Here is a 57,671-nt window from a genome sequence, read left to right as displayed (position 1 = left end):
AAACGAGGAGAAATCCAGGAATTAGTATGTATTTAAGATACATAGACGTAAGCCTTGCTAAACTTTCTTTAGCTCCTAAAAGAGATAAAAAAGGATCTATAAAAAAAAGTCCAAAGAGAAACAAGAATGTTGATAAAACTATTCCAAGAGATAGTGAATTTCTAAGATAATCTTGAGCAGCTTTGTACTTTTTAGCCCCAATGCTGTGAGCTATCATTACTAAAGTTCCTGTAGTTAGAGAGGCTAATATAGCTATGAATATATTGACTATTTGACCTCCTAATCCAACAGCTGAGAGAGCAACATTTCCTAAGAATCCTACAAAAAACATATCTACAAAACTGAATAAGAGTTGAAAGATGTTTTCTATAAAAACAGGAATAGCAAGATTTAATAACCTTTTTCTTATATTTATATCTCCATTATTCCATAAATCCAAAACTTTCATCTTAAAAACCTCTATGAATATTTTTAACAAAAAGAGGCGACTGGGAGAGTTCCTTTTTTCCCAGCCGCCTATAAGGAGGGGGGTGTAGTTTATTATAAATCGAAGAATATTTTTATGTCAAAAAATTATTGTTTTATAAAGAATTGTTCTGGATATGCATTAAGAGGTGTAAACAGAGGTGCATCACTTATCAAATATTCAGGTACATTTCTAAAGTTATTTTTCACAATACAAAGAGAAGGTAAAGCTCCTACAGTTCCAATTATCCATATGTTTTTCTTATGTAGTGAAACTATCTCTCTTATTAATTGATCTCTTTTTCTTGCATCTATAGTTTGATTAACTTGATCCCAAAGCTCATATAATTTTCTTATATCCCCTGTAGGTTCTTCTCCTTCTTTACCTTTTGTCCAATACCATCTTGCATAGAGAGGAGCCCAAGGACCATCAGTTATGGTGCCTAAAATTCTTCCAGGACTTAAGATAAAGTTGGAACATCTGTCCATTACCCATACACCAATTTCTATATCTCCAGAGTTACAATTAGTTACATATAAGCTTCTGTCAATTTGATTTATGATTGTCTTTATTCCTATATTCTCCCAGTAACTTTTAATAAGTTCCATAACATTTATATTGGCATTTCCAGGATAAGTAGTAAAACTTATAATTAATTCTATAGTTTTTCCATCAGGTCCAACTCTGAATCCATCTTTTCCCATTTTTAATCCCATACTATCTAAAATCTTTTTAGCCTTTTGAGGATCATATTGTGCATAGGCTTTTTCCCAGGAAGCATCATAATAAGCTGCACCTTTAGGTATTGATGCTTGCATAGGAGTTCCAAGTCCCATATAAAGCATCTTATTTATCTCACTTCTGTTAATTGCAAGGGACAAAGCTTGTCTAAATCTCACATCTTGGAATAATTTTCTTTTTATAGGATCTTTCACATTTTGGTTGATATATAATGCAGGGTCAGATCCTACAGCAGATGCCCATCGAAGTACTCTGTAATTGCCTCTTCCTGCGTTTTCCATAAATAGAGAGTAATTTGATACTCTCATATGCCTGTCTTGACAATCAATTTCTCCTGCAATAGCTTTCATATTGATCATTTCTGCATCACTTACTAAGTAATGTACAATTCTATCTATATATGGTAATTGATTTCCTTCAGGATCCACTGCAAAATAATATGGATTTCTTTCCATTACAAATACTGGCTCATTGGGACTTTTACTTACTACTTTCCATGGAGCAGTTAAGGGAAGATCGGGATTCTGTAGCCAATCTGCCTTAAATTTAAATAATTCATACCATCTTGAAAATCCTGCTTCTTTTGCCATCTTTTCTAGTTGTTCTTGAGGGGTATATTTAGGATGGAATTGTTTAAGATAGTGTTTGGGTGCATAGTAGGATAAAGATCCATGAGTAGTATCTATATACCATCCTTGAGCAGGAATGTCATATATGAATAGTGGTTTAGGATCAGGGAATACAATCCTAAAAGTATAAGTGTCAATTTTTTCAAATTTTGCAATAGATTTTCCATCAGATCCAACAAATTGGGATGGCATTGTTGGAGTAATTTCTTTATTGCATATTATATCTTCGTACCAAAAGATTACATCGTCAGCAGTAAAAGGTGTTCCATCAGACCATTTTAATCCCTCTCTTATATGAAAAGTATATATCTTTCCATCAGGAGATACAGTATATTTATCTACAAGCCAAGGAATAACTTTTTTACCATCAGAGCTAAATCTTAGTAAATTTGAAGCACTAATGGAGATTCTTGCAATACCCCATCTGTCACCAGCTCCAAGCCAAGCTCTTCTCCATGTACCTCCATATTGTCCAATTTCTTCTGTAGGTTTAATCACCACGGGATTTTTAGGAAGTCTTTGTTCTACTGGAGGTAGTTTACCTTGCTTTACAAGCTGAGCAAGCATTGGAGATTCATTATACTTCTTCTGGGCTAAATGGTGGCTAGTTAAAAGGAGAAGTAAAAATAAAAGAAGCAAAACTTTTCTGAGGGAAGTCTTCATTAAAAACACCTCCTTTTAAAAGCGTTTGCGCATACGCTTTTATATTAAATTATATCTCTTAATTTTTATGTGTCAATATTTTTATATGATCAAAAGAGCTATAATAATTAATAAAATATATTTTTAGGAGGAATTAAATGAAAAATACTGATATTTATAATTCTATCTTAATTGAGCCTCAAATTTGGCATATTTTTGATTATAGAAAGGATAGTATGTACCTAATAGAGGGCAAAGAAAAAGCAATTCTTTTTGATACAGGTATGGGAACAGGTGCTTTGAAAGATTATTTAAAAAACTTAACTAATAAACCCATTGAGGTTATAATCTCTCATGCTCATTGGGATCACATAATGCAAGCACATCAATTTGAGAAAGTTTATATGAATCATAAAGAAGTTGAGATTATAAAAATATTTAACATTAATATTGATTATTCTAATTTTATAGATGTAAAGACTAAAGATATATTTGATTTGGGAGATAGAGTTTTAGAAATTATGGAAGTTCCTGGTCATACGCCAGGATCTATAGTATTACTCGATGACAAAAATAAAATTGTTTTTACTGGTGATGCAATAGGAGCTGGCCATACTTGGATGCACCTTCCAGGATGTTTACCTTTAAAGGAATATATAATAAATCTCTACAATTTTTATGAAAGAATAAAAGATTATAAAAAAATTTATCATGGCCATTTAGGAGACAATGGACCATTAAATATAAAATACCTGAAAGATCTAATTATAGCTGTAGAAAAAATAATAAAAGGGGAGATAAAGGGGGAGCCATATCCTTATAGTAGTTTTAGAGGGTTATTTGTAACTTATGAATCTGCAACTGTTGTATATAATCCTGAAAATATCTAAAGAAAAAGAATAAGGGAGAGGTTTTTACCTCTCCCTTAAAACTTTTATTGAACTTCTGTAAGGAGGAAATCATCAAAGTAAACTTTTCCTGTTGTAGGATTTGAGGTTTTTCCAAGTTCAATAGATAGATTTGCAACAGGATAGTCCGCATTAAAGGAAAACTGTAAATCGAAATTCTGCCAATCTGAGGTTAAAGTAAAAGTTTTTATAGCATATGGAGTATAATTTGTAGGATGTAAGAATTTTACATTAATATCTCTCCCATTTTCTGCTTTTGCTTTAAATGTTAGTTTATAAGTTTTTCCTTTAGAAAGTCCTACCCATTGATTGAATTGTACATGCCAAGGTTCCCCTCCATAGTTTTCAACATTAACTACCGCAACTTTATTCTCAACTTTTGCTGTAGCAGTTCCTCCCATTCCATATTGTGAACCAAACCATACGAACCAATCATCGGGCCAGTTTGTTTGATCATTAGTTAATGGATATTCAAAATTGCCATTATCAATTGCTCCCATGGTTACACCTTTATAAACCTTTATATAATCTACATACATTTTTTGTGGAAATACTGTGGTTTTGTCAGGATACCCTGGCCAGTATCCACCAACTGCTACATTCATTATAATAAAGAAAGGTTTGTTAAATACCCATCCTCCTTTAAAATCTAACTCAGGTTTAGTTACTTGGAAGAATTTTACGTTATTAACATACCATTTGATTCCAATGGGATCCCACTCTACTGCAAAAATATTAAAATCTTGCGTAAAATCTCCAGAAGGAAGCTTATAGTTTCCACCAACACTTTGAGCTCCAGAGTATCCTGGTCCATGAACTGTTCCATATACTTTATTGGGTTCATGTCCTAAAAGCTCCATTACATCAATCTCTCCACAAGCAGGCCATCCCACTTGAGTAATATCTTCTCCTAGAGTCCATAATGCTGGCCATATTCCTTTCCCCTTTGGAAGTTTTGCCCTAAATTCTATTCTTCCAAATTTTACATTAAATTTTCCTTGAGTTTTCATTCTTGCAGAAGTGTAATTGTAGGTTCCATAAGCATCACTAACAGTTTCTTTCTTTGCTTCAATTACTAATACTCCATTCTCTATATAAGCATTCTCTTTTTTGTAATACTGTAACTCTGCATTACCCCATCCTGGGATTCCTTGGGCATGACCATTTCCTATTTCAAAACTCCAAATATTTTCATTAATGGAAGGTCCATCAAAATTTTCTTGCCATACTACCTCATACCAGTATTTTTCTCCTAGGGCAGGTGGTGGAGCAGGGGGCTCTGCTGTTCCTATTCTTTTTAGTTTTACATTATCAATATATATATTTCCTGTGTCTTGTCCCAGTTGAAATTCAAATCTTGCTTTATTGTCCGTGTCTTGTTTCATAGTAAATTCAAAAGTATAAACTTTTTTCTCTGTTGTAATATTTATTGCATATCCTCCCGATTGATCAACTTGTCCAGAAGGTCCTGGATTATAAGCAGGCCATCCTCTTCCTGCGGTTCCTCCAATTTTTACTCCAATCTTTCTTGCTTTATCCGCCCATGCTTCAAATTCCACTTTATATATTCCTAAATATTCAATTGTTATAGGAGATTGCAATACCTGTACCGACCAAGAATTAGGTCCACCATTTGTGATTGAGACTTTTAAAACTCCATTTTCTAAGATTCCTGTTGCTTGGGCACCATCTCCAGTTCTAAAAAGCCAAGTACCTTTTGTATCAAAGTCTCCTGTTGGAATTTCTGGATAGTCTGGGGTTATATATAAAATTGGTTTGGAAAAATCACCATTTTTGAGTATATTTTCTTCTGTTACTGGGGGAGGAGCAGGCTGTGTAGCATATCCTATTATAAGAGGAAGAAGAATTAAAAAGAGTAAAAAAAATACTCTGGGCTTCAATTTTTATACCCCCTTTCTAATTACTTTCTGAAAGAAATATTAATCGTGAATTTTAAAATTTTTATTAAATTGATTACATATAAATTCCTCCTTTATTATTAGTTTCCATGAGAAATTATATAAAAAAGAAATTCAATGTCAAATTTTTTTAAATTTTAGGTGATAATTATTAATAATAAGACTATTAGAAAAAACTCAAGATTTCATTAATTTTAAGAATATTTTCTTTATTCTTTTTTCTTTAACTTTACTGCGGTACCATAAGCAAGAATTTCCGCTACTCCTTGCATAATCTGCGTAGTGCCAAATCTTACACCAATTATTGCATCTGCCCCTAAATTTTCTGCTTCTTGAATCATTCGCTCAATAGCTTGTTCTCTAGATTCTCCTATAAGTTTTGTATATTCTAATACTTCTCCTCCAACAATATTTCTTAAAGCTGCTAAAATATCCTTTCCTAGATGTCTTGCTCTTGCAGAACTTCCCTTTACTATTCCAATAATTTCAATAATTTCATATCCAGGAATATGATCGGTAGTTGTGATTATCACTTAAGATACCCCCTTTTTACCATTTAACATTTTTATATTTGTCTTCCTCACTTTTTCTTTCTAATTTTTCTTTAATAACCTTAATAAATAATAGTCCTAGAGCAATAATAAGGAAAATTCCAATTATTCCGTAAGGAAAAGCCATAATAAAACCAAATACTACAGCTAATAACCATATCACTGAGATTGTGATTAGGATAATATAAGAAATTCTTTCCATATACTCCCCCTACAAATTAGCTTGGTGCGGATGGGGGGATTTGAACCCCCACGGGGAATACCCCACAAGATCCTGAGTCTTGTGCGTCTGCCATTCCGCCACATCCGCAATAATCGTCTAAGATATATTTTAATGTATTATCTATTTTTGACAAGAAAAATGTTATGAAATATACGAAAAATTCTACTTTTGTCTTATTAATAGAAGAAAGAATAAAGAGTTAGAATAATTTTTGAGAAATATTTTTCCTTTACTATACGATAAGTTTTAATTTATTTAGAAGCTCAATAATGTTTATGATATAGTCTCTAAGCTCAGGACAGTTAAGATGATAATAAATCATTCTTCCTTGTCTTTTTGTTTTTAAAATTTTTAATCTTTTTAAGAGGTTTAAATGCTGAGATAGATTAGGCTGTCTTACATTTAATATTTGTAACATTTCTGAAACAGAAGCAGGATGTTCATAAAGATAAAGTATAATTTTTAATCGGAGGGGATGGGCTAAGGAATTTAAAACTTCTGCAATACTTTGTAGCATTTCTTCAGAAATTTCTTTTTGTATATTTTTATTATTTCTCATGATTATCCACCTCCTTTCTTTAATAATTTTATTTTAAAGATATTTTAACATAAAAAATTTAAATTTATATAATAATTTTGAGAATAAAAAAATGATTGACAATGGTTTTAATATTGTCTATAGTATGCTAAGTATAAATTAAGTCAAAAGGAAGTTAATTATGTTTGAGAGCTTAACAGATCGTTTACAAAATATTTTCAAAAGATTAAGAAATAGAGGTTTACTTTCTGAAAAAGACATAGAAGAAGCTTTAAGAGAGATAAGACAAGCTCTTCTTGAAGCGGATGTTCATTATAGAGTAGTAAAAGAGCTTTTAAATAAAGTAAAAGAAAAAGCCCTTAAGGAAGAGGTTCTTAAAAGTGTATCTCCTTTTCAGCAAGTTTTAAAGATTCTTTATGAGGAGTTAGTAGATCTTTTAGGAAAAGAAAAAGTGGGAATAAATCTTGGTAATAAAAAACCATCTCTCATATTTCTTGTAGGATTACAGGGCTCTGGGAAAACAACTACTTGTGCTAAGCTTGCTTATAAACTTCTTCAAGAACAAAAAAGGGTTATGTTAGTTGCAGGAGATACTTTTAGACCTGCGGCAAAAAAGCAATTAGAAGTCTTAGGAGAAAAAATAAAAATTCCTGTAGTACAAGAAGGAAATTCTTCAAAAGAGATAATAGAAAATGCAATAAGAATTGGAAGAGAAAGACTTATGGATATACTTATAGTAGATACCACAGGGCGTCTTCATGTAGACGAAGATATGATGAAAGAGTTAGAAGATTTAACTAATACTTTTAATCCTTCTGAGGTTCTTTTAGTATTAGATGGCATGACAGGTCAGGATGCCATAAATATTGCAGAGAAATTTAATCAGAGAATTTCAATAACAGGGATTATTCTTACTAAATTAGATGGGGATGCAAGAGGTGGTTCTGCATTATCTGTTAGAGCGGTGACAGGAAAGCCTATTAAATTTATAGGAATAGGAGAAAAGATTAATGATTTAGAGTACTTTTATCCTGATCGTCTTGCAGGAAGAATTTTAGGAATGGGAGACATTGCTACCTTAATTGAGAGAATTGAAGCAAATATTGAATTAGAAAAGCAAGAAAGAATTCAAGAAAAATTAAAAAAAGCAAAGTTCGATTTAGAAGATTTTTATATACAACTTAAAGAAATTACAAAAATAGGAACTTTTGAGCAAATTTTGGATATGTTACCAGGTATTCCTAAAAATAAGATAAAGCCTGAAGTAAATGAGAAAGAAGTAAAAAAGTTTTTAGCAATTATTGATTCTATGACAAGAGAAGAGAGAAGAAACCCTTCTATTATTAATGGAAGCAGAAAAATAAGAATTGCAAAAGGAAGTGGTACAACGGTACAGGATGTAAATAGGCTTCTGAAACAATATTTCCAAACTTTAGAGATTATTAAAAACTTCTCTAAAGCAAAGAAAAATATTTTCCCTTTTATATAGTATTCTCATAGAGAGGAGGTGAAGTAATGGTAAAAATAAGATTGACAAGGATTGGAGCAAAAAATAGACCAGTATATAGAATTGTTGCCATAGATAGTAAAAGACCACGAGAGGGAAAACATTTGGAAATTTTAGGATTTTATGATCCTAAGACTAATCCAGAAACTGTGCAATTAAAGGAAGATAGAGTTAAGTACTGGTTGAGTGTAGGAGCTCAACCCTCGGAAGCTGTAGAAAAAATATTGAGAAAATTAGGTATAATTGGTTAAATAATTTTGGTAAAGAATAAAAAGGGGGATTTGGTTTTAATGAAAGAATTGTTGGAATATATTATTAAGGCTATTGTTCAGCATCCTGAGGAAGTAGAAGTAAGAGAGGTAGAAGGAACAAAGTCTGTGATTCTTGAAGTAAAAGTTGCGCCAGAAGATAGAGGCAGAGTGATTGGAAAACAAGGTCAGACTGTTAAAGCTTTGCAGACTATTGTTAGAGTTGCAGGATTAAAAAAGGGTAAAAAAGTAGTTATAGAAGTACTCCAATAGAATGAATGAAAGAAGGTTAATAAGAATTGCAAAGTTAGGAGAACCGTTTGGTATAAGAGGTGGAATAAAAATATACTCTTTTTATGATTATATTTTCAAATTAAGAAAAGGACAAAAATTATATATTGCGGAGGGAGATACAGAATACATAAAAAAAGAAGTTACGCTTGAAAATATACATTTTCATGGGAAAGGATATGTAGTATACTTTGAAGAATTTAAAGATAGAAATTCAATAGAGAAATTAAGAGGAAACTGGCTTTTATTAGAAGAAGATTTGCTTCTTGAGTTGCCTGAAGGTTCTTTTTATTTCTTTCAAATTTTAGGATTATCTGTTTATGATTTAAATGGCGAATTTTTAGGAACTGTTAGAGAGATAATACAAACAGGAAGTAATGATGTTTTTGTGGTAGAAAACCAAGGTAAAGAATTATTATTGCCTTTTATAAAACATGTTATTAAAGAAGTGAATATTAAAGAGAAAAAAATAGTTGTTGAATTGATACAAGAATTATGAAAATAGATATAATAACTATATTTCCAGAGATGTTTGAAGGACCATTAAATATAAGTATTTTAAAACGAGCAAGAGATAAAGGTATTGTGGAAATTAATGTTCATAATTTAAGAGATTATACTACTGATAAACATAGAAGTGTTGATGATTATCCTTATGGTGGCGGAGCGGGAATGGTTATGAAACCTGAGCCTATTTTTAGATGTGTTAGAAGTCTAAAAAAGGATGTTTCCGAGGTAATTCTTCTCACACCTCAGGGAGAAGTTTATAATCAAAGAATTGCAGAAGAATTATCAAAGAAAGAACATCTAATATTTATATGTGGAAGATACGAAGGAATAGATGAGAGAGTAAGAAGTATTGTTACTCGAGAAATTTCAATTGGAGATTATATTTTAAGTGGAGGAGAGCTTCCTGCGTTGGTTATTATTGATTCTATTGTGAGATTGTTGCCTGGAGTTGTAGGAGATCCCGATTCTTTAAGGGAGGAATCTTTTCAGGGAGGGTTATTAGAGTATCCTCAATATACTCATCCAAGGAATTTTGAGGGAATGGAAGTTCCAGAGGTTTTACTTTCTGGAAATCATGAGAAAATAAGGAGGTGGCGAAGAAAAGAAGCTTTGAAGAGGACGCTATTAAGAAGACCAGATCTTCTAAGAAAAGCAGTTCTCACAGAAGAGGATTATATTCTATTGAAAGAAATAGAAGAAGAATTAGGAAAGGAGGTAAAATATGGATTTGATTATCCAAAATGTGGAGAAGGAATTAATGAAAAACAAAGAAATTCCTGAGATTTGGCCAGGAGATACTGTTAGAGTTCACTATAAAATAGTAGAAGGAGAAAAAGAAAGAATACAAGTTTACGAAGGTATTGTGATTTCTAAAAAACATGGAGGATTAAGAGAAACGATTACTGTAAGGAAAGTAGTTCAAGGAGTTGGAGTAGAAAGAATATTTCCTTTATATTCTCCTTTTGTAGAAAAGATTGAGGTAGTAAGAAGAGGAAAAGTAAGAAGGGCAAAACTCTATTATTTACGTGGTTTGCGTGGGAAAAAAGCAAAAATAGCTGAAAGGGTGGAAGAATGAAGGAAAAGCTTGAGGAGGTAGTTTTTTGGTTTAAGGATAAGATAGATTTTTTATTATCAAAAAGACAGGAATTGAAAGGTAAGGAGTGGTATGATTTTGTTGAAACGATTCTTTTTGCTTTTGTTTTAGCTTTTCTTATTAAAAGCTTTATACTACAAATATCTTATATTCCAACAGGATCCATGATTCCTACATTAAACGACGGCGAGGCTGTTTTAGTGGTGAGAATACCTTATTATTTTAGAGAGCCTGTGAGAGGAGAAGTTATTGTTTTTAAGTATCCCTTAGATCCATCTAAGGAGTATGTAAAAAGACTTATAGGTTTGCCCGGAGATACCGTAGAAATTAAGAAAGGGAATGTGTACATTAATGGAAAACTTTTGGAAGAAAATTATGTAAAGAGAAAAAGTGATGACAATTATGGTCCTATAAAGGTTCCTAAAGATAGTTATTTTGTTTTAGGGGATAATAGACCTGTTAGTGTGGATAGTAGATATTGGGGATTTGTTCCTAAGAAAAATCTTGTAGGAAAAGCAATTTTACTGTTATGGCCACCTCAAAGAATTCAAGTTATTCATTGAGGAGTAAAGAATTACAGCTTTGGCAAAAATACGAAAAGATTGCAGGAGTGGACGAAGCTGGAAGAGGAGCATTGGCAGGACCTGTTTTTGCTGGGGCTGTAATTCTTCCTCCTTTTTCCTCATTACCTTTGAAAGATTCTAAACTTCTTAAACCAAAAGAAAGAAAAGAGTTTTTTTTATTGATTAAAGAAGAGGCTTTAGATTGGAGTTATGGAGTTTCTACAGTTGAGGAAATTGAAAAATTGGGAATTTTAAAAGCAGTATTATTGGCAATGAAAAGAGCAATTGAAAGCCTGAAAATAAAACCTGATTTTGTTTTAGTTGATGGAAATCAGCTAATACCAAAATTAGAAATTCCTCAAGAAGCAATAGTTAAAGGAGATAGATTTTGTAAATGTATTTCTGGAGCTTCTATAGTTGCTAAAGTTTTAAGAGATGAATTTATGGAGAAATTAGATAAAGAATATCCTTTTTATGGATTTAGAAAACACAAAGGTTATCCTACTAAAGAGCATAGAAAAAATATTATCTGTTATGGTCCTTCGGAAATTCATAGAAAGACTTTTAAATTAATATAATGGATAAGAAAATAAGAGGAAGACTTGGGGAAGATTTTGCACTGGAATATTTTAAGAAAAGGGGATTTGAAATTTGGGAGAGAAATTATAAAACTAATTTTGGAGAAATTGATTTAATCGTTAAAAAGGGAAATCTTTTGATTTTTGTCGAGGTTAAAACGAGAAAATCTTTAGAATTTGGAAGCCCTATTGAGGCAATAAATAAGAGAAAACAAGAGAAAATAAGATTTATTGCTGATTATTATCTCTCGAAAAGAAAAATTAAAGATTATCAAATAAGATTTGACGTTTTTTCTATTCTTTTAGACAAAGATAATAAAATTAAATCCTTTGAGCACATTTCTAATGCTTTCTAAGATTTCCTCTGCAGTACTTTTAGGATTAGAATGTTATAAGGTAGAAGTTGAAGTAGACATCTCCTCTGGTGTTCCTAGTTTTAATATTGTAGGCTTGGCAGAACAAGCTATACAAGAAGCAAAAGAAAGAGTAAGATCTGCTATAAAAAACAGTAACTTTGAATTTCCATTAAGGAGAATAACAGTAAATCTTGCACCAGCTGATTTAAGAAAGGACAGTTCTTTACTTGACCTACCCATCGCTATAGGTATTTTATCTTGTCAATTCAATTTCAATATTGATTCTGAAGATATTGCTTTTTTAGGAGAATTAGCTCTAGATGGAAGAGTAAGAAAAGGAAAAGGATTATTACCCTTAGTTTGGGGACTTAAAAATAAGGGATTTAAAAAGATTATAATCCCTAAAGAAAATGAAACAGAATGTAGTTTAGTAAAAGATGCCGAGATATATCCAGTAGAAAATCTTACTCAGGTTATAAATTTTCTCACAGGAAATCAAAGTATACTACCATTAGAATTTAAAATTCCATCATATAGTTTTTTCTTTGACGAAGATTTTTCTATGATAAAGGGACAAGAGGTAGCAAAAAGAGCAATGGAAATATCCGCATCAGGTGGACATAATATCTTATTAGTAGGCCCTCCTGGGACTGGCAAAACTCTTCTTGCAAAATCTCTCCCTTCCATTCTTCCTCCTTTAACTTATGAAGAGGCCTTTGAAGTAACTCAGATTTATAGTATTGCGGGACTTTTGAATAATGAATATCTTATTCAGAAAAGACCCTTCAGAAATCCTCATCATACTATATCCTATGCAGGACTCCTCGGAGGTGGATCTACTCCTCAGGTAGGAGAAATAAGTCTTGCCCATAGAGGAGTATTGTTTTTAGATGAACTTCCTGAGTTCAGAAGAGATGTGTTAGAAGCATTAAGACAACCTCTAGAAGAGGGAAGAGTAATTATATCTCGTTCTAAATATACTGTTTCTTATCCTGCCCAATTTATTCTTGTTGGTAGTATGAATCCTTGTAAATGTGGTTATTTTGGGGATAAGGAGAAAAATTGCATTTGTTCTCCATACGAGGTTAGAAATTATTGGCATAAGATATCTGGCCCTCTACTTGATAGATTTGATATCAGAATTTATGTGGGAAGAGTAGAAAAAAACAAAATTTTTAAGGACGAAAAAAGTGAGAGCTCTACAGAAATAAGGAAAAGAGTGGAAAGGGCAAGAAGAATTCAAGAAGAAAGATTTAAAAAAGAAAAAATCTCTACCAATTCTCAAATGAGTCCCAAATATATTAAGAAATATTGTCCATTATCTAATGAAGCCAAGATTTTCCTTTCAAATATAATAGATAAAATAAATCTTTCTCTCCGAGGACTTGATAGAGTGATAAAGGTAGCAAGAACTATTGCAGATCTAGAAGAAAGCGAAGATATCAAAGTAGACCACTTAGCAGAAGCAGTATCTTATAGGGGACTTGAGGATTTTATTTCATAACAAACTCTAAAATGTTTGAAGATCTTTTGTTCTTTATGTTAAAATACGCAAGATGTATAACGATCTAAAGTATGAAGAGAAACCTTTTCTGTATGCTTTAAGTTTTTTTCCACCCCTTTTCAGAAGATGGGGAGAATGGAAAAAATTTGTTTCCCTTAAAGAGTTATTTTTACTACCAGAAAAAGAATTATTAGAAATTTTTTCTTATTCATCTATAATTCAAGAATTTTTAGTTTTTAGAAGAAAAACTTCCTGGGAAAAATTTTGGGAGGATCTAATAAAAAGAGAAATAAGAATGGTAGTTTTAGAGGAAATTAACTATCCTTCCCTTTTAAAAGAAATTAAAAATCCTCCTCTTTATCTTCTTTATCAAGGTAATTTAGAGGGAGAAAAGTTTATTGCTGTTGTAGGTACTAGAAGACCTACTTCTTATGGAATAAAAATAGCAAGAGATTTTGCAAGAGAACTTTCCTCTCTCGGGTTTATCATAGTAAGTGGCTTAGCTTACGGAATTGATACTTTTGCTCATGAGGGGGCTCTAGAGACGGGAAAAACTTGGGCGGTTCTAGGAAGCTCTTTAGATTATATTTATCCAAAAGGAAACCAAAGATTAGCAGAAAAAATAAAGGAAAATGGAGCCTTAATATCTGAATATCCCTTAGGTACAAAACCTTCCTATTATACTTTTCCTCAAAGAAATAGAATTATTAGTGGAATATCTCAAGGGGTTTTAGTAGTTGAGGCAGGAGAGAAGAGTGGAGCATTAATTACCGCAAGTTTTGCACTAGATCAAGGAAGAGAAGTATTTGCAATTCCAGGAAGACTGATTGATGAAAAGAGCTTTGGAACTAATAAATTAATTCAAGATGGAGCAAAAATGGTTTTAGAAGTTAAGGATATTCTAGAGGAATTTAGAATTCCTTATTTAGAGAAAAAACAAAAAATTAATCTTACTTCTGAAGAGGAAATGGTATTGCAAAAATTATCTCTTGATCCTATATTTATTGAGGATATAGTAAAAGAATTAGATATCTCTATTTCAAAGCTAATGTTCATTTTAATATCTTTACAAGCAAAGGGAATTGTAGAAGAATATCCAGGAAATAGATATGCAGTAAAAAGGAGTGTATAGGAATGGAAAAGAAGAAAATAATTATTGTAGAATCACCTGCTAAAGCAAAAACTATAGAAAAAATATTAGGTAATGAGTTTAAAGTTATTGCTTCTTATGGTCATATCAGAGATTTACCTGATAAAGAGATGGGTATAGAGATAAAAGAAAATTTTAAGCCCAAATATATTATTCTTCCTGGAAAAGAAAAGATAATAAAAAATTTAAAAGAAGAAGTTAAAAATGCTGATCATTTATACTTAGCAACGGATCCTGATAGAGAAGGAGAAGCTATTGCGTGGCATATAACGGAAGTTTTAAAGATAAATGAAGAAAAATTCTCCAGAATTGAATTCCATGAGATAACCCCAAAAGCAGTAAGATTAGCTTTGGAATCTCCTAGGAAATTGGATTGGAATAAAATTAGTGCTCAACAGACTCGAAGAATTTTAGATAGAATTGTAGGATACGAATTAAGTCCTTTTTTATGGAACAAAGTGAAAAAAGGGCTTTCTGCAGGAAGGGTCCAATCTGTTGCTTTAAGATTGGTTTGTGAAAGAGAAAGAGAAATTGAAAATTTTGTTCCTCAGGAATACTGGCAAATTTGGGCCTATTTAACTAACGAGGATGAGAAGGAAGAATTGGTTGCAAGATTGATTTCTTTTAGAGATAAGGAAATTGAAATTAAAAATTTAGAGTCTGTAGAGAGAATAATAAATGAAATTAAAAATAAGGATTTTATAGTTAAAAATCTTATTCCTAAGGAAGAGAAGAAAAATCCACCTCTTCCTTTTATAACTAGCACAATGCAACAAGAAGCAGGAAAAAGATTCGGTTTCCCTGTAGAGAAAACTATGAGGATTGCCCAAAGTTTATATGAAGGAATAGATATAGGAGAAGAAAGAATTGGGTTAATAACATATATGAGAACAGATTCAACAAGAATAGCAGAAGAAGCAAGAGAAGAAGCAGAGAAATTTATCATAGAGAAATACGGAGAAGATTATTTAGGTAGGGAAAGAAAAGAAAAAAAGAAGCTAGGAGTTCAAGGAGCCCACGAGGCTATTCGTCCTACTTCGTTATATAGAGAGCCAGAAATTATAAAGAATTATTTAACTTTAGATCAATATAAATTATATTCCTTAATATGGGAAAGATTTTTAGTTAGCCAAATGTCCCCTGCAGTTTATGATGTGTTGGAGGTAGATATTTCAGCGGGAGATTACCTATTTAAAGTAAAGGGGAAAACTCTAAAATTTAAGGGATATTTAGCTATCTATAAAGATGATGAAGAAGAAAAAGAATTACTTCTTCCTTTTCCTTTAGAGTTAGCTCAGAAATTACTACTAAAAAAACTGGAGCCAAAACAGTTTTTTACTCAACCTCCTTCTCGCTATACAGAAGCCACTTTAGTAAGAACATTAGAAAGAAATGGTGTAGGAAGACCCAGTACTTATGCAGTAATAATTTCTACCCTTAAAGAAAGAAAATATGTAGAATTAAAAGATAAATTCTTAATTCCTACAACCCTAGGGAAAATAGTGAATGATCTTTTAGTAGATAAATTTCCTCATCTTATTGATATAAAATTTACTGCAAATATGGAAGAGAATTTGGATAAGGTTGAAGAGGGGAAAATTCAAAGTGAGGAAGTTCTTAAGGAATTTTATCCATCTTTTAAGGAGGAACTAGATAAGGCTTATGAGGAAACAAAAAAAGTATCTCTCTTGGAAAAAACTGAAAAAATATGTCCAAAATGTGGAAATTTTTTATTTTTAAGAGAAAATAAATATGGAAAATTTTATGCATGTTCTAATTATCCAAATTGTGAATATACAGAACCTATCTACGAATATGCAAAAGGGAATTGTCCCTTATGTGGAGCTCCTGTTGTAAGAAGAATATCAAAGAAAAATGGGAAAAATAATAAGTTTTGGGGCTGCAGCAAGTATCCTGAATGTTCCTTTGCATCTTCTTATGAACCTATAGATAGAGAATGTCCAAAATGTGGAAATATTCTTCTAAAAGGAAAAATCTTTTTAAAATGTTCTAACACTTCTTGTGACTATATTATTTGGACTAAAAGGAGAAAAAAACAGTGATACCTGTAAAGATTATTGGTGGAGGACTTGCCGGTTGCGAGGCTGCTTGGCAAATTGCAAAAAGAAAAATTCCTGTAGAAATTTATGAAATGAGGCCAAAAGTCTTAACACCTGCACATAAGACAGGATATCTAGCAGAACTCGTTTGTAGTAATTCCTTCAAATCCAAAGAGATAACTAATGCTTCTGGTTTATTAAAAGAGGAAATGAAAATTCTAGATTCTCTTCTCTTAAAAGTTGCTGAAGAAACTAAAATTCCAGCAGGAACTGCTTTAGCTGTTGATAGGGAGCTATTTTCAAAGAGAGTAGAAGAAATTCTTTCTCAAAATCCTTATATAACTATAATAAGGGAGGAAATAAAAGAAATTCCAACAGAAGGAATTGTTATTATAGCTACAGGACCACTTACTTCTCCTGAATTTTCAAAAAAACTTCAAGACCTTTTAGATACCGAATTTTTATATTTTTATGATGCAGTTTCACCTATAGTTTCTGCAGATTCTTTAGACTTTGATAAATTATATTTTGCTTCCCGTTATGGAAAAGGTGAGGAAGATTATCTTAATGCACCCTTAAATGAAGAAGAATATAAAAGATTTGTAGAAGAACTAATAAAAGCGGAAGTAGTTGAACCCCATATTGAAGGAGAAGAAAGATTTTTTGAAGGATGTCTTCCTATTGAAGTTATGGCAAAAAGAGGAATTGATACTTTGAGATTTGGTCCAATGAGACCTGTAGGGCTTCCTGATCCAAGAACAGGTAAGGAACCTTATGCTGTAGTTCAATTAAGACCTGAGAATAAGTATAAGACTCTTTATAGTTTAGTTGGATTTCAAACTCGTTTAAGATGGTTAGAGCAAAAGAGAATTTTTAGGATGATACCAGGTTTAGAAAGAGCAGAATTTGTAAGATATGGAGTTATGCATAGGAATACCTATTTTTATGCTCCTAAATTTTTAGAACCAACTCTTCAATTTAAGAAAGATAAAAGAATATTTTTTGCAGGACAGATTATTGGAGTAGAAGGATATATGGAATCTGCAAGTATGGGGATAGTTGCTGGAATAAATGCCTATAGATTAATAAAGGAAAAACCTTTAATAATCTTCCCCGAAGATACCATGATTGGTGCTCTTTTAAATTACATATCCTCGCCAATTCCTATAAATAATTATCAACCCATGAATGCAAATTTTGGATTGTTACCTCCATTAAATAAACCCATAAAGGATAAAAGATTGAAACATGAGATTATGGCAAAAAGAGCATTAGAATCTCTTCATGATATAATAAAAAGATTCAATATTTAGAAATGGAACTTTTAGAAGAAATAAAAGAGTTTTTAAATTATTTAAGATTTGAGAAAAACTACTCGGAAAATACGTTGAGGAGTTATAGAGTAGATCTTTCTGATTTTTATAATTTTTGTAAAGAAAATAATTTAGATTTTGAAAATAAGAGAACTGTAAGAAATTTTTTACATTACTTATCTCAAAAAGAATATAAGAGAACAACTCTTGCAAGAAAAATAATAAGTCTTCGAAGTTTTTTAATATATCTTTTTAAATATGATAAACTCAAAGAGGACTTATCTATTTATCTTTCTACGCCTAAGATTGAGAAAAAACTTCCTAATTTTCTTTCCCAAGATGAAATAGATAAATTATTATCTCTTCCATCCTTAGAAAAGTCTTTGGAGATAAGAGATAGGGCTATTATAGAAATTTTATATGCTACAGGAATTAGGGTAGGGGAGCTTATAAAAATAAAAGAAAGAGATATTAATTGGGAATTAGGAGAAATTAAAGTTTTAGGAAAAAGGGTAAGGGAAAGAATTGTAATTTTAGGTGAAGAGACTCTTCGAATTTTAAAAATCTATTGTGAAAAAGTCAGACCAAAGCTTTTAAAAACTAAAACTGATATTTTATTTCTTAACGCTAAAGGTAAGCCATTGTCAGATAGAGGGGTAAGATTAATTATTTCTAAGTATTCTAAGATATTGAAAAGAAAATTTACTCCTCACACTCTAAGACATACTTTTGCTACCCATTTATTAGAAAGCGGTGCAGATTTAAGATCTGTCCAAGAGTTATTGGGACATGCCAGAATTTCTACGACTCAAATTTATACTCATATAACAAAGGAACAGATTCAGAAGGTATATTCTTCTTTCCATCCTCGAGCGAAAAAGGAATAATGCTAAAAAGGAGGGTTTTTTGTGAAAGGAAAATTTATTATTATTTATTTTCTTATTTTATTAATTATTAACTTAGGAATAGCTAAGGATATTTATTATTTAGATTTCTCAAAAGAGACAACTTCTGGAAATTTAATTTATGAGATATCAAAGGGGGTAAGAAAGGAAAGAGAAAATAGTTCTTACCATTTAGCCTTTCTAAGACCAGAAAGCTTTCTTAGGCTATATACTCCTGTGAGTAAAGACTTAAGTCCTTTTAGAGTTATTCTAAGGATTTCCTTAATGACACCTCTTCTCCCATATGCTGAAAATTGGACTCCTATAGAAATATTAATAAACGATAAGAGCATAGTCCGGGGATGGGATATTGGAAGCAACATTTATATATCACCTTCCTTCGATATAACTCTATATTGGCTAAAGGGTTCTACAAATAAAATAGAAATAAGATTAGAAAAAGAAGCAAATGGAGAATTATGGTTAAAAAATGTCGAAATTATAGTTTATGAAAGATAAAAAATTAAACTTAGGTTTTTAGAATCTAAAAAGAAATAATCTCTCTTACTTCTTTTTATAATTATCCTCTGGGGAAGGGAAAACTCTTTTATGCCTTCCCTAGAGGGAAATCCTGAAAGATTGATAAGAAGATTTACTAGAAAATCTTTTTCTTCCTCTAAGATGTAATATTTACTTGGTTGATAGACTTTGTTTCCTTCAAAATAAAATCCTGAGTTTAGATTAGGAAAGTTGTAAAAGTTTAGGGAAAAAGTTATAAATTTAGAGACTTTTAAATACCAGCTTAGAATTTCCCAAAGAAGATTTTGAAAACCTATTTTTTCATTGGGAAAATTTAATAATTCTGATGCCAAAGGTATTTTATTTTTTTCAATGAAACTTATTATATTATTCCATAAATATAAGACCTCTAGTTCTTCTTTAAACTCTCTACTTTTTATTAAGAAAATTTCTCTTAAATCTTTAATCTCATTTAACATTCTGATGAAAACATCTAAAATATTCTGATTATTGCTTATCCAAGCTTGGAAATTTTTAATCTCATTAAAAGTTCTCAATAATTTCTCTTCTTCTTTCCTTTGATAATAATTTAAAAGTTTAAGAGTTTCCTTTCCCCATGTAAAAGGGAAAAAAATATTATTAAAAAATTTATCGAAGACCTTATCAATAATCTTTTCAGGAATTGTTTTCATTTTTTAATATACTCTCTAAAAATTCTAAGGCTTCTTTTTTGTTCATTACTTTTCCTTCTTGTTGAGCTTGTATTAAAGATTCTTTGAGTTTTCCAATTAATGGAGATGGTTTTAAAGAAAAATATTGCATAATCTCCTCTCCTGAGAGGAGAGTTTTAGTTTCTTTAGCTTTTAAATATAAGTTAATAACTTCCTGGAAAAAAGCGAGTAATTGTTCTGAAGGTTTTATTGAAAATTGGTCCGCTAAGAATAATAGCATTAAGCCTAAAGTTTCATCTTTTAGTTTATTGATAATTCTAGATTTATTACTTTTCTCATCTTTAAAAATAAAAGAAGGATAGAGATGATATTTAATCATTTTTTTTATGTATTCTTCTTCTTTTCTACTAAATCTTAATCTTTCTGAGATATTTTCTAATATCATAGTTCCAATCCTTTCATGGTCATAGTAGTGAACTTTTCCTTTCTCATCCTTAGAAAAGGTTTTTTCCTTTCCTATATCATGAATTAAGATTGAGAATTTTAATAATTCTTTCTTTGTAAATTCAGAATAAAATTCTTTATTGAGATATTCTTTAAGAATTACATAATTTTCTGGGAAGATTTTGTCAAGATAGTAATAAATATATTCAAAAATTCCAAGGGCTTCGAAAGAATGAAATAAAGGATTTGTATGATGAGGATTAGTCCAGGGAATACTCTCAAGAGCTGTTAATTCTGGAAGAATTTCTTCTAATATACCTAATTTATACATCTTTATCCAAAAATCTTTGGTAAAGGAAGATCTTAGAATTCTATAAATCTCATCATGAATTCTTTCTCCTTTTATCCTTTTTAAATTTTTTTTATTTTCTATCATCATCTTCTCTGTAAAAGAGGTAAGTTTAAATCCTAAATTAGAAGCAAATCTAAAGCCTCGAAGAATTCTCAAGGGATCTTCTGAAATACTGTATTCTGAGCAAACCTTTAATTTGTTTTCCTTTAAATCCTTTATACCTCCAAGAAGATCAATAAGTCTAAGATTACTAAGATCTAAAAGGATGGAATTTATTGTGAAATCTCTTCTTTTAATTTCTCCCAGTAAATTCTCTTCTTGGGGTGGGGTAAAATCAAAAATATAATTTTCATTGTTCAATTTTGCGATGATCCTAAAATATTTTCTATTTTCGTCTAAAGGAAAAATTTTCCCACTAACACTTTTTGAAAAATAGTCTAAAATCTTATAAGAAAAGGGATATATAATAAAGTCTAAATCTCTACTTTCTTTACCAAGAAAATAATCTCTTATAAAGCCCCCTACTAAATATATTTTTACTTTGTCTTCTGTTAAAGTATGTAGAGTAATAAAAACTTCTATTAAATTTTTCTTAAGTTGAAACATTTTCCTTTATTTAAAAGATTTTTTATCGTAATTATTTCTTCTTGTTTTATTTCTCTTGGGAAATTATAGGGAGTTATTCTTGGAGATTCATTATAATAAGGTCTATTGCAATTAGGACATCCCATAGTTAAAAATATTTCTTGAAAGTAATAGTAAGATTTATTTAACCACCAGTCCTCAATTATTAATCTTTCTTTTTTATCAAATCTCAAGTTCTCAAAATTTATTAAATTTCTCTGTAAAAGAAAAGTTATAATCTGAATCTTTCTGTAGGTTAAGTAATCTGGAGGAGTTTTATTTTCTAGTTTTGTTCCTGGTAATGGAGTAAAGGCAAATAAAGCAATAGTTATTTTATTCTTTATTAGTTCATTAATTATTTCTAATAGAAATTTCTCTTTCTCTCCCAAGCCAACTATTATATGAGTAGTTATTCTTTCTTTATATTTCTTACTTGCATTCTTTATTAGATTTATTTTATCTTCCCATAATTGCTCTTTTATTTTAAAATACAACTCCCTATCAGCAACATCAATAGAAATATTCATTCTTTCGATTCCTAATTCGAATAATTCATCGACTTCCTTCATATTTTCCACGGGCGCGGATAGAGAAATGGGTAAATTAAATATTTTCAATTTAGAAATTAGAGATTTTATATTCTTTTTCCAAAATTCTGTTTTTGTGGTTTGTATGCATATTCTATAGAAGAAATCTCTTTTTGCCTTTAATAGAGAAAACAATTCCTCTTCTTCTATATTTGGCCATATTATTCGAGAAAGGTAGAGACTATCATTACTTTCTCTTGCTTGAGTACAAAAAGCACAGTTTTTTTGACATTTTCCTGAAGCCAGAAGATATAAAGTTTTTGGCGAATCTTCTCTTATCTTACCTTTCTTTAGAATTTCTAAGCATCCATAGGATATACCAATTTTCATTTCAAAAATGCACAGCATTCATAAAAATAATTTTCTATTAAATCAGATTTTTTAAGGTACTCTAAAACCTTGGGATGAGGATTTACAATTGCTTTAAATCCTAGCTCATATGCTAAGAAATCAGTTTTTTCTCTATAATCGCTAGATGGTCTTACACAACCTAAATAAAGATTTGCCTTTGGAATTTTTTCTTTTGTATAAAGGAAAAATTTTTTAAGCATATTTATGGAAGGTGGAGAAATGTGTTCCATAGGAGTATTTTTAATGGGAGTAAAAATAATGAAAATTATATTTAGAGGTTGAAATTTTGACAAAAAATCAATGGCTTCATATTCTTTTTCAATTTTTCCACAATTTAATCCTACAACTATATGGGGATTTACTGAAAAGTGATTTTTCAAAAGTTTAAAAGTATCTTTAAAATCTTCAGGAGTTTTTTTTAGATGAAAAACCTTTTGAATTACAGCTTCATCTAAAATAAGATCAAAAGAAATTTCATCTATAAGTCCCATAATATCTTTAATATCTTCTTCTCCAATTAGTCCTAAATGGCAGTTTAGTTTAAATCCTTTCTTTTTCAAGCTCTCTAAAATATCTTTAGATATGTTTTCTAATTTTCCATTAAGGTCAAATCCTCCACTTATCAATATACTTTTATAATTATTTTTCTGAATTTTTCTCTCAACTTTAGAAAGAGCTATCATTCCTTTGAGATAGTGTCCTTTACAGTGATTACATCTAAGAACACATTTTTCGCCAGTTATACTTAAAGGTAATGTGTTTATAGGCTTTACAATTGTTATTCCCATTTTACCTTTAAATTTTTAGCTGCTAAGGTTTCATCTAATCTTTTTATAGGTGTATTGTGAGGGGCTGTTTTTATTATCTCTATATTTTCTTCAATTTCTTTATTTATTTCCTCTAAAATAGAAACAAAATTATCCAATGTATATTTTGTCTCTGTTTCTGTAGGTTCTATCATTAAGGCTTCCTCTACTATTAAAGGAAAATATATAGTTGGAGCATGAATTCCAAAATCTAATATTCTTTTGGCAATATCTATAGTTTTTACTCCTTTTTCTTTCTGCTTTTTACATGATAATACAAACTCGTGTTTGCATAGGGTTGGATATGGAAGATAGAATATAGCTTTTAATTTTTCCTTTAGATAATTAGCATTGAGTACTGCCATCTCTGTAGTTTTCTTTAATCCTTCTTCTCCCATTAATCTGATATAAATATATGCCTTAAGAATAACAGAAAAATTTCCATAGAAACTCCTAACTCTTCCAATGCTTTTTGGAATATTAAAGTTTAAGTAATATTTTTCTCCGTTAAAATCTACCACGGGTTTTGGTAGATAAGGAGTTAGAAAGCTTTTAACTCCTACAGGTCCTGCACCAGGTCCTCCTCCACCATGGGGTGTGGAAAAGGTTTTATGGAGATTTAGATGAATTACATCGAATCCCATATCTCCAGGTCTTGCATATCCCATAATCCCATTTAAATTTGCACCATCATAATATAATAATGCCCCCTTTTGATGAATGATGTCTGCAATTTTTTCTATATCTTTTTCAAATAGGCCAAGAGTATTAGGATTTGTTAGCATTAATACAGCTGTATCTTCATTTACGTAGTTTTTTAGTATATTAGGATCAACTAATCCTCTTTCATCTGATGGAATTTCTAGAGTTTTAAAACCAGCCATAGCTGCACTAGCAGGATTTGTTCCATGAGCAGAGTCAGGAACTAATACTGTATTCCTATTCTCACCTTTGTCTTTTAAGTAGGCCTTTATAATCAAAAGACCCGTAAGTTCTCCGTGGGCTCCAGCAGAAGGTTGAAATGTAAATCTGTCCATTCCAGTTATATTACATAATAATTTTTCTAGTTCATAAATTATTTGGAGAGCTCCTTGACTTAAATCTTCAGGAGTATAGGGATGAAGCTTAGTAAACCCAGGAAGATTTGCTAAATCTTCATTTATTTTAGGATTATATTTCATCGTACAAGAACCTAGAGGATAAAATCCTAAGTCCACCCCAAAGTTTCTCAAAGAAAGGTTTGTAAAATGTCTTACTATTTCTACTTCACTTATTTGAGGTAAAGGTAAATTTTCCCTTAAGAGTTCCTTTGGAAGTTCTTTGTAAGGAGAGAATTCAATATCATTGGGAAGAGAAATAGTCTCTCTGCCTTCCTCAGAAATTTCTGATAATAAAGGAATTTCTTTCATTCTAAGGCCTCCTTCATACTTTTCACTAGATAATCAATTTCTTCTTTAGTGTTCATCTCTGTGAAAGCTAAAAGCAATTCTTTATCTCTTTCTGGAAAAAATTTTTCTAAGGGAATTCCAGCAAGAATTTTTTTATCTTTTAGGGCTTGATAAACAGTTTTTACAGGTTTATTAAGTTTTATTACAAATTCATTGAAAAAATAAGAAGGATAAGTTAATTCTAGTGTATTAATGCTTTCTAAAAGTCTTTTTTTGGCATAATGAGCTCTATCATAGCACAACTCCGCAACTTTTCTTAGCCCTTTTTTCCCTAAAAGAGAGAGATAAACAGTAGTTGCTAAAGCGGTAAGGGCTTCATTGGTGCAGATATTAGAGGTTGCTCTTGATCTTTTTATATGTTGTTCCCTTGTTTGTAATGTTAATACATAACCTCTTTTTCCTTCTAAATCCTTAGTTTCTCCAACCAATCTTCCTGGAATTTGTCTTATAAATTCTCTTTTCGTGGCAAATATTCCTAGATATGGTCCACCAAAGTTTAGGGGAGAACCAAGACATTGGCCTTCTCCTACTACTATATCTGCCTTATATTCTCCTGGAGGTTTTAATATTCCAAGAGATATGGGATATACACTACAAATAAATAAAGAATTGTTTTGATGAAGCAATTCGGAAATTTCCTTAAGTTTTGTTTCTATTACTCCAAAGAAGTTAGGACTTTGAATAATAAGACACGAGGTTTCATTGGACAAGGATTCTTTTAAAATATTTAGATCAGTTTCTCCCTTTTCATCTAAAGAAATTTCCTTATAATTCAATTTCATACCATTAATATATGTTTTCAAAACTTCTCTATATTCAGGATGAACTCCTTTTGATATAAGGATCTCTTTTCTTCCATTTATTCTATGAGCCATTAGACTTGCTTCTGCTATTCCTGAACCTGCTTCATATAAGGAGGAATTTGCGACTTCCATACCTGTTAGTTCACATATAAGACTTTGGTATTCAAACATAGCTTGAAGAAATCCTTGACTTATTTCTGCTTGATATGGAGTATAGGAAGTATAAAAAGTAGGATATGATATGATATGCTTTACAACAGGAGGAATATAATGATAATATGCTCCTCCACCTAAAAAGGATATATAATCTTTACCCGTATTTTTATTTGAAATTTCTTCTATTTTTTTGTAAATTTCTATTTCTGATAACGCTTCTGGTAATTTAAAATTTTTTCTTGCCTTTTCTCTTATGGATTTTGGAATATCTTCAAAAAGTTCCTCTATACTTTTAATCCCCAGGAAATCAAGCATTTCTTTTATTTCTTTTGAGGTATGGGGAAAATAAGGCATATTTATTCCTCTATAAACTTTTTGTATTCTTCACAAGATAATAGATTATTATATTCCTGGGGATTAGAGATTTCTAGTACTACTATCCATCCATTGTTATATGGATCTTCGTTTATTAATTCAGGTTTATCTTTTAATTTTTCATTTATTTTAATAATTTTTCCTGAAAGTGGAGAATAAACTTCAGACGCAGTTTTTACAGATTCCAAAGTAGCAATAACTTCTCCCTGCTTTATTTCTTTTCCAAGCTCTGGAAGCTCTACATAAACTACATCTCCCAATTCTTTTTGAGCATAATATGTGATTCCAATCATAGCTTCTTTGCCTTCTATTTTTACCCACTCATGTTCTTTTGAATATTTTCTATCTTCAGGATACATTTATTTCACTCCTTTCTTAATTGAGGTATTTTTAATAAATGGAAGTTTAACTATTTTTATCTTAACTTTTTTGTCTCTAATTGCAACCTCTAAATTTCCTTCTAGAAATTCTTTTTTTAAATATCCCATTCCAATTCCCTTTTTTAATATTGGAGAAAAAGTACCACTAGTGACCCAGCCAAATTTTTCATCATTATAAAAAATTTCATGTCCTTTTCTTGGTATACTCGTCTCTAAAAGTTCAAAGGCGATAAGAAATTTAGTTTTTTTATCTTTTAACTCGAGCAATGCCTTTCTTCCAATAAAATCATAAGATTTATCAAGTTTTACAGTAAAAGAAAGATTAGCTTCCCAGGGAGTTGTATTTTCATCAATTTCATGCCCATATAAAGGATATCCCATTTCTATTCTCAAAGAGTCTCTTGCTCCTAGACCACAAGGAAGGACATTGGGATTTTCTAGGAAGTATCTCCAAAGCTCCTTAGCTTTATATTTGGGGATAAAAATTTCAAAGCCATCTTCTCCCGTATAGCCAGTTCTTGAAAGGATTACTTGAGTTTCAAATATTTGAGTTATATAAAAATGGTAATATTTTAATTTTGAAAGGTCCTCTTTTATGAGGGGTTGAAGAATAGATTCTGATAAAGGTCCTTGTAATGCAAATAAGATCAGAAATTCACTTTGATCCTCAATTTCAATATCCTTAGATTTATTCTCCTCTATCCAAGATAAAATCTTATCCTTATTTCCTGCATTAACTACTAAAAGGTATTCTTCTTTATTTATCATGTAAAGGATAACATCATCTAAAATGGTTCCTTTAGGAGATAAAATCAAGGAATATTGAGCTTTTCCTGGATATAATTTATCAAGATCATTGGAGGTAATTCTTTGAAGAAATTCATAAGAGCTTTTTCCCTTAATTCTTATTCTTCCCATATGAGAGATATCAAATATACCTGATTTAGTCCTTACTTGAAGATGTTCTTTAATTATTCCCTGGTATTCTAAAGGCATATACCATCCTGCAAACTCTATAAATTTGGGGTTTAATTTAGCATGTTCTTCTTCTAAATAGAGCCTCTTTGCCATAATTTCACCCCTTTGTGAAAAAAATCAGGCTGGGGATTCCCCAGCCTGAAAAGGCGAATATTTATTTCTTCACAGCTTCTCTTAATTCTTTTCCAGCACGAAAAACTGGTACCTTTGTTGCAGGAATTTTAATTGGTTGTTGTGTACGAGGATTTCTTCCTTCTCTTGCTGCTCTTTTTCTAACGGAGAAAGTTCCAAAACCTACAAATTGAACTGGCTCTCCTTTTGCAAGAGTCTCAGTTATGGTTTCTATTACGCTATTAACCACTTTTGCGGCTTCTTTCTTTGTAATTTTTGCTTTTTCTGCTACTTTAGAGATAAATTCTGCCTTCTTCATTCTTTTTCACCCCCTTTCCAGGCAGGTTTTAAAAAAGATTTTTAGAAGATTCCCACCATTTATCCATCTCTTCTAAGGTCAGATCTTCCCAGTTTCTTCCTGTTTCTTTTACTTTTTTTTCTACGAATTTAAATCTTTCAATAAACTTTTTATTAGTGTTTTTTAAGGCAAATTCAGGATTTATTCCTAAATGTCGAGAAAGGTTTACAATACTAAATAATAGATCACCGATCTCCTCTTCTATTTTTTCTTTTCTCTCAGTACTCAATGCATCCTCTAATTCGGCTAATTCTTCTTTTAGTTTAGGAAATACTTCGTGAACATTTTTCCAGTCAAATCCAACATGAGATACTTTTTCTTGAATTCTTAGGGAAGCAAGAAGTGAGGGTAATGTTTTGGGAACTCCATCTAAAATTCCCTTATTATTTTCTTCTTGTTTTATGTTTTCCCAATTAACTAGAACTTCCTCTACATTCTTAACTTCTTTTTCTCCAAAAATATGGGGATGTCTTGTTATAAGTTTATCTTTGACAAGTTTTAATACATCAGATAAATTAAAACTTTTTCTCTCTTCTGCCATTATACTTTGCATAATTACATGGATAAGAACATCTCCTAGTTCTTCCTTTATATTTTCTTCCTTATTTTCTTGAATACTCTCTACAAGTTCGTAAGTTTCCTCTAAGAAGTATGTCAAGAGAGAATAAGGGGTTTGTTTCTTGTCCCAAGGACATTCTCTCCTCACTTTCTGAAGAATATTTACCAATTCTATAAAATTTTTACATAATTCTTCCATTTGAACCTACCTATATTTTATATCGCTAAAATTCCTTCGATTTTCTCTATAATTATAGCATTACCTTTAAAAAAAACAAGAGATACCCAATATTTTTTTAAGTTTTTTATGCCAAAAAAAGCTTTTTTCTATAGTTTAGAACTATTATTTTTTCTTGATTTTTAACTACAACTCTTCTGTGGATGGTAAGGGGGTTTTTGCTTCCGATCTATAAAAGATTTGCTGGAATTGAATCAATTTTCTCCATAGCCTCATCCATATATCTTTATCAGAGAAATCTTTTTCTATCTTTGCTTTTTTATACTGTTCTTCTAACCATTTGTTGAATACTTTGCTTCTTTTCTCATTAAGAAGAGTTTTTTCTATTTCTGGTTTTGCCTGGATATATGGAAGAGTATATGCTTCTTTTATTTCACTTACCGTTGTTATGTAATATCCTTGATCTGTTTTTATTGGATTACTTACTTGATTTAAAGGAAGAGTAAAAGTAACTTTTTCCACTTCTGCTGGTAGATATCCTGAAGAAATATAACCTAAATCTCCACCCTTGTCCTTAGTTGAAGAATCCTCAGAATACTTTTTAGCAGCGTCAGCAAAAGATATTTTTTTATCTTTTATTTCTTTCGCAACCTCTTTTGCTTTCTTTTCATCCTTAATTAATATTATTGAAACCTTATATTGTTTAGGATTTTCGAAAAGATATTTATTCTCTTCATAATATTTTTTCATCTCATTCTCGTTGACTTTTTCATCTTTCCCAATTTCTGCCATAAGCTTAGAGGATAATAGACTTTTCTTAATTTCTCTTTTAAAGGAGCTTGGAGTTAATCCATATTGAGCTAATGCCATTTCAAATTGAAGTTTTGTTGAAAATTGTTTTTCGATTTCTTTGAACTTATCTTCAACTTCTCTATTACTTACACTTATTTCTCTTTTCTTTGCCTCAGCTTCTATTATTTTCCATTGAGCTAAACTTTTTATAGCCTCGTTTTTTACTGTAGATAAGAGCTTTTTGCCATCAGTAGTAGTAAAATCGACACCAAAATAAATTGCATATTGATCCTTAACTCTTTTAAATTGATCTTTATAATCTGCTCTAGAAATATTAAGTCCATTTACTTTTACTACGGGATAATTATTCATCTGATAATAAATGAAAGCAATAGAAATTCCTATTAACGCACCAATAATAGTAAGAATGATAAAAATTTTTTGAAAAGTTCCTTTTAAATCCATGTTCCTATCACCTCTTCAATTTATTTTTTAAATCTCTTGGGATTATATCACGGTTTTTTTCCATAAACTAGTGAGATCTCGCTTAAAAATTTAATTATAAACTTACCTTGGATAATAAAATCTCCATTTGGTAAAGAAAGTTCTCTTTTCCCATTGGAGAAATAAAATATAGCCTTGTCTCTTGAAATATCAATCTTAGAAATTTTCATCTTCTGAGCCCTATATTTTATCTCTGCTAAGATAAATAAGACTTGAATCTCTTTAGGTATCTTTCCATAAATATCTTCCATTTCTTCTTTTATTTCTTCTAGAGATTCTAAATTTTCGAGTTTTACGAGTTTTTGATAATAATAAATTCTTTCACTTGCATTTGAGATATAATTTTCAGGAATAAACACAGAATAAGGTAAAGATATTCTGCAATCTATTTTTTCCTCTTTTTCTTGTTTCAACTCTTTAATTGCTTCTTCTAACATCTGCATATAAAGATAGAATCCAACTTCTTCCATATGTCCGTGTTGTTCTTTTCCTAATAAATTTCCTGCCCCTCTTATTTCTAAATCTCTTAATGCTAATCTTAAGCCTGAACCTAAGGCAGAAAATTCTTTTAAAGCTTCTAATCTTTTTATGCCTTCTGTAGATAATGATTTCAAGGGAGAATGTAAGAAATATGCATAAGCCTTTCTCGATGATCTTCCTATTCTTCCTCTCAGTTGATAAAGTTGCGCTAATCCCATATGTTCTGCATTTTCAACAATTAGAGTATTAGCATTGGGAACATCTAGACCTGATTCTACAATTGTTGTTGCAATAAGAATATCAATTTTCCCTTCATAAAACTCTGACATTGTCTTTGTTAATTCTTTTTCTTCCATTTTTCCATGGACAATACCAATTCTTGCTTCTGGAACTAAATTATTTAGCATTTTAGCAATAGACTCTAAACGAGATATATCGTTACAGATATAATATACCTGTCCATTTCTTTCTAATTCTCTCTTGATTCCTTCTCGAATTATCTGAGGATTAAATTCCACAACAAAAGTCTCTATAGGAAGTCTATTTTGGGGAGGTGTTTCTAAAACAGAAAATTGTCTTATCCCACTCAGTACCATAGAAAGAGTTCGTGGTATTGGGGTAGCAGAAAGATAAAGAATATCCACATTAGGATATTTCTTTTTGAATCCTTCTTTCTGAAAAACGCCGAATCTATGTTCTTCATCTACTATTATTAATCCTAAGTCTTTAAATTCTACATCCTTTTGCAAAATTCTATGAGTTCCAATTAAAATATCTATTTCTCCTTTTTTTAATCTTTTTAAAATTTTCTTTTGTTCTGAACTAGATTTTAATCTACTTAAGACTTCTACATTTACAGGAAAAGCATTTAATCTTTCTTTAAAAACTCTCCAATGTTGGAAGGCAAGAAGAGTGGTGGGAACTAATATTGCTACTTGTTTTCCATCTAGAACTGCTTTAAAGCTTGCTCTTAAAGCCAATTCTGTTTTTCCAAAGCCAACATCTCCAATTAAAACTCTTTCCATTGGTTTTTTAGATTCCATATCTTTCTTAATCTCGTAAAGAGCTTTTATTTGATCTTCAGTTTCCTCGTATGGAAAACTTGCTTCTAATTCTCTTTGCCATTCAGTATCTTGAGAAAAAGCATAACCCTCCTCTATTTCTCTTTTTGCATACATTTTTATTAATTCTCGTGCGATTTCTTTTACTGATTCTTTCACTTTCTTTTTTGTTTCTTCCCAAGATTTTGTTCCTAATCTGCTTAATACTGGGTTTTGTCCACTGGGAGAAACATACTTTTGAATTAAATGCATTTCTTCTAAAGGAACAAATACGTAAGTTTGATCTGCATATTCTAATTGAATGTATTCTTTAGTTTCACCCTTTATTGTTAGTTTTTTTAAACCTAAAAACCTACCTATACCATAATTTATATGTACAATATAATCTCCAATTTCGAAATGACTTAAATCTACTTTATTATTACTTTTAATAACCTTTATAGGTTTTTTCTTTTTCCATCCAAATATTTCTTTATCCGTTAATAATAAGATTTTTAGTTTCTCCCAGATAAATCCCTCTTGTAGTTCTTCAGAAATTAAAAATTTTATTTTGTTTGCAATTTTTTTAGTTTTTTCTTCTAAAATTTCTTTATAATAACTTTGGATATATATATTCCATCCCTCAGTCAAATATCTTTCTAAGTCTTTTTCTAGGATTTCAATCTTTCCCCTATAAGTAGGTGGGGAAGAAAAAGAAAAGATAATATCAGGATTCCAATAGGAGTTTATTAAGATTCTAGGAAAATTTTCAATATATCTAGAGAAGATGAGCTTATTTAAATATAAGTCTTTAGGTAGTTTCTCTTTGTAAGATATTCTTCTTTCGAAGTTTTCTTTTCCTTTATTTTCCCATAATTCAAGTATTTTAATACTCTCATTAAGATCTTCCAATATTATTAGAGTGTTAGAAGGTAAATAATCAAAGAAAGTAAATTTTTCCTCTTTATGGAACAATTTTTCTTCATTTTTTTCTCCTAATAATTCATTAAGAGGTGACAGAGAGAATTCGTCAATTAATCTCACAGATCTTTGAGTCTCATGGTCAAAAAATCTTAAAGATTCTATTTCATCACCTAGAAACTCAATTCTTAAAGGAAGAGAGCTCGAAGGGGAAAATATATCTATGATTCCCCCTCTTATGCTAAATTGTCCCATTCTCTCTACTCTATCAGTTTTTTCATAAGAATTTGTTAGTAAATATTCTAAGATTTTTTCTCTTTTAATCTCTGTGCCCTTTTTTAGCAAAATAAAACTTTCTTTTAACTTTTGAGGAGAAAGTAACGGATAAATCAATGACTTTAGGGGTGCTAAGATAAAAGACTTTTCGTTTTTTAAAATTTTTTCAAGAACTTTAATTCTTTTACTTTCTGTAGTAGGAGATCTTAATGGTTTTTCATAAGGAAGATGGACAAATGGTAAAAAAGTATAAAAATTTTCTATATACTGAGAAAGAAAATTCCATGATTCTAATTTATCTTCATTGTTTACAATCCACAAAATATGTGAGTTATAATTAGAATTCAGAAAATATAAAAAAAGAGGGAAAAATCCTTCACAAATACCAGCAATTTTTATCTCTTTCTTATTTTTAATTTCTTCTAAAAGGGTCTTTAAGTCTTCATCTTCATTAATATACTTTTTCAAGGTAAACATTTTCTATTAAAGATGTTTTGTGCTTTTTCCCATCCCTCCTCTAAAATAACTTTAACTATTTCAGGAGTCAATTTAATAACTTTATGGATAATTTCTATCTCTTCATCTTTGAAATTCGAAAGTACATATTCTACTATTTCTTCTTTAGATCTAGGCCTTCCTATCCCAATTCGCATTCTATAAAAATCTTTAGAATTTAATTCCTCAATTATAGATTTGATTCCCTTATGTCCACCGTCTTTACCGTTATATCTAATTCTTATTCTTCCCAACTCCAAATCTAAGTCATCATGAACCACAAGAATTTCTCTAAGATCAAGAGACTGATAAAGAAGAAATTCTTTCACTCCAATACCACTTAAATTCATGTATGTTTGCGGTTTTATTAAGTATATTTTCTTGTTTAAAATTTCTTTAAAGGTGACATGATATAAAGCTTTAATCTGGTATTTAGGGAAATTAAAGTAATTTTGTAGATAATCTACAATCATAAAACCAATATTATGACGGGTTCTAGAGTATTCAAAGCCTGGATTTCCTAAGCCTATAATAGCTAATCTCTCAGTCATTTAGAAAAATATTATTCCTGCATATCCTACTACAGCTTCATATTCTTCAGTTACATCACCTGAAGTCTTGTAATCTACAAGCTTTGAATTTTTAATTCCTAGACTATTAAGGACTAAAAGCAATGTAATAATAGGCCCAATTCCACATATACTTATTTTTCTTTTTTTAACTCTTTCATAAAATTCTTTTGGATCTATATTTAAAATAGCCTCTATTGCGTAGTAATCTTTTTCTTTAGCTATCTCATGAGGTTCATAGTGGGAAAAGTCTGAACTTGCAACAATTAATATATCTCTATCTATGCTATTTTTTATAGCAGTAGCTAAATCTTCTAAATTATTCCAGTTATAATCATATATATTTATTGGAACTATCTTAACCTTTGGATTCAGATATTGGAGGAATGGCAGTTGAACTTCAAGAGAATGTTCTAAAGAATGAGCGGAGAAATCTTCCTTTAAATATTTTGAATTTTTCAATATTTTATTAGCCAAATCTTCATCAATTTCGGTTTCTCCTAGAGGAGTAGACCAAGAACCCTTAGAATAAATAGATGAAGGATAACCTAAACCATGATGATTAGGTCCTAACAGAATAACTTTATCGGGAATATCTATACCTGAATAAACTTTTCCTGCAATAGAACCCGAATATATATATCCTGCATGGGGAGAGATACAGCCTTTAGCTCTTATAGTTTTTTCTTCTCTTTTTATAAATTTTTCTAAGTATTTAATAAGTTCTTCCTTATCTCTCGGATAAAAATATCCTGCTACCTGTGGTAATCTTTTCATGAGTATAATTATACAATAAATTTTTATACTTCTCTACTAGAACAAACAAGAAAATAATTAGAAATAGATTTATTGCCCCCTTGACTAAGCAAGTATTTTTATATATCATTTTATTAGCCAGCGGGGCATGGCGCAGAGGATGAGCGCGCCTGGTTTGGGACCAGGAGGTCGCTGGTTCAAATCCAGCTGCCCCGACCAGAATGGGCGGGAGTAGCTCAGGGGTAGAGCATCAGCCTTCCAAGCTGAGGGCCGCGGGTTCAAATCCCGTCTCCCGCTCCAAATTGCTTGCGCCCATAGCTCAGCTGGATAGAGCGGCAGACTTCGAATCTGCGGGCCGGGGGTTCAAGTCCTCCTGGGCGCGCCAAACTTTGACAAATATGGTGAACGTAGCTCAGTTTGGTAGAGCGCTGGGTTGTGGCCCCAGTGGTCGCGGGTTCGAATCCCGTCGTTCACCCCAAGTTAAGCGCCCGTAGCTCAGTAGGACAGAGCAACGGACTTCTAATCCGTGGGCCGGAGGTTCGAATCCTCCCGGGCGCGCCATATGTGGGTGAGCCGTTAGCTCAACAGGTAGAGCACCTGACTCTTAATCAGGGGGTTGCAGGTTCGATTCCTGCACGGCTCACCAGCTTTTTTAATGCGAGGGTGGCGGAAAGGCAGACGCGCTAGACTTAGGATCTAGTGGGGAAAACCCGTGCGGGTTCAACTCCCGCCCCTCGCACCAATTTTATATGCGGGAGTAGCTCAGGGGTAGAGCGTCTCCTTGCCAAGGAGAAGGCCGCGGGTTCAAATCCCGTCTCCCGCTCCAATAACAAAGATTATATAATTAAGACCTCAGAGAGAATCTGAGGTATTATTTATTTTATGGGAGGAAGAAAGATGGTTATCAGAGAAGAAGCAATAAATTATACATTTAAAAAAGAAGAAGGAAGTATATTAACAGTAGATTTAGAAATAGACTCTTCTCAGAGGGAAATTGTTTTAGAAGAAACATATAAATATTTAATACATAGAGTTAATATCCCCGGATTTAGAAGAGGTAAAGCTCCAAGAGTAATTTTAGAAAAATTTTTGGGTGAGGATTTTTATGTTGAGGCTATAAAGATTGCTGCAAGAGAGGCGTATAAACTTGTTTTAGAAAAGGAAAAGATAAAACCATACTCGTCTCCTATCTTTAATTTACCTCAATCTTGGAATGAAAATGAGAAAATTAAGATATCTTTTTCTCTTGAAATTGTTCCGGAGATTAAAATAGGTGAATATAAGGGATTTGATATTAAGATGAATAATATTGAGGTAAATGAAGAAGAAATAAATAAGGTCATGGAACAGTTAAGATTGAAGTATAGTAAATTAAAACCAGTAGAAGATAGAGAAGTTATAGAGGGAGATCTAGTATATGTGGAAAGGGAAACAAAAGAAGGAGAAAGACTAGAACCTTTATGGATAAGAATTAATGGGGAATATAATCCTGAAATAGAAAAAGAACTTGTAGGTATGAAGGTTGCTGAGCATAAAATAATTGAAACAAAATTTCCTGAGGATTATCCTAATAGTAAATTTGCAGGAAGAGTTATCCCTTTAATTTGGAGAGTTAAAAAGATTTGGGCTTACGATCTTATAAGTGATGAGACTCTGTCTAAAATGTTAGGTTATGAAACACTTGATGATTTATATAAAGGTATAAGAGAGAGAATTCTTCTTGAGAAACGTGAAAGAGAAAAGGATAGAGTTTTTGGTGAAATTTTAAAATTAATTTTAGAAAGAAGTGAAATAGATCCTCCCCAGAGTATGGTGTTATCAGTTGTAGAAACCTCTTTAAAAAGTATAATAGGAGATTTAGAAAGACAAGGAAAGACTTTCCAAGAGTATTTGGAAAGTATTGGAAAAAGTGAAGAAGAGTTTATTGAAGATCTCAAATCATCTGCTAAGACAAGAATCAAAGTGGATTACTTGTTAAATTATATTGCTGAAAAAGAGAATATAAAGGTAAGTGATGAAGAGCTAGAAGAATATATAGAAGAAATGGCAAGATCTGAAAATAAAGATGTAAAAGAATTAAAGAGAGTTTTAAATAGAGAAGGATTAATTGAAGATCTAAGGAAGAGAATACTTATTAATAAAGTCAAAGAATTTTTGATAGAAGAAAATATGAAAAATGAAGGGGGAGGATCTGAATGACTTTAATTCCTATAGTTATAGAACAAACACCTCGAGGAGAAAGAGCTTATGACATTTACTCTCGACTTTTAAAAAGCAGAATTGTTTTTTTGGGAACTGCTATTAATGATGAAGTTGCCAATTTAGTTATAGCTCAACTTCTTTTTTTAGAATCCGAAGATCCCGAAAAAGATATTTACCTTTATATAAATAGTCCAGGTGGTGAAGTCTCTGCAGGTCTAGCTATATATGATACCATAAGGCATATAAAACCAAAAGTAGCTACAGTCTGTGTAGGCCAAGCCGCAAGTATGGCTGCAATACTTCTTTCTGCAGGAGATAGAGGAAAAAGATATGCTCTTCCTAATTCAAGGGTTATGATCCATCAACCATTAGGAGGAATATATGGACCTGCTTCAGATCTAGAAATTCATACAAGAGAAATATTGAAGCTTCGTCAAACTTTAAATGAAATTCTTGCTTATCATACAGGGCAACCTTTAGAAAAGATTCAAAGAGATACTGACAGAGATTTCTTTATGTCTGCAAAAGAGGCGAAGGAGTATGGAATTATAGATGAAATCTTAGAAAGCAAAAAATTGTAAAATAGGAGTGAGTCATGGGGACAAAAGAAATAAGATGTTCTTTCTGTGGTAAGGCTCAAAAGGAAGTAAAGAAGATAATTTCAGGTCCAGGAGTTTTTATATGTGATGAATGTGTAGAAATTTGCCATAATTTAATCTCTCAAAATGAAGAAGAGAAAGTGAAAGAGGAGTTTAGATTACCAACTCCCTCAGAAATAAAGGCTTTTTTGGATCAATATGTTATTGGCCAAGAAAAAGCGAAAAAAGTTATTTCTGTTGCTGTATATAATCACTATAAGAGAATCTTTTACAGAGATAGATTAAGAGGCGATGTTGAACTTCAAAAAAGTAATATTCTTCTTATTGGTCCTACAGGTGTAGGTAAAACTCTTCTTGCAGAAACTCTTGCTAAATTTTTAAAGGTTCCTTTTGCTATAGCGGACGCAACAACCCTGACAGAGGCAGGATATGTGGGAGAAGACGTAGAAAATATTCTTTTAAGATTAATTCAAAATGCCAATTGGGACATAAAGAGAGCTGAAAAAGGAATTATATATATTGATGAAATCGATAAAATTTCGAGAAAATCTGAAAATCCCTCCATAACACGAGATGTTTCTGGGGAAGGAGTACAACAAGCACTTTTAAGAATCGTAGAAGGAACTATTGCTAATGTTCCTCCTCAAGGTGGGAGAAAACATCCCTATCAGGAATTTATTCAGATTAATACCAAGGATATTCTATTTATAGCAGGAGGATCTTTCGAGGGTATTGAAAAAATTATCGAAAAAAGATTAGATGTAAGTAATATTGGTTTTGGTTCTAAAATTGAACCTAAGAAAAAAAGAAACTTGAGTTCTATCTTAAAGGAAATTCTTCCTGAGGATCTTTTAAAATTTGGGATGATTCCTGAGTTTGTAGGAAGATTTCCTATTGTTACTGTTTTAGATCCTTTGGATGATGAAGAGTTGTTTAGAATTCTTATTGAACCTAAAAATGCCTTGGTAAAACAATATCAAGCTCTTCTAGCTTTAGACGGAATTGAATTGGAGTTTTCAGTTGAAGCACTTAGAGCAGTTGTAAAAGAAGCTCAAGAAAAGGGGACGGGAGCACGGGGATTACGAGCAGTAATGGAAGAACTTATGTTAGAAATAATGTATGAATTACCTAAATTAAATATCAAGAAATTTATTGTAACCCCTGAGATGGTATATAATCGTAGAATGTTTTCATGGGAGAACTTATTGAGGAGTGTAGGATAGGAGGCTTTAATTATGAAAGAGGAGCTTCCAAGTATATATGATTTTAAAAAAGTAGAAAACAGATGGTATTCTTTTTGGTTAGAGAAGAGATATTTTAACTCTTATGTAGATTATACTAAAAATCCGTTTACCATTGTTTTACCACCTCCTAATATTACAGGTTCTTTGCATTTAGGCCATGCTCTGAATGCTACAATTCAGGATATTCTTATTAGATGGAAAAGAATGCAAGGATTTAATGCTTTATGGATACCTGGAACGGATCATGCAGGAATTGCAACTCAGGCAGTAGTGGAGAGAGAATTATTAAAAGAAGGAAAAAGTAGATGGGATTTAGGAAGAGAAAAGTTTTTAGAAAGAGTATGGCAGTGGAAAGAAAAATATGGTCAAACTATAATTGAACAACTTAAAAAATTAGGAGTTTCTTGTGACTGGGATAGACTAAGATTTACTATGGATGATGTTTATTCAAGAGCTGTAATAAAAGCTTTTGTAGACCTTTATAATAAAGGATATATATATAGGGGAGAGAGAATTATTAATTGGTGCCCCCGTTGTAGGACTGCAATTTCAGATTTAGAAGTCAAATATATTGAAGAAGAATCTTTTCTTTGGTATATAAGATATCCTTTAGTAGAGGAAGAAGGTTATTTGGTAATTGCTACTGCACGACCTGAAACTATGTTGGGAGATACAGGAGTAGCAGTTCATCCAGAAGATGAGAGATATAGATCTTTTATTGGTAAAAATGTTACTCTGCCTTTAGTAGGAAGAAAAATTCCAATAATTGCCGATAAGGCTGTAAATCCAGAATTCGGAACTGGGGTGTTGAAAGTTACTCCAGCTCATGATCCTGATGATTTTGAAATAGGAAAGAGACATAATCTTCCCTTTATTACAGTTATAGATGAAAGAGGTTATATGAATGAAAATGCGGGAGAGTTTAAGGGATTAGATGTTTATTCTGCGAGAAAGGAAATTGAAAAATTATTAACTCAAAAAGGCTATCTTGTTAAGAAAGAGCCATATACTCATGATTTAGCAACTTGTGATAGATGTGGTACCTCTATAGAACCATTAATATCTAAACAATGGTTTATGAGAATGGATGAGATTGCAAAGGAAGCTATAAAAGTAGTTGAGGAAGGTAAAGTTAAATTTATTCCTGATAGGTGGAAGAAAATATATTTTGACTGGATGTATAATATAAAAGACTGGTGTCTTTCGCGACAATTATGGTGGGGACATAGAATTCCTGCATGGTATTGTAACGATTGTGGACATGTTAATGTTAAAGAAGAGTCACCAAAAAACTGTGAAAAGTGTGGTTCATTGAACTTAAAACAAGATGAAGATGTATTAGATACATGGTTTAGTTCTGCTTTATGGCCTCTTGGAACTTTGAAATGGCCTGAGGAAAATCCTGATTTAGAATACTATTATCCTACTTCTGTTTTGAGTACTGCAAGGGACATTATTAATCTTTGGGTTGCTCGGATGATAATGATGGGTTTAGAATTTAAAAAGGATGTTCCTTTTTATCATGTTTATATACATCCTACTGTTCTTACAAAGGAAGGTAAAAGAATGAGTAAATCAAAGGGTACAGGGGTGGATCCATTAGAGCTTATTGAGAAATATGGGGCGGATATTACAAGATTTAGCCTTGCAGTTCAGTGTACAGAGATGCAAGATTTAAGATTTCATGAAGAGAATTTTGAAAACACTAAGAATTTTGCTAATAAGCTATGGAATGCTTCTCGATTTGTGCTTATGAATTTGGAGGATAAAGATTATTCTAAAGTTGATTTAAAGGCTCATTTGTTATCTCTTTCGGATAAATGGATTCTTAGTATACTTCAAAAAGAAATAAAAGAAGTAACAGAACACTTAGAAAATTATAGATTTAGTGAATATGTAAAGACCATTTACAATTTCTTTTGGTCTGAATTTTGTGATTGGTATATAGAATTAGTAAAACCAAGATTGTCTAATAAAGAGGATCCTGAAAGTAAGCTTATTGCTCAATCTATTTTGTGGAAAGTGTTAACAACAAATCTCTTACTATTACATCCTGTAATGCCTTTTATAACTGAAGAAATTTGGCAGAAGCTTCCCTATCATTCAGAAAGTATAATGATAAATCCTTGGCCTAATTATGAGGAAGATTTTATTGACGAAGAAAGTGAAATAAATATGGAATTTATAAAAGAATCTATAAGAAAAATAAGAGCCTTAAGAGCAGAGTTTAATATTCCTATCTCTGAAAGAATAAAAGTATTTTTCTTTACTGATAACATTAAGGAGAAAATTCTTTTAAAGGGATTTTCTGGATATTTTACTAACTTAGCAAAGATAGAACTTGTAGAATCTGAGCATATGATTTATGAGAAAAATGTTGCTCATGTATTGGTAAATAATACAAGTTATTATATCTATCTTTCTGGTTTAATAAATTTAGAAAGAGAAAAAGAAAAAATAAATAAAGAAATTGAAGAATTAGAAAGAGTAATAAAAAATCTAGAAGAAAGGTTGAATAATTTATCCTTTATTGAAAAAGCTCCTTCTCATGTAATTGAGAAAGAAAGAGAAAAGTATAGAGAATTATTAAGAAAAAAAGAGGTACTGTTAGAAAGAATGAAAATGTTGGAGTAAAAATTAAGGAGGTATATATGGGTTTTTTAACTTTTCGTGGTGGCGTTCATCCTCCAACAAAAAAGGATTTATCAAAATCTTCGCCAATAACTTCTATCGCTTTACCTGAAAGATTTTTTATTCCAACTCAACAACATACAGGTGCTCCTGCTCAGCCTTTAGTGAAAGTAAAAGACTATGTTTATAAAGGCCAAAAAATTGGGGATGCACAAAGTTTTGTGACGTCACCGATTCATGCTCCTACCTCAGGATTTGTGAGAAAAATTGGTTTTCATCCACATCCCACAGGAAAACCTGTTTTAACAATAGAAATAGAGAGTGATGGAAAGGATGAGGTTTTTCCTGATATTTCTCCAATTTCTTGGGAAAATCTATCTCCTGATGAGATAAGAAGAAAAATAAGAGAGGCAGGAATTGTTGGATTAGGTGGTGCTGCTTTTCCTACTCATGTTAAAATAACTCCACCTCCTGAAAAAAAAATTGATGTTGTAATTTTAAATGGAGCAGAATGTGAACCTTATTTAACTATTGATTATCGTTTAATGTTAGAGAAACCAGAATTGATTATAGAAGGTCTTCAGATATTAATGTATGTTTTAGGGGTGAAAAAAGGAATTATTGCCATAGAAGATAATAAAAAGGATGCAGGAGAGATTTTAAAGAAATATCTAAAAAAAGATATGGAAATAGTAGTTTTAAAGACAAAATACCCACAAGGTTCTGAAAAACAATTGATAAAAGCTATTTTGGGAAGAGAAGTACCCTCTGGAGGTCTCCCTCTAGATGTAGGAGTTATAGTTAATAATGTGGGAACAGCATGTGCAATAGCTGAACATTTTAAGACAGGATTACCACTAATATCGCGAGGTGTAACAGTAACAGGGGAGGGTATTAAGGAGCCTAAGAATCTTAATGTTCGCATTGGAACTCCAGTATTCAAGCTTATAGAAGAATGTGGAGGATTTTCAGATGTGCCTGGAAAAGTAATATTTGGTGGTCCTATGATGGGAGTAACTATCTACAGCCTAGCAACTCCCATTGTAAAAGGAACCTCTGGAGTTTTAGTCTTTCCACGAAGTTTTATAAAGAACAATGATACTCTTGCGTGTGTTCGCTGTGGAAGATGTCTTGATGTATGTCCTATGAATCTTATTCCAACTGTTATTGCGGAGTATTCTCGTTTGAGGAAAACAGAATTAGCAGAAAAAGAAGGAGCACTGGATTGTATGGAGTGTGGTTCATGTAGTTATATTTGTCCCTCTAGAAGACCTTTAGTTCAGTGGATTAGAATGGCAAAATCTGAGATTTTTGAAAAGCGAAGAAAATAGGAGGAATATCCTATGGAAGAAAAAGAGTTAATTGTATCTTCTTCACCTCACATTTTCGCTGATGAAGATGTGAGTAAAGTAATGTTAAATGTGATTATGTCTCTTATTCCTGCTACTATAGCAGGAATTTATTTTTTTGGTATTTATTCATTGTTTGTTATACTTGTAAGCATAGTTTCCGCAGTTATGTGGGAGGGATTAGCTCTTTTAATTAGAAGAAAATCTTTAAATAGCTTATTAGATTTTAGTGCGGTGGTTACAGGTTTACTCTTAGCCTTAACCTTACCACCACGAGTTCCTTTATGGATTCCTGTGATTGGAACAGGAGTAGCAATAATATTAACAAAACAAATTTTTGGTGGATTAGGAGGGAATTTTTTAAATCCAGCATTGGTAGGTAGAGCTTTTCTATTAACCTCTTATCCAGTAATTATGACTTCTTGGATAAACCCATTAACTTCTGCCACTCCTGTTTCTACAGCAACTCCACTAGCAATAGAAAAGTTAAAGTTACCTTATTCTTTACCTTCTTACTGGGATTTATTTATAGGAAAAGTTTCAGGATCTATAGGAGAAACTTCTGCTCTTTTTCTACTTATTGGGGGTATTTGGCTTATTTACAAGAATATAATTGATTGGAGAATTCCAATTAGTTATATCCTATCAATAATGGTTTTATCTTTGTTATTCAGAAAGGATCCAATATTTCAAATTTTATCAGGTGGAGTTTTCTTAGGAGCCTTCTTTATGGCTACCGATTGGGTAACAACACCTTTAACTCCTAAAGGTAGATTAATTTTTGGAATTGGTGCAGGTTTTCTGACTCTAATGATTCGGATATTTGGAAGTTATCCAGAAGGTGTTACATATGGGATATTAGTCATGAATGCTCTTACACCTTTAATAGATAGAAGTATTAAGCCTCATAAATTTGGAGAGGTGAAGAAATGAAAGAAATAGTTCTCTATGGAGTGATTCTTATGATAATATGTGCTATAGCAGCAGGAGCTTTAGCCTATGTTTATATTCAGACTCAAAAAATTATTGCAATGCAAAAAGAAAAAGAAAAGCTTCAAGCCCTTCAGGAAATTTTACCTCTGGCAAAACACTTTGATAATATTAGTGATATTCCTAAACCTAAAGATAAAATGGTTAAAATTATAGGAGTATATGAAGGAAAAAATAATAATCAAAAAGTTGGAAAAGTTGTTGAATTAGTTATTCGAGGATATAGTAGTGATATTAATCTTTTAGTGGGTATAGATACTCTAGGAAAGATCACAAAAGTTAAGATTATTTCTCAACAAGAAACACCAGGTTTAGGAGCGGAAATAACTAAAGATGAATTTTTAAATCAGTTCATTGGTAAGAATTCTCCTAATATGGAACTTAAAAAAGATATTCAACCTATTACTGGAGCTACCATATCTTCAAGGGCAGTACTAAGAGCTGTAAAAGAAGCTTTAGTCATTAAGGATTAATAAGGGGGAGTTTTTATGGCAAGGGAATTTTGGGTAAATTTCGTAAATGGAATTTTTAAAGAAAATCCTGTATTAATATTGATGATAGGATTATGTTCTGTTCTTGCGGTTACTACAAATTTAGCGAATGGGATTGGTATGGGATTTGCTTTTTCCTTTGTGATGATATTTTCAAATATTTTTGTGTCTTTGCTTAGACCGATAATACCTTACAATATAAGGATTCCTATATTTATTATTGTTATTGGTACTTTTACTACTATAACTGATTTAGTAATGTCTGCATATATGCCTGAACTTCATCATTCTCTAGGTATTTTCATTCCTTTAATTGTTGTTAATTGTATTATTATTGGAAGAGCTGAGGCCTTTGCCTATAAGAATAATATTCTGAATTCTATAGCTGATGGTTTAGGAATGAGTATAGGTTACTTTTGGAGTATAACAGTTTTGGCAGGTATAAGAGAACTTTTAGGATCAGGAACTCTTCTTGGTATTCCTATAATGCCCTCTTTTTTTAAGCCTGCCCTTGCTTTCATTATGCCTCCTGGGGCTTTTTGGGGGATCGGTCTATTGATAGGTATACTAAACTGGTCTATGAAAGAGATTAAGAAGAATATCTCAAAAAAAGTATTTACTCCTCATGATAAATAATTAGGAGGAAGCTATGGTAATTTTAGGAAAATTGTTTACATTATTCTTATTTGCTTCCTTAGTAGATAATATTGTCTTTATGCGATTTTTAGCCTTATGTTCTTATGTAGGAATGACTTCTCAATATGATGCCTCTATAGGAATGGGTATTGCTGTTACTTTTGTAACAGTCATGGCTTCTGTTGTGACTTTTTTCATATATTACTACATATTACAGCCTTTAAATCTTATATTTTTAAAAATAATAGCCTTTATACTAGTCATTGCTGCATTAGTTCAGCTTGTGGAAATGGTAATAAGAAAAACTTCTCCTTATCTATATAGGGCTATGGGAATATATTTGCCATTAATAACAACAAATTGTGCTATTTTAGGTGTAACTTTTATTAATATAGATATGGCTTATAATCTTTTGGAAGTTATTATTTATTCTTTAGGAGTTTCAGTGGGTTATACTATTGCTCTTCTTCTTTTAGCTGCTATTAGAGAAAGATTAGCTTTTTCAGATATCCCTGATTTTTGGAAAGGTTATCCTTTAGTTTTTATAACTTCTGGATTATTAGCTCTTGTATTTTTAGGATTCCAAGGAATGGCACATTAAAAGGAGGGAAATTATGAGTATAGTCTTATTAGCAGCATTAGTATTAGGAGGAATAGGATTAGTTTTTGGAAGCACTCTTGCTTTTGCAGGAAAAAAATTTGCTGTGGAAATTGATCCAAGACTTTCTGAGATATTAAAAGTTTTGCCAGGAACTAACTGTGGTGCTTGTGGTTACCCTGGATGTGAAGGATTAGCTCAAGCAATTATAGAAGGGAAAGCTAAAAGTACTGGTTGTGTTGCTGGAGGAGAAAAAGTTGCAAAGGAAGTAGCAAAAGTTTTAGGCTTGGAGGAAGAAATTACAATAACTAAAAATATTGCCTTTTTAAATTGCCAAGGTGGAAAGGAAATAGCTGTTAATAGGTTTATATATAAAGGAATCAAAACTTGTAGGGCCTCACATCTAACTCAGGGAGGAGAGAAAGGATGTCCCAATGGATGTATTGGATATGGAGACTGTGTTATGGTCTGTCCTTTTTCTGCAATATATATGGGAGAAGATGGACTTCCAAAGATTGATTCTACGAAGTGTACGGGATGTGGTTTATGTGTTAAGGAATGCCCAAGGGGAATTTTGACTCTTCTTCCTATTAATATCCCTTTACTTTTAGGATGTAAAACAATTTTACCTGGGCCTGATGCAAGACAGGTGTGTTCAAGAGCTTGTATTGGTTGTGGAATATGTACTCGAGTATGTCCAAAAGGGGCTATAACAATGCAAGGAAGACTTCCTATGATAAATTATGAAATCTGTGATGGATGTGGAATTTGTGTAGAAAAATGTCCTACAAAGGCTCTAATTCTATTAAAAACTAAGTAATGAGAGTTTTAAAAAGCTTAATTTTTTTATTTATAATCTTAATAGGCGCCTATCTAATAAGGGAGAATTTTTCTAAATATGAAGCTCAAAAAAGTGGTATCCTAATGGATACCTTTATAACTATTTATTTTTGGGGAAAGGATAGCGAAAAAGCAAAAGAGATTTGCTGGAAAAAATTAGAAGAACTAGATCAAAAGTTAAATAGATTCAATCCCCAAAGTGAAGTTTATAAAATAAATAAAAAAGCAGGAGATTGGATAGAGGTCTCTAAAGAAGTTGAAGATGTTCTTAAGGAAGCAAAATACTATGCTCAAATTTCCGAAGGTCTATTTGATCCAACTATAGGGCCTCTAATGGAATTATGGGGATTTTATAATGGAAGTTTGTATATTCCTAACGATAAAGAATTAAAAGAAGCCTTAAGTAAAGTAAATTGGAAAGATCTAGAAATATCTGAAGGAAAAGTGAGACTTAAAAGAAAAGGAATGTCATTAGATCTAGGAGGAATTGCAAAAGGGTATGCAGTTCAAAGACTTTTGGAGATTTCTAAAAATCTTAATTTGCAAAGAGTTTATTTAGATATAGGTGGAACTATTGGGGTATACGGTAAGCCTTTAAAAGGAGATTATTGGATAATTGGAATTAAACATCCAAGAAAAGAAGGAAGAATTATTGGAAAAATAAAAATTAAAAGTGGAGTAGTAGCTACTTCGGGAGATTATGAAAGATTCTTTGTAAACAATGGTAAAAGATATCCCCATATTATTAATCCTAAGACAGGAATTCCTTCTTCGGAAATAATGAGTGTAACTATCATAAGTAAGAATGGAATTACTGCAGATGCTTTATCAACTTTATTTTTTGTTTTAGGAGAAAGAGGAAAGGATCTTTGGAAAAGTAAATTTAGAGATGTCGGAGTAATTATTGTAGAAAAGGATGGAAAAATCTGGAAGTCTGATAATATTTATTTTGAAGAAGAAAAATGATAAAATTTAAAAATAGAATATACTTTGTTTCTTTTTTAGGAATTATGATTTCTCTTGCTTGTATATTATATTATTTAGAAGCATTATTTCTAAATCCTTTATCTTCGCTTCCAGGAGCAAAACTTGGAATAGCTAATATAATAACTTTGATAGGAATTTATTGGTGGGGTCTAAAAGAAGGATTAATTATCTCTATTCTTAGAGTATTGATTGTGAATATGATATTAGGAGGTCTTTTTGGTTTTTCTTTTTTTCTAAGTTTAATGGGGGGAATAATTAGCGCTTTAACTATGGGTTTTTTGTTTAATAAGAAGGATCTTAGCCTTACTTTTATAAGTATACTTGGTGCTCTTTCTCATAATATTTCTCAATTAATGATAGTATCCTTTTTTATCTCTCATAAAAGTATTTTTTTCTATATTCCCTTTTTATTAATATTTGCTATAACTACAGGAACCTTTAACGGAATTTTAGCAAATTGGATAATTAAAAGATTGTCCTTTATATTAGGAGGAAATTAATGAGAAGGAATAAGTGGTCTATAAGATTACTGATATTCCTATTAATTTTAGGTGTAATTATTGGAGGGGTTATTGCAGAGGCTCTAAAAGACAAAATTCCAATTCTTACTGAGGGCATAAATATTGGTTTTTCTCCTTGGACTTTAGATCTTTATTTTATAAACTTGACATTTGGATTAAATCTTAGATTTAATTTGGGTAGTGCTATTGGAATCCTTTTAGTATTAATTTTTTATAGTATATAGTATTTAAGGTGAGAAAATGTGGGAAGAATTGAGGAGAGGTTGGTATAGCTTCTCTAAAAAAAGCTTCTTCATGTTTATAGGTCTTTTTGTGTTTTTTTTAATTTTTCTTATTTTAATTTTTTTTATAACATCTCTTAATGGTTCTCTGTCCATATGGCAGGATAGAATTAAAGTGTATGCTTTTTTTCCGTCAAATATTTCTGATGAGAATATATCTAGAATACAAAGGGATATTAAAATTCAATTTCCTATAATGAATATAAATTTTATAGATCAAAATACTGCTTGGAAAAGGTTGAAGGAATCTCTTGGAGGTGAAAAAGAAATTTTTGCTTGGGTATCCCCTGCTAATCTGCCAAAAGCATTAGAAATAAGTTTGTATTCTCTTGAGAAAATGGAAGACTTGGTTTCTTGGCTCATATCTAATCCCAATGTCGAGGAGGTGAAATATTCTTTAGAGCTTCGAGATCAATGGCTTAACATAAGTAGAATTGCAAATAATCTAAAGAAAATATTTATTCTTATAGGAAGTCTTGCTTATGTTATCATAATTATTGAGCTTTTGGCTCATTCTCAAGTGGCTTTTCCTAATTTTTCTATTGTATCTCAGATTCTTGAGAATTTCTTTACAATTTTCTTTTCCTCTGTATCTTCTCTTATTGTTTTATATTATATTCTATATTTTTTAAAAGATAATTTTTCGAATATTCTTCCTTATATTTCTTTTATAAACATAAGACATTTTGTTCTTTGGGGATTATTCTTTTTCCTTTCTAGCTTAATATTGAGTTTTTCATCAGCCTTTATTGGCTGGTATAGGTTGAGAGAATGATTCAGAGAAAAATTATCTTTTTTATTTTTATATTATCGTTTATATCTTTTTTATTTAAAGTAGGAGAGACTACAGACCTTTTGACTAAGAAACAACAGGAGCTTAAACAAAAAAAACAAAAAATAACTTTATTAAAGGAACAGGTTAAGATTTTAGAGACTAAAGAACTAAATATTGCAAGAGAAATAAGTAAAATTGATCAGCAATTAGAAAAAACAGAAAGAGAATTAGTTAATGCGGAAGCAAGATTAGGACAAGCTCAAGCAAATCTTATAGTAATATCTACTCAGTTAAAAATTATGGAAAGGAATTTGAAAAATAGAAGTCTAAATTATAAAATCGCCTTAAGTGAAATTTTTAAAGAAAATAGTAATAATGAGAATTATTGGGAGATTTTCTGGGGAAACAAAATTGCTTTTGATTTGTTAGCAATTCCCTATTATCTTAAAAATATTTTTAAAAGTGAGGCTAGGAGATTAGATAAAATAGATAACCAATGTAAAGATTTAGCTCAAAAAAGAAAGGAATGGGAAGAAGAAAAAAGAAAAATAGAGATCTTGGTAAGAGAGATTGAAGAAAAAAAAGCTTATATAGAAAGAAAAAAGAAAGAAAAGAGTGTTTATCTTGAGCAGATAAGAAGACAGAAAAGATTACAGCAACAAACAATTGCAACTCTAGAAAGAGAATCAAAGGAAATTGAGGCATTGATTAGAAGACTAGCTTCTGCCTCTAGATTGAAAAAAGCCCAAAAAGGGAAACTTTCATGGCCTGTTATTGGAGCTATAACATCGGGTTTTGGAATAAGACGTCATCCCCTTTTAGGTGGAGCTTATATGATGCATACAGGAATTGATATATTGGCAGATTATGGCGTTCCTGTAAAGGCAGTGGCTCCTGGAAAGGTTATTTATGCGGATTGGTATGGAGGATACGGTAAACTAGTAATACTAGATCATGGAGGAGGAGTAACAACATTATATGCTCATCTTTCTCGAATTGTGGTAGAATTAGAAGAGCAAGTAAGTGAAGGTCAAATTGTAGGATATGTAGGAAGTACAGGTTTGAGTACTGGACCTCATTTACATTTTGAAGTGAGAGTTGATGGAATTCCCCAAGATCCATTATCTTGGTTAAAATAAAATTTTTAGGAGGAGAAAACTGATGAAGAGTAAAGGAAAGATTATTATAAGTCTTACTATTCTAGTTATTTCTATATTTATCATAACTAAAATTTGGGCTGCTAGAGAAATAGTATATGAAGATATTAAAACTTTTTTAGAAGTGCTTTTTTATATTAAAAATGCTTTTATTGAGAAAAATATAGATAATACTAAATTGCAATATGAAGCAATAAAAGGAATGATTAAAGGGCTTAATGACCCTTATTCTCGATTTCTTGATCCAAAAGCTTTTAAGACCTTTAGTGAAGATATAAAAGGAACTTTTTATGGGGTAGGAATGAGATTGGAGCAAAAAGATGACAAAATTTTTGTAGTAACCCCTATAGAAGGGACACCTGCTCATAAAGCTGGAATAAAACCTGGCGATCAGATTATTGCTGTAGATGATCAATCTGTTGAAGGGAAGACTATTGATGAAGTTGTAAGTATGATTAGAGGAGAGTTAGGTAAAAAAGTAAAAATAAAGATATATAGAGAATCAGAAAAGAAAATTTATGAGTTTGAATTGGTAAGAGTAAAAATAGAAGCACCTGTTGTTGAAGATAAGATTTTAAAAGATAATATTGGTTATATTAGATTTTATGAATTTACACAAAATTCTCCAGAAAAGTTGAGAGCCTCTATAGAAAAAATGAAAAGAAATAATATTTCGGGTTTAATTTTGGATTTAAGAAATAATCCAGGTGGTGATTTAAGATCCGCTGTAGAGATTGCAAGTTTCTTTATAAGTAATAGAGATCAAGTTCAAACTGTTATAAGGGATAAAAATAATAAGATTATAGGCAACTTCTTATCAAAAGGGGTTATAGTTTATAGAGAAGATAGAGATGCAAATAGATGGGGAGAATATGCTACTGGTAATTTGATTTGGGAAAAACCTCTTGTAGTTCTGGTTAATAGATATTCTGCGAGTGCTTCAGAAATATTATCTGGAGCTATAAAAGACTATCAAAAAGGAGTATTAGTTGGGGAGAAAACTTTTGGAAAAGGTGTGGTTCAGAGCATTTTTTCCTTGTCCGATGGTTCTGCTTTAATAATAACAACAGAAAGATATTTACTTCCTTCAGGGAGAAGTATACATAATGAAGGAATAGTTCCTGATTATATTGTGGAAATGGCACCTGAAAATGTAGGAAAAGAGAGAGATATTCAGTTAGATAAGGCTATAGAGGTATTAAAACTTCAAATAGCTTTAAGTAACAAAAAGCTCCAGGAAGGGAAGAAGGTTACAATAAAGGGATGATGGAAGATAATTATAAAAAATATATTCTATTCTTTTCAATAATTTTAGTTCTAATTCTAATATTAGGAAGTCTTTTTCGAAATAATCAAAAAGAAAAAGAAGAAAGAGCAATTTTTGAGAATTTTATAATAGTTCATATAGCTGGAGCGGTAGCAAATCCTGGAGTATATAAATTATTAGAGGGTTCTCGCGTTATAGATGGAATTCAAGCAGCAGGAGGAGCACTTCCTTCTGCTGATTTAGATAGATTAAATTTAGCAGAATATTTAGAAGATGGAAGTAAAATACTAGTTCCTGAAAAATTTATCTCTCCCACATTATCCTCCACAATAAAAGGAAATGTTTTTTCGAATAACAAGATAAATATTAATTTTGCCTCTGAGAAAGAATTAGAAAATTTGCCAGGTATCGGTCCATCTCTGGCAAAGAAAATTGTTGAGTATAGAGAACAAAATGGTCCATTTAAAAGTTTAGAAGATCTTGAGAAAGTAAGAGGAATTGGTAAGAAAAAAATTGAGCAAATAAAAGATCTTATAGAGTGGTAATTGGATAAACTTCCACCATCTTTTTTCTTTTTAATATATTTTATTTGTGGGATTTTCCTTCAGAGGATTGGAGGAGATTTAATTTATTTTTTAGCTATTTTTATTTTTTCTCTTATACTTATCAAAGAAAAATATTTATTTCTTACACCTCTTTTTTTATTTTTCCTTTTTTTAGGATTTTTTCTTTCTAAATCTTCTATTCCAGAATTTAGTTATTTTAGAGGTTTTAAACTTGAGAAAGTTAAGGGAATAGTTGAGGAAGTAGAAGAAAGGGAAAAGATAAAAGAAGTTATCTTTAGACCTCTTAATGAGAAGGAGAAGATTCTTCTCACAGTTGATAAGAATAGAGAGATAAATATAGGAGATATAATTTATCTAGAGGAATTGAAAGTATTTCCAGTAGGAAGAGAAAATATTTACAAGTTTTGGGGGGAAGGAATAATTTTGTTTGGAAATACAAAATATTTTAAAGTTGTAGGGAAAAAACTTTCTTTTCTTAAGTTATTAAGAATTAGGGTTAAAAATTATATAAAAAATATTTTATTATTAAGTAAACCTGAAATTTCATCTTTTTTAAGAGCTGTTATTTTAGGAGAAAGTGGAATTGTGAGTAAAAAAGTAAAGGATCTTTTTATAAATACTGGAACAATACATATTTTAGCAATTTCTGGGCTTCATATTACATTATTAGTGAGTTTTTTAGTTTTTTTAATTAATTCTAAAAATTTAAGGTTTGTTATAAGTTTATTCTTATTTTTCTATGCTTTTATAGTTGGAAATAAACCTCCTGTATTGAGGGCAGTATTTATGTATTTTTATAGTATCTTAGCAAAAAATTTTATAAGAGAAGAAGATATTATTAATTCTTTCTTTATGGTTTGTTTAATCTCTCTAATTTTTTCACCTTTAAATATTTTCAATATTAGTTTTCAGTTATCTTATCTCGCAACTCTTGGACTTATATTGACTCCATCTTTTAAAATTCCCTTAATTAAAAAATACTATCAAGACTTATGGAAATCTTCTTTTTGGTTATTTATTTTTCTCATGCCTTTTAATATTTATTTTTTTGAAAGAGTTCATATTTTATCTCTCATTGGGAATCTTTTTTCTATTCCAATTTTTCATTTGATTCTTTTTCTTTCATTTTTATTAATTCTCTTGAATATTTTTCCATTCACTTCTTTCCTAATATCCATTATTGAATTTCTTATAAATATACTTTTCTCTGGTTTGCAATTTATACTTATAAATTATAAAATTAGTTTGATACTAAGTTTGATACTTATTATTTTTCCTTTTATTTTAAAGAATACAAGAAATGAATTATTGGGAGTTTAAAAAATTAATTAAACAAAAGGAAATTCCACTAGTATATCTATTCATTGGAGAAGAAAAATTTCTTATGGAGGATGCATTAGAGTCATTAAGAAATAGATTTAAGAGCGCCTCCTATCATGTATTCTTTGGAGAAGATATAACATGGAAAGAGATTATTCCTTTTCTGGAGGCTCCTCCTCTCTTTGAAAATCAATTACTAGTTATAAGACATTGTCAAAATTTAAAGGAACCAAAGGAAAAAGATAAGATTATTTCTCTTTTAAAAAAACCTATGAATACTTGTATTGTTTTCATGGCGAATGGGGAAGAAGAGATTAAGAAAAAAAACTATTTGGAAAAGATTATTCCTGGAAATGGAATTGTTGAATTTTCAAAACTAAGGGCAGAAGGTGTTAGGAGATGGCTAAATGAAAAGCTTAAGGAATTAAATATTACATTAGATTCTGACGCTCAGTATTTTTTAACCATATCGTGGGGAGACAATTTAGCTTTTTTATATAAAGAACTAGAGAAAGTGGTTTCTTTTGTTGGAGAAAGAAAAGAAGTTACTTTAGAAGATCTTAAGAAAGTTTCATCCCCAAAGGAAGTAGCATTTTTTACCTTTTTAGATGCTCTATATAAAAGAGATGTATATTTACTTCTTAGCGGACTAGATACTTTATGGAATGAAGGTATTCATCCAATGGTAATATTAGATATAATTATTAAGCAAATTAGACAAATTCTAAGAATTTATGCTTTATCAAAAGAGGGTTTTTCAGAAGAAGAAATCAGAGAAAAACTTGATTTGCACCCTTTTGTGATTAAAAAAACTCTTCAAAATTTAACAAATTTTACTGCCGCAGAACTTTTTGAGTTGTATTTTCTTCTGCGGCAGTTAGATCAGGAAATTAAATCTACAAGTAAAAATCCAAGAATATTATTAGAAAAATTTTTAATAAGAATAAATAAAAAGTTTTAACTTAAACTTGCTAACTTTTCTCTCAAAAGTTTCATAAGCCGAGATTTTTTTCTCGCAGCAGTGTTCTTATGTAACGTTCCCTTTTGGGCTGCCTTATCAATAACACTGATAACCTGCGGAAGAATCTGTTTTGCTTCTTCAATTTTGTTTTCCTCTAAAAGCGAGAGAAATTTTTTAGTATAAAACTTAATTCTTCCTAATCTTAATCTGTTTCTAATCCTATTTCTCTCGTTAATTTTAATTCTTTTAATTGCTGACTTTGTATGTGCCATATATCCCTCTCCTTCTTTATTTTTCTAAAATTTACCTTGGGAATTATACCATAATATATTTAAAATTGAAAGAAAAGCAATAAGTTTATAGTATAATATATTATACTTCTTAGCAAAGGAGAGACAAGAAGATAATTTATGATTATTTTTATAACAAATGACGATGGAATAAATTCTCCATCGTTAGAAGTTATTATTAATAAATTCAAATCTTTTGGAGAAATATATGGTATTCTTCCCGAAAGGGAAAGAAGTGGGGGAAGTCATGCTCTTACATTTCATAAACCCCTACGTGTCTATCCTTACATAAGTAAAGAAGGTGTTAAAATATGGTCCAGTAATGGAACTCCTGCGGATTGTGTTCTTTTAGGTCTTTATTCTCTTTTACCTTATCCTCCTTCTATTGTTATTTCTGGAATAAATAAAGGATACAACTTGGGAAATAATGTCATCTATTCTGGAACTGTTTCTGGGGCGAGAGAGGCTGCTATAAATGGTATTCCTGCTATTTCGATTTCTGTATCTCCTGAGGGAAGAGAAAAAGATTTTGAAATTGCCTGTGATTTTCTTTTAAAGATTATACCTTTAGTTATAAAATTTATTCCTTATGGGGTATTTCTTAATATTAATATTCCTCCTCTTGAAAGCTTAGAGAATGTAGAGGTTGAATTTACCTATCAAGGTAAATTTCATTATAAAAATAGAGTGGAAAAAAGATTAGATCCATGGTTAAGAGAATATTATTGGATTTATGGGGAATTAAGAGAAAATAATGGGAAGGGCTCAGATATAGAAGCAATTAAAAATGGAAAAATCTCTATTACTCCTCTTAGATGGGATATGACTGATTATTCTATATTAAATAATCTGAAGGAAAACTTTAAAATAAAGTAAGGGGGATTTAAAAATGAAAAAATCAGTAAAAGTCTTAATTGCAGAGGATGAGCCTATTGTAAGAATGGACTTAAGAGAACTTTTAGAAAGTCAGGGATATCAAGTGATAGGAGAAGCTTCTGATGGACGGTCTGCTGTAAGTATTGCAAGAAGAGAAAAACCTGACGTAGTTATAATGGATATTAGAATGCCTGGAATGGATGGTATAGAGGCTGCTAAGATTCTAACAGAAGAAGAAATTGCTCCTGTTATTTTTTTAACTGCTTATTCTGATAAAGAATTGGTAGAGAAAGCAAAAGAAGTAGGTATCGTAGCATATCTTGTAAAACCCTTTAAAGAAACAGATTTATTTCCTGCTATTGAGATAGCTATAGCAAGATTTAAAGAATTTATACAGTTAAAAGAGGAAGTGAAAGATTTGAAAGATGCTTTAGAAACAAGGAAATTGGTAGATAGAGCGAAGGGTCTTCTTATGGATTTTGAAGGATTGAAAGAACATGAGGCTTTTAGGTTAATTCAAAAGGCTAGTATGGATAAGAGAAAGCCTATGAAGGAAATTGCACAGGCGATTATATTAGCATATGAATTAAAGGATAAAAAGGAGAAACAATGATGTTATATATAACTTTCTTTATTTCTTTTATAATTTCGATAATCTTAACCCCTATTATTAGAAATATAGCTTTTAAGCTCAGAGTTTTAGATTATCCAAATGAGAGGAAAGTTCATGATAAACCTATTCCTAGAATAGGTGGTGTAGCTTTTTATTTATCAATTCTACTAGTGAATCTTATATTTAATAAAACCATAATTATTGAAAAAGTTCTTTTAGGAGGAAGTCTGATCTTTATTATTGGATTAATAGATGACTTTGTTGAGTTAAAACCTGCGCCTAAATTTTGGTTAACTTTTTTAGCAATACTAGTTTCAGTTTTTATAGGTATAAGACTAGAATCCTTTAAGATTCCATATACAGATATAACTATTTCGGGATGGTTAGCATATGTTTTTTCTTTTTTGTGGCTTTTGGGCATAACTAATGCTATGAATTTTATTGATGGATTAGATGGGCTTGCAGCAGGTGTTTCCGCTATAGCTTCTTTCTCTCTTCTAATTATCGCTCTTTTATTAAAAAGAATGGAAACTGCAATTTTTCTTTCTACAATGCTAGGAGGAGTATTGGGATTTTTATTTTTTAACTTTCCTCCTGCATCTATAATTATGGGAGATTCAGGAGCTATGTTCTTAGGCTTCTTGCTGTCTGCTATATCTATAACTGGAGTGTTAAAGTTTAGTACATTAATAAACTTATTCGTTCCTATCATGATTTTAGGATTTCCTATCTTAGATACGATTTTTTCAATAATTAGAAGAATAATCGAGGGAAGACCTCCTTGGAAATTTGACAAAGATCATATTCATCATAGATTTTTAAAAATAGGTATGGATACAAGACAAAGTATTGGTTTTATTTATCTTATAACTATATCTATGAGTTTAATTGCTATTATTTTATCTCTTTTGTATTATAATAAAGAGATAGCATTACTTATTCTTACAGGTACTTTAGGTTTAATTATATTTATATTGGTAAAATTAGGAATTCTAATGGTAGGTAGAAATGGAAAGATATGATGTAATTGTAGTCGGTGGAGGACATGCTGGTTGTGAGGCAGCATATGCGTCTTCTCGCTTAGGAGTGAAGACTTTACTTATAACTATGAATTATGATACTCTTGCCTGGCTCCCATGTAATCCTGCTATGGGAGGTCCAGGAAAGGGACAACTTATACTGGAAATAGACGCCTTAGGAGGAGCTATTGGACGAATAACAAATAAAAGTATGCTTCAAGTTAAGTGGTTAAATACATCAAAGGGGCCCGCAGTAAGAGCCTTAAGGGCTCAGGTAGATAAATGGCAATATCCAAGACTAATGAGGCATTTTTTGGAACAACAGAGTAATTTAAAGATTTATCAAGGAGAAGTTACAGAGATTATTGTAGAAAATAACGAGGTAAAAGGAGTAATATTATCTACAGGAAAAGAGATCTATGGGGAAAGAATAGTCATTTCTCCGGGAACTTTTCTGAACGGTGTGATTCATATTAGTACGTGGTCAAAACCTGCAGGAAGAATGGGAGAATTTCCTTCCTTTGGACTCTCGGATGCTTTAAGAAGATTAGGATTAGAATTAGGAAGATTTAATACAGGAACTACACCCCGGGTAGACAAAAGAACTGTAGATTTTGATAGACTTATTCCACAACCTGGGGACGAATCTTTACCTTCTTTCTCTTTTTGGGAAAAACCTGAATATAGAGAACAAATTCCATCTTATCTTACAAGAACTACACTAAAAACAAGAGACGTTGTTTTGGCAAATATTCATTTAACTGCATCAAGAATTGGTGGAATGGTTAAAAAGGGACCAAGGTATTGTCCTTCTATTGAAGAAAAATATATATGGTTTCCTAATCATGAAACCCACCAGGTTTTTTTAGAGCCCGAAGGTAAAGAGTCTATTGAGCTTTATGTTCAAGGAATATATACAAGTCTTCCTGAAGAAATTCAATTGAAAATTCTGAGAACTATTCCAGGTATGGAAGAGGTGGAGTTAATACGTCCAGGATATGCTATCGCTTATGATTTTGTATATCCTCATCAGTTGAAGTTAACTTTAGAAACAAAAAAGATAAAGGGACTTTATTTTGCAGGACAGATTAATGGAACTACTGGGTACGAAGAAGCTGCTGCACAGGGAATTATTGCAGGGGCTAATGCTGCATTAAGTCTTCTAGGAAAAGAACCTCTAATAATAAGAAGAGACGAAGGATATATTGGAGTACTGATTGATGATTTAGTTATTAAAGGAGTAGATGAACCT

59 protein-coding genes, 9 tRNA genes and 1 pseudogene (2 of these 69 cut by a window edge) are annotated in these 57,671 nt (G+C 31.1%); 47 read left to right on the top strand and 22 right to left on the bottom strand.

Annotated features, from left to right (window positions below):
• Positions 1 to 448 carry the 5' end (the start) of an MATE family efflux transporter gene (locus NZ841_00615; protein ID MCS7201268.1) on the bottom strand. Its footprint begins 926 nt before the window's first position, so the window shows 448 of its 1,374 coding nt (coding positions 1–448); its start codon is at positions 446 to 448; its stop codon lies beyond the left edge, outside the window.
• Between the two features lie 125 nt (positions 449 to 573).
• Positions 574 to 2,499: an ABC transporter substrate-binding protein gene (locus NZ841_00610; GenBank protein ID MCS7201267.1), complete on the bottom strand. Its 1,926-nt coding sequence runs from the start codon at positions 2,497 to 2,499 to the stop codon at positions 574 to 576.
• A 137-nt stretch (positions 2,500 to 2,636) separates the two neighbouring features.
• Here NZ841_00610 and NZ841_00605 point away from each other — a divergent pair, with 137 nt between their 5' ends.
• On the top strand, positions 2,637 to 3,368 hold the full coding sequence (locus tag NZ841_00605) for an MBL fold metallo-hydrolase (protein ID MCS7201266.1): 732 nt from the start codon (positions 2,637 to 2,639) through the stop codon (positions 3,366 to 3,368).
• Between the two features lie 44 nt (positions 3,369 to 3,412).
• On the opposite strand, the gene NZ841_00600 is transcribed toward NZ841_00605, so the two are convergent.
• The 5 genes from NZ841_00600 to NZ841_00580 all read right to left on the bottom strand — a co-directional run bounded on the left by NZ841_00600 (position 3,413) and on the right by NZ841_00580 (position 6,638).
• Positions 3,413 to 5,287, bottom strand: coding sequence for a family 16 glycosylhydrolase (locus tag NZ841_00600; protein ID MCS7201265.1), 1,875 nt, complete (start codon positions 5,285 to 5,287; stop codon positions 3,413 to 3,415).
• 227 nt (positions 5,288 to 5,514) lie between these two features.
• Positions 5,515 to 5,838 (bottom strand): YbjQ family protein, encoded by a 324-nt coding sequence (locus tag NZ841_00595; GenBank protein MCS7201264.1) that lies wholly within the window; start codon positions 5,836 to 5,838, stop codon positions 5,515 to 5,517.
• Between the two features lie 16 nt (positions 5,839 to 5,854).
• Positions 5,855 to 6,058 (bottom strand): hypothetical protein, encoded by a 204-nt coding sequence (locus NZ841_00590; protein ID MCS7201263.1) that lies wholly within the window; start codon positions 6,056 to 6,058, stop codon positions 5,855 to 5,857.
• Between the two features lie 22 nt (positions 6,059 to 6,080).
• Positions 6,081 to 6,166 (bottom strand) — tRNA-Leu (locus NZ841_00585).
• A 145-nt stretch (positions 6,167 to 6,311) separates the two neighbouring features.
• Positions 6,312 to 6,638 (bottom strand): metalloregulator ArsR/SmtB family transcription factor, encoded by a 327-nt coding sequence (locus NZ841_00580; protein ID MCS7201262.1) that lies wholly within the window; start codon positions 6,636 to 6,638, stop codon positions 6,312 to 6,314.
• A 160-nt stretch (positions 6,639 to 6,798) separates the two neighbouring features.
• Here NZ841_00580 and ffh point away from each other — a divergent pair, with 160 nt between their 5' ends.
• The 15 genes and pseudogenes from ffh (at position 6,799) to NZ841_00505 (ending at position 19,193) form a co-directional block, all read left to right on the top strand.
• Positions 6,799 to 8,106 carry a signal recognition particle protein gene (gene ffh / locus NZ841_00575; GenBank protein MCS7201261.1) on the top strand — a complete coding sequence of 436 codons (1,308 nt, stop codon included), beginning with the start codon at positions 6,799 to 6,801 and terminating at the stop codon, positions 8,104 to 8,106.
• Positions 8,107 to 8,132: 26 nt separating this feature from the next.
• On the top strand, positions 8,133 to 8,375 hold the full coding sequence (rpsP, locus tag NZ841_00570; protein ID MCS7201260.1) for a 30S ribosomal protein S16: 243 nt from the start codon (positions 8,133 to 8,135) through the stop codon (positions 8,373 to 8,375).
• 39 nt (positions 8,376 to 8,414) lie between these two features.
• Positions 8,415 to 8,645, top strand: coding sequence for a KH domain-containing protein (locus NZ841_00565; protein ID MCS7201259.1), 231 nt, complete (start codon positions 8,415 to 8,417; stop codon positions 8,643 to 8,645).
• Position 8,646: 1 nt separating this feature from the next.
• Positions 8,647 to 9,162 carry a ribosome maturation factor RimM gene (rimM, locus tag NZ841_00560; protein ID MCS7201258.1) on the top strand — a complete coding sequence of 172 codons (516 nt, stop codon included), beginning with the start codon at positions 8,647 to 8,649 and terminating at the stop codon, positions 9,160 to 9,162.
• Positions 9,156 to 9,890: pseudogene (gene trmD, locus NZ841_00555) on the top strand (tRNA (guanosine(37)-N1)-methyltransferase TrmD). The gene rimM and the pseudogene trmD overlap by 7 nt, the downstream one beginning before the upstream one ends.
• Before the next feature lie 4 nt (positions 9,891 to 9,894).
• Positions 9,895 to 10,248, top strand: coding sequence for a 50S ribosomal protein L19 (gene rplS, locus NZ841_00550; GenBank protein ID MCS7201257.1), 354 nt, complete (start codon positions 9,895 to 9,897; stop codon positions 10,246 to 10,248).
• On the top strand, positions 10,245 to 10,829 hold the full coding sequence (lepB, locus tag NZ841_00545; protein MCS7201256.1) for a signal peptidase I: 585 nt from the start codon (positions 10,245 to 10,247) through the stop codon (positions 10,827 to 10,829). Before rplS ends, lepB begins: the two co-directional genes overlap by 4 nt.
• Positions 10,796 to 11,407 (top strand): ribonuclease HII, encoded by a 612-nt coding sequence (locus NZ841_00540; GenBank protein ID MCS7201255.1) that lies wholly within the window; start codon positions 10,796 to 10,798, stop codon positions 11,405 to 11,407. The genes lepB and NZ841_00540 overlap by 34 nt, the downstream gene beginning before the upstream one ends.
• The gene (locus tag NZ841_00535) at positions 11,407 to 11,763 is read left to right on the top strand and encodes a YraN family protein (protein ID MCS7201254.1); all 357 of its coding nucleotides are present in this window, start codon (positions 11,407 to 11,409) and stop codon (positions 11,761 to 11,763) included. The genes NZ841_00540 and NZ841_00535 overlap by 1 nt, the downstream gene beginning before the upstream one ends.
• Entirely contained in the window at positions 11,753 to 13,267 is a 1,515-nt protein-coding gene (locus NZ841_00530; protein MCS7201253.1) for a YifB family Mg chelatase-like AAA ATPase, read from the top strand. The genes NZ841_00535 and NZ841_00530 overlap by 11 nt, the downstream gene beginning before the upstream one ends.
• A gap of 52 nt (positions 13,268 to 13,319) precedes the next feature.
• Positions 13,320 to 14,399: a DNA-processing protein DprA gene (gene dprA / locus NZ841_00525; GenBank protein ID MCS7201252.1), complete on the top strand. Its 1,080-nt coding sequence runs from the start codon at positions 13,320 to 13,322 to the stop codon at positions 14,397 to 14,399.
• A 2-nt stretch (positions 14,400 to 14,401) separates the two neighbouring features.
• On the top strand, positions 14,402 to 16,480 hold the full coding sequence (gene topA, locus NZ841_00520) for a type I DNA topoisomerase (GenBank protein MCS7201251.1): 2,079 nt from the start codon (positions 14,402 to 14,404) through the stop codon (positions 16,478 to 16,480).
• The gene (gene trmFO, locus NZ841_00515) at positions 16,477 to 17,790 is read left to right on the top strand and encodes a methylenetetrahydrofolate--tRNA-(uracil(54)-C(5))-methyltransferase (FADH(2)-oxidizing) TrmFO (protein ID MCS7201250.1); all 1,314 of its coding nucleotides are present in this window, start codon (positions 16,477 to 16,479) and stop codon (positions 17,788 to 17,790) included. Before topA ends, trmFO begins: the two co-directional genes overlap by 4 nt.
• Before the next feature lie 2 nt (positions 17,791 to 17,792).
• Positions 17,793 to 18,677 carry a tyrosine recombinase gene (locus tag NZ841_00510; protein ID MCS7201249.1) on the top strand — a complete coding sequence of 295 codons (885 nt, stop codon included), beginning with the start codon at positions 17,793 to 17,795 and terminating at the stop codon, positions 18,675 to 18,677.
• A gap of 21 nt (positions 18,678 to 18,698) precedes the next feature.
• Positions 18,699 to 19,193 carry a hypothetical protein gene (locus tag NZ841_00505; GenBank protein ID MCS7201248.1) on the top strand — a complete coding sequence of 165 codons (495 nt, stop codon included), beginning with the start codon at positions 18,699 to 18,701 and terminating at the stop codon, positions 19,191 to 19,193.
• On the opposite strand, the gene NZ841_00500 is transcribed toward NZ841_00505, so the two are convergent.
• The 14 genes from NZ841_00500 to amrB form a co-directional block, all read right to left on the bottom strand.
• Positions 19,181 to 19,885 carry a DNA repair protein Rad50 gene (locus NZ841_00500; protein MCS7201247.1) on the bottom strand — a complete coding sequence of 235 codons (705 nt, stop codon included), beginning with the start codon at positions 19,883 to 19,885 and terminating at the stop codon, positions 19,181 to 19,183. The genes NZ841_00505 and NZ841_00500 overlap by 13 nt on opposite strands.
• Positions 19,869 to 21,266, bottom strand: a complete 1,398-nt coding sequence (locus tag NZ841_00495; GenBank protein MCS7201246.1) for an HD domain-containing protein — start codon at positions 21,264 to 21,266, stop codon at positions 19,869 to 19,871. The genes NZ841_00500 and NZ841_00495 overlap by 17 nt, the downstream gene beginning before the upstream one ends.
• Positions 21,242 to 22,201 (bottom strand): radical SAM protein, encoded by a 960-nt coding sequence (locus tag NZ841_00490; GenBank protein ID MCS7201245.1) that lies wholly within the window; start codon positions 22,199 to 22,201, stop codon positions 21,242 to 21,244. Before NZ841_00490 ends, NZ841_00495 begins: the two co-directional genes overlap by 25 nt.
• Complete coding sequence (locus NZ841_00485) at positions 22,198 to 23,010, bottom strand: radical SAM protein (protein ID MCS7201244.1); 813 nt, start codon at positions 23,008 to 23,010, stop codon at positions 22,198 to 22,200. Before NZ841_00485 ends, NZ841_00490 begins: the two co-directional genes overlap by 4 nt.
• Positions 23,001 to 24,437, bottom strand: a complete 1,437-nt coding sequence (gene gcvPB, locus NZ841_00480; protein ID MCS7201243.1) for an aminomethyl-transferring glycine dehydrogenase subunit GcvPB — start codon at positions 24,435 to 24,437, stop codon at positions 23,001 to 23,003. Before gcvPB ends, NZ841_00485 begins: the two co-directional genes overlap by 10 nt.
• Entirely contained in the window at positions 24,434 to 25,789 is a 1,356-nt protein-coding gene (gene gcvPA, locus NZ841_00475; GenBank protein ID MCS7201242.1) for an aminomethyl-transferring glycine dehydrogenase subunit GcvPA, read from the bottom strand. The genes gcvPB and gcvPA overlap by 4 nt, the downstream gene beginning before the upstream one ends.
• Positions 25,790 to 25,791: 2 nt before the next feature.
• Positions 25,792 to 26,169, bottom strand: coding sequence for a glycine cleavage system protein GcvH (gcvH, locus tag NZ841_00470; GenBank protein ID MCS7201241.1), 378 nt, complete (start codon positions 26,167 to 26,169; stop codon positions 25,792 to 25,794).
• Positions 26,170 to 27,261 carry a glycine cleavage system aminomethyltransferase GcvT gene (gcvT, locus tag NZ841_00465; GenBank protein ID MCS7201240.1) on the bottom strand — a complete coding sequence of 364 codons (1,092 nt, stop codon included), beginning with the start codon at positions 27,259 to 27,261 and terminating at the stop codon, positions 26,170 to 26,172.
• A 61-nt stretch (positions 27,262 to 27,322) separates the two neighbouring features.
• Positions 27,323 to 27,598 (bottom strand): HU family DNA-binding protein, encoded by a 276-nt coding sequence (locus tag NZ841_00460; GenBank protein ID MCS7201239.1) that lies wholly within the window; start codon positions 27,596 to 27,598, stop codon positions 27,323 to 27,325.
• Between the two features lie 28 nt (positions 27,599 to 27,626).
• Positions 27,627 to 28,394: a nucleoside triphosphate pyrophosphohydrolase gene (gene mazG, locus NZ841_00455; GenBank protein MCS7201238.1), complete on the bottom strand. Its 768-nt coding sequence runs from the start codon at positions 28,392 to 28,394 to the stop codon at positions 27,627 to 27,629.
• A 165-nt stretch (positions 28,395 to 28,559) separates the two neighbouring features.
• Complete coding sequence (locus NZ841_00450) at positions 28,560 to 29,630, bottom strand: SurA N-terminal domain-containing protein (protein ID MCS7201237.1); 1,071 nt, start codon at positions 29,628 to 29,630, stop codon at positions 28,560 to 28,562.
• A 47-nt stretch (positions 29,631 to 29,677) separates the two neighbouring features.
• Positions 29,678 to 32,863, bottom strand: a complete 3,186-nt coding sequence (gene mfd / locus NZ841_00445; protein ID MCS7201236.1) for a transcription-repair coupling factor — start codon at positions 32,861 to 32,863, stop codon at positions 29,678 to 29,680.
• Positions 32,851 to 33,432 carry an aminoacyl-tRNA hydrolase gene (gene pth / locus NZ841_00440; protein MCS7201235.1) on the bottom strand — a complete coding sequence of 194 codons (582 nt, stop codon included), beginning with the start codon at positions 33,430 to 33,432 and terminating at the stop codon, positions 32,851 to 32,853. The genes mfd and pth overlap by 13 nt, the downstream gene beginning before the upstream one ends.
• Entirely contained in the window at positions 33,433 to 34,227 is a 795-nt protein-coding gene (amrB, locus tag NZ841_00435; protein MCS7201234.1) for an AmmeMemoRadiSam system protein B, read from the bottom strand.
• 121 nt (positions 34,228 to 34,348) lie between these two features.
• Here amrB and NZ841_00430 point away from each other — a divergent pair.
• The 27 genes from NZ841_00430 to holA all read left to right on the top strand — a co-directional run bounded on the left by NZ841_00430 (position 34,349) and on the right by holA (position 53,621).
• Positions 34,349 to 34,425 (top strand) — tRNA-Pro (locus NZ841_00430).
• Positions 34,426 to 34,431: 6 nt separating this feature from the next.
• Positions 34,432 to 34,506: transfer RNA gene (locus NZ841_00425), tRNA-Gly, on the top strand.
• Between the two features lie 8 nt (positions 34,507 to 34,514).
• Positions 34,515 to 34,591: transfer RNA gene (locus tag NZ841_00420), tRNA-Arg, on the top strand.
• A gap of 16 nt (positions 34,592 to 34,607) precedes the next feature.
• Positions 34,608 to 34,684 (top strand) — tRNA-His (locus NZ841_00415).
• Between the two features lie 6 nt (positions 34,685 to 34,690).
• Positions 34,691 to 34,767 (top strand) — tRNA-Arg (locus tag NZ841_00410).
• Positions 34,768 to 34,776: 9 nt separating this feature from the next.
• Positions 34,777 to 34,852: transfer RNA gene (locus NZ841_00405), tRNA-Lys, on the top strand.
• Positions 34,853 to 34,863: 11 nt separating this feature from the next.
• Positions 34,864 to 34,948: transfer RNA gene (locus NZ841_00400), tRNA-Leu, on the top strand.
• A gap of 9 nt (positions 34,949 to 34,957) precedes the next feature.
• A tRNA-Gly gene (locus tag NZ841_00395) sits at positions 34,958 to 35,032 on the top strand.
• 71 nt (positions 35,033 to 35,103) lie between these two features.
• Complete coding sequence (gene tig, locus NZ841_00390; GenBank protein ID MCS7201233.1) at positions 35,104 to 36,405, top strand: trigger factor; 1,302 nt, start codon at positions 35,104 to 35,106, stop codon at positions 36,403 to 36,405.
• Positions 36,402 to 36,989, top strand: a complete 588-nt coding sequence (gene clpP, locus NZ841_00385; protein ID MCS7201232.1) for an ATP-dependent Clp endopeptidase proteolytic subunit ClpP — start codon at positions 36,402 to 36,404, stop codon at positions 36,987 to 36,989. Before tig ends, clpP begins: the two co-directional genes overlap by 4 nt.
• Before the next feature lie 14 nt (positions 36,990 to 37,003).
• Positions 37,004 to 38,230 carry an ATP-dependent Clp protease ATP-binding subunit ClpX gene (gene clpX, locus NZ841_00380; protein ID MCS7201231.1) on the top strand — a complete coding sequence of 409 codons (1,227 nt, stop codon included), beginning with the start codon at positions 37,004 to 37,006 and terminating at the stop codon, positions 38,228 to 38,230.
• A 12-nt stretch (positions 38,231 to 38,242) separates the two neighbouring features.
• Positions 38,243 to 40,885 (top strand): valine--tRNA ligase, encoded by a 2,643-nt coding sequence (locus tag NZ841_00375; GenBank protein ID MCS7201230.1) that lies wholly within the window; start codon positions 38,243 to 38,245, stop codon positions 40,883 to 40,885.
• Positions 40,886 to 40,902: 17 nt separating this feature from the next.
• Positions 40,903 to 42,213, top strand: a complete 1,311-nt coding sequence (gene rsxC, locus NZ841_00370; GenBank protein MCS7201229.1) for an electron transport complex subunit RsxC — start codon at positions 40,903 to 40,905, stop codon at positions 42,211 to 42,213.
• 12 nt (positions 42,214 to 42,225) lie between these two features.
• On the top strand, positions 42,226 to 43,164 hold the full coding sequence (locus NZ841_00365) for an RnfABCDGE type electron transport complex subunit D (GenBank protein MCS7201228.1): 939 nt from the start codon (positions 42,226 to 42,228) through the stop codon (positions 43,162 to 43,164).
• On the top strand, positions 43,161 to 43,694 hold the full coding sequence (locus tag NZ841_00360) for an RnfABCDGE type electron transport complex subunit G (protein ID MCS7201227.1): 534 nt from the start codon (positions 43,161 to 43,163) through the stop codon (positions 43,692 to 43,694). Before NZ841_00365 ends, NZ841_00360 begins: the two co-directional genes overlap by 4 nt.
• 15 nt (positions 43,695 to 43,709) lie before the next feature.
• Positions 43,710 to 44,348: an electron transport complex subunit RsxE gene (gene rsxE, locus NZ841_00355; protein MCS7201226.1), complete on the top strand. Its 639-nt coding sequence runs from the start codon at positions 43,710 to 43,712 to the stop codon at positions 44,346 to 44,348.
• Between the two features lie 13 nt (positions 44,349 to 44,361).
• Complete coding sequence (locus NZ841_00350) at positions 44,362 to 44,949, top strand: RnfABCDGE type electron transport complex subunit A (protein MCS7201225.1); 588 nt, start codon at positions 44,362 to 44,364, stop codon at positions 44,947 to 44,949.
• Between the two features lie 13 nt (positions 44,950 to 44,962).
• Positions 44,963 to 45,766 carry an RnfABCDGE type electron transport complex subunit B gene (locus tag NZ841_00345; protein ID MCS7201224.1) on the top strand — a complete coding sequence of 268 codons (804 nt, stop codon included), beginning with the start codon at positions 44,963 to 44,965 and terminating at the stop codon, positions 45,764 to 45,766.
• A 104-nt stretch (positions 45,767 to 45,870) separates the two neighbouring features.
• On the top strand, positions 45,871 to 46,752 hold the full coding sequence (locus NZ841_00340; GenBank protein MCS7201223.1) for an FAD:protein FMN transferase: 882 nt from the start codon (positions 45,871 to 45,873) through the stop codon (positions 46,750 to 46,752).
• Complete coding sequence (locus NZ841_00335) at positions 46,749 to 47,273, top strand: Gx transporter family protein (protein ID MCS7201222.1); 525 nt, start codon at positions 46,749 to 46,751, stop codon at positions 47,271 to 47,273. Before NZ841_00340 ends, NZ841_00335 begins: the two co-directional genes overlap by 4 nt.
• Complete coding sequence (locus NZ841_00330) at positions 47,273 to 47,518, top strand: DUF4321 domain-containing protein (protein ID MCS7201221.1); 246 nt, start codon at positions 47,273 to 47,275, stop codon at positions 47,516 to 47,518. The genes NZ841_00335 and NZ841_00330 overlap by 1 nt, the downstream gene beginning before the upstream one ends.
• Positions 47,519 to 47,606: 88 nt before the next feature.
• Positions 47,607 to 48,350, top strand: coding sequence for a permease-like cell division protein FtsX (locus NZ841_00325; protein ID MCS7201220.1), 744 nt, complete (start codon positions 47,607 to 47,609; stop codon positions 48,348 to 48,350).
• Positions 48,351 to 48,430: 80 nt separating this feature from the next.
• Complete coding sequence (locus tag NZ841_00320) at positions 48,431 to 49,489, top strand: peptidoglycan DD-metalloendopeptidase family protein (GenBank protein ID MCS7201219.1); 1,059 nt, start codon at positions 48,431 to 48,433, stop codon at positions 49,487 to 49,489.
• A gap of 22 nt (positions 49,490 to 49,511) precedes the next feature.
• Positions 49,512 to 50,774 (top strand): S41 family peptidase, encoded by a 1,263-nt coding sequence (locus NZ841_00315; GenBank protein MCS7201218.1) that lies wholly within the window; start codon positions 49,512 to 49,514, stop codon positions 50,772 to 50,774.
• Positions 50,771 to 51,319, top strand: coding sequence for a helix-hairpin-helix domain-containing protein (locus NZ841_00310; GenBank protein MCS7201217.1), 549 nt, complete (start codon positions 50,771 to 50,773; stop codon positions 51,317 to 51,319). The genes NZ841_00315 and NZ841_00310 overlap by 4 nt, the downstream gene beginning before the upstream one ends.
• Positions 51,320 to 52,660, top strand: coding sequence for a ComEC/Rec2 family competence protein (locus tag NZ841_00305; protein ID MCS7201216.1), 1,341 nt, complete (start codon positions 51,320 to 51,322; stop codon positions 52,658 to 52,660).
• On the top strand, positions 52,641 to 53,621 hold the full coding sequence (gene holA, locus NZ841_00300) for a DNA polymerase III subunit delta (protein MCS7201215.1): 981 nt from the start codon (positions 52,641 to 52,643) through the stop codon (positions 53,619 to 53,621). Before NZ841_00305 ends, holA begins: the two co-directional genes overlap by 20 nt.
• Here the strand turns inward: holA and rpsT are convergent.
• Positions 53,618 to 53,893: a 30S ribosomal protein S20 gene (gene rpsT / locus NZ841_00295; protein ID MCS7201214.1), complete on the bottom strand. Its 276-nt coding sequence runs from the start codon at positions 53,891 to 53,893 to the stop codon at positions 53,618 to 53,620. The two genes, holA and rpsT, sit on opposite strands and share 4 nt — an antisense overlap.
• Positions 53,894 to 54,031: 138 nt before the next feature.
• On the opposite strand from rpsT, the gene surE reads away from it, so the two are divergent.
• The 4 genes in view from surE to mnmG are tightly spaced (at most 13 nt apart) and all read left to right on the top strand, a layout consistent with a single transcriptional unit that may run on beyond the window.
• Positions 54,032 to 54,787, top strand: a complete 756-nt coding sequence (gene surE, locus NZ841_00290) for a 5'/3'-nucleotidase SurE (GenBank protein ID MCS7201213.1) — start codon at positions 54,032 to 54,034, stop codon at positions 54,785 to 54,787.
• Between the two features lie 13 nt (positions 54,788 to 54,800).
• Complete coding sequence (locus NZ841_00285) at positions 54,801 to 55,400, top strand: response regulator (protein MCS7201212.1); 600 nt, start codon at positions 54,801 to 54,803, stop codon at positions 55,398 to 55,400.
• On the top strand, positions 55,400 to 56,422 hold the full coding sequence (locus NZ841_00280; GenBank protein MCS7201211.1) for an undecaprenyl/decaprenyl-phosphate alpha-N-acetylglucosaminyl 1-phosphate transferase: 1,023 nt from the start codon (positions 55,400 to 55,402) through the stop codon (positions 56,420 to 56,422). Before NZ841_00285 ends, NZ841_00280 begins: the two co-directional genes overlap by 1 nt.
• A protein-coding gene (gene mnmG, locus NZ841_00275) for a tRNA uridine-5-carboxymethylaminomethyl(34) synthesis enzyme MnmG (GenBank protein MCS7201210.1) crosses the window boundary here: on the top strand, positions 56,409 to 57,671 show its 5' portion. It continues 615 nt past the right edge of the window; 1,263 of the gene's 1,878 nt are visible here — the first part of the coding sequence; the start codon lies at positions 56,409 to 56,411; its stop codon lies beyond the right edge, outside the window. Before NZ841_00280 ends, mnmG begins: the two co-directional genes overlap by 14 nt.

The organism is Dictyoglomus sp. (assembly GCA_025060475.1).
Classification (GTDB): Bacteria; Dictyoglomota; Dictyoglomia; order Dictyoglomales; family Dictyoglomaceae; genus NZ13-RE01.
This window is presented reverse-complemented; position numbering and strand designations above follow the sequence as displayed.

Bases quoted from the DNA above. Each gene is read 5' to 3' on its own strand.
- NZ841_00610 (MCS7201267.1), bottom strand. From the start codon at position 2,499: ATGAAGACTTCCCTCAGAAAAGTTTTGCTTCTTTTATTTTTACTTCTC.
- NZ841_00605 (MCS7201266.1), top strand. From the start codon at position 2,637: ATGAAAAATACTGATATTTATAATTCTATCTTAATTGAGCCTCAAATT.
- NZ841_00590 (MCS7201263.1), bottom strand. From the start codon at position 6,058: ATGGAAAGAATTTCTTATATTATCCTAATCACAATCTCAGTGATATGG.
- NZ841_00580 (MCS7201262.1), bottom strand. From the start codon at position 6,638: ATGAGAAATAATAAAAATATACAAAAAGAAATTTCTGAAGAAATGCTA.
- ffh (MCS7201261.1), top strand. From the start codon at position 6,799: ATGTTTGAGAGCTTAACAGATCGTTTACAAAATATTTTCAAAAGATTA.
- rpsP (MCS7201260.1), top strand. From the start codon at position 8,133: ATGGTAAAAATAAGATTGACAAGGATTGGAGCAAAAAATAGACCAGTA.
- NZ841_00565 (MCS7201259.1), top strand. From the start codon at position 8,415: ATGAAAGAATTGTTGGAATATATTATTAAGGCTATTGTTCAGCATCCT.
- rimM (MCS7201258.1), top strand. From the start codon at position 8,647: ATGAATGAAAGAAGGTTAATAAGAATTGCAAAGTTAGGAGAACCGTTT.
- rplS (MCS7201257.1), top strand. From the start codon at position 9,895: ATGGATTTGATTATCCAAAATGTGGAGAAGGAATTAATGAAAAACAAA.
- lepB (MCS7201256.1), top strand. From the start codon at position 10,245: ATGAAGGAAAAGCTTGAGGAGGTAGTTTTTTGGTTTAAGGATAAGATA.
- NZ841_00540 (MCS7201255.1), top strand. From the start codon at position 10,796: ATGGCCACCTCAAAGAATTCAAGTTATTCATTGAGGAGTAAAGAATTA.
- NZ841_00535 (MCS7201254.1), top strand. From the start codon at position 11,407: ATGGATAAGAAAATAAGAGGAAGACTTGGGGAAGATTTTGCACTGGAA.
- NZ841_00530 (MCS7201253.1), top strand. From the start codon at position 11,753: ATGCTTTCTAAGATTTCCTCTGCAGTACTTTTAGGATTAGAATGTTAT.
- dprA (MCS7201252.1), top strand. From the start codon at position 13,320: ATGTATAACGATCTAAAGTATGAAGAGAAACCTTTTCTGTATGCTTTA.
- topA (MCS7201251.1), top strand. From the start codon at position 14,402: ATGGAAAAGAAGAAAATAATTATTGTAGAATCACCTGCTAAAGCAAAA.
- NZ841_00510 (MCS7201249.1), top strand. From the start codon at position 17,793: ATGGAACTTTTAGAAGAAATAAAAGAGTTTTTAAATTATTTAAGATTT.
- NZ841_00500 (MCS7201247.1), bottom strand. From the start codon at position 19,885: ATGAAAACAATTCCTGAAAAGATTATTGATAAGGTCTTCGATAAATTT.
- NZ841_00495 (MCS7201246.1), bottom strand. From the start codon at position 21,266: ATGTTTCAACTTAAGAAAAATTTAATAGAAGTTTTTATTACTCTACAT.
- NZ841_00490 (MCS7201245.1), bottom strand. From the start codon at position 22,201: ATGAAAATTGGTATATCCTATGGATGCTTAGAAATTCTAAAGAAAGGT.
- NZ841_00485 (MCS7201244.1), bottom strand. From the start codon at position 23,010: ATGGGAATAACAATTGTAAAGCCTATAAACACATTACCTTTAAGTATA.
- gcvPB (MCS7201243.1), bottom strand. From the start codon at position 24,437: ATGAAAGAAATTCCTTTATTATCAGAAATTTCTGAGGAAGGCAGAGAG.
- gcvPA (MCS7201242.1), bottom strand. From the start codon at position 25,789: ATGCCTTATTTTCCCCATACCTCAAAAGAAATAAAAGAAATGCTTGAT.
- gcvH (MCS7201241.1), bottom strand. From the start codon at position 26,169: ATGTATCCTGAAGATAGAAAATATTCAAAAGAACATGAGTGGGTAAAA.
- gcvT (MCS7201240.1), bottom strand. From the start codon at position 27,261: ATGGCAAAGAGGCTCTATTTAGAAGAAGAACATGCTAAATTAAACCCC.
- NZ841_00460 (MCS7201239.1), bottom strand. From the start codon at position 27,598: ATGAAGAAGGCAGAATTTATCTCTAAAGTAGCAGAAAAAGCAAAAATT.
- mazG (MCS7201238.1), bottom strand. From the start codon at position 28,394: ATGGAAGAATTATGTAAAAATTTTATAGAATTGGTAAATATTCTTCAG.
- NZ841_00450 (MCS7201237.1), bottom strand. From the start codon at position 29,630: ATGGATTTAAAAGGAACTTTTCAAAAAATTTTTATCATTCTTACTATT.
- mfd (MCS7201236.1), bottom strand. From the start codon at position 32,863: ATGTTTACCTTGAAAAAGTATATTAATGAAGATGAAGACTTAAAGACC.
- pth (MCS7201235.1), bottom strand. From the start codon at position 33,432: ATGACTGAGAGATTAGCTATTATAGGCTTAGGAAATCCAGGCTTTGAA.
- amrB (MCS7201234.1), bottom strand. From the start codon at position 34,227: ATGAAAAGATTACCACAGGTAGCAGGATATTTTTATCCGAGAGATAAG.
- tig (MCS7201233.1), top strand. From the start codon at position 35,104: ATGGTTATCAGAGAAGAAGCAATAAATTATACATTTAAAAAAGAAGAA.
- clpP (MCS7201232.1), top strand. From the start codon at position 36,402: ATGACTTTAATTCCTATAGTTATAGAACAAACACCTCGAGGAGAAAGA.
- clpX (MCS7201231.1), top strand. From the start codon at position 37,004: ATGGGGACAAAAGAAATAAGATGTTCTTTCTGTGGTAAGGCTCAAAAG.
- NZ841_00375 (MCS7201230.1), top strand. From the start codon at position 38,243: ATGAAAGAGGAGCTTCCAAGTATATATGATTTTAAAAAAGTAGAAAAC.
- rsxC (MCS7201229.1), top strand. From the start codon at position 40,903: ATGGGTTTTTTAACTTTTCGTGGTGGCGTTCATCCTCCAACAAAAAAG.
- NZ841_00365 (MCS7201228.1), top strand. From the start codon at position 42,226: ATGGAAGAAAAAGAGTTAATTGTATCTTCTTCACCTCACATTTTCGCT.
- NZ841_00360 (MCS7201227.1), top strand. From the start codon at position 43,161: ATGAAAGAAATAGTTCTCTATGGAGTGATTCTTATGATAATATGTGCT.
- rsxE (MCS7201226.1), top strand. From the start codon at position 43,710: ATGGCAAGGGAATTTTGGGTAAATTTCGTAAATGGAATTTTTAAAGAA.
- NZ841_00350 (MCS7201225.1), top strand. From the start codon at position 44,362: ATGGTAATTTTAGGAAAATTGTTTACATTATTCTTATTTGCTTCCTTA.
- NZ841_00345 (MCS7201224.1), top strand. From the start codon at position 44,963: ATGAGTATAGTCTTATTAGCAGCATTAGTATTAGGAGGAATAGGATTA.
- NZ841_00340 (MCS7201223.1), top strand. From the start codon at position 45,871: ATGGATACCTTTATAACTATTTATTTTTGGGGAAAGGATAGCGAAAAA.
- NZ841_00335 (MCS7201222.1), top strand. From the start codon at position 46,749: ATGATAAAATTTAAAAATAGAATATACTTTGTTTCTTTTTTAGGAATT.
- NZ841_00330 (MCS7201221.1), top strand. From the start codon at position 47,273: ATGAGAAGGAATAAGTGGTCTATAAGATTACTGATATTCCTATTAATT.
- NZ841_00315 (MCS7201218.1), top strand. From the start codon at position 49,512: ATGAAGAGTAAAGGAAAGATTATTATAAGTCTTACTATTCTAGTTATT.
- NZ841_00310 (MCS7201217.1), top strand. From the start codon at position 50,771: ATGATGGAAGATAATTATAAAAAATATATTCTATTCTTTTCAATAATT.
- holA (MCS7201215.1), top strand. From the start codon at position 52,641: ATGAATTATTGGGAGTTTAAAAAATTAATTAAACAAAAGGAAATTCCA.
- rpsT (MCS7201214.1), bottom strand. From the start codon at position 53,893: ATGGCACATACAAAGTCAGCAATTAAAAGAATTAAAATTAACGAGAGA.
- surE (MCS7201213.1), top strand. From the start codon at position 54,032: ATGATTATTTTTATAACAAATGACGATGGAATAAATTCTCCATCGTTA.
- NZ841_00285 (MCS7201212.1), top strand. From the start codon at position 54,801: ATGAAAAAATCAGTAAAAGTCTTAATTGCAGAGGATGAGCCTATTGTA.
- NZ841_00280 (MCS7201211.1), top strand. From the start codon at position 55,400: ATGTTATATATAACTTTCTTTATTTCTTTTATAATTTCGATAATCTTA.